The sequence below is a fragment of the Hydrogenophaga sp. genome (assembly GCF_050250835.1).
Taxonomy (GTDB): domain Bacteria; phylum Pseudomonadota; class Gammaproteobacteria; order Burkholderiales; family Burkholderiaceae_C; genus Hydrogenophaga.
On the sequence record NZ_JBFWNX010000009.1, the window covers coordinates 90781 to 145529 of the forward strand.

General features: G+C 64.8%; 59 protein-coding genes and 1 tRNA gene (1 of these 60 running past the window's edge). 16 read left to right on the top strand and 44 right to left on the bottom strand.

The genetic code is table 11. From position 1 onward, the window contains the following. Positions 1 to 590: 590 nt before the first annotated feature. From AB7F11_RS12820 to AB7F11_RS12855, 8 genes are all read right to left on the bottom strand, one after another. Complete coding sequence (locus AB7F11_RS12820; RefSeq protein ID WP_428289104.1) at positions 591 to 1715, bottom strand: acyl-CoA dehydrogenase family protein; 1125 nt, start codon at positions 1713 to 1715, stop codon at positions 591 to 593. 18 nt (positions 1716 to 1733) lie between these two features. Then, positions 1734 to 2921: an acetyl-CoA C-acyltransferase gene (locus AB7F11_RS12825; RefSeq protein ID WP_428289103.1), complete on the bottom strand. Its 1188-nt coding sequence runs from the start codon at positions 2919 to 2921 to the stop codon at positions 1734 to 1736. Positions 2922 to 2953: 32 nt separating this feature from the next. Further along, the gene (gene aceK, locus AB7F11_RS12830) at positions 2954 to 4741 is read right to left on the bottom strand and encodes a bifunctional isocitrate dehydrogenase kinase/phosphatase (RefSeq protein ID WP_428289102.1); all 1788 of its coding nucleotides are present in this window, start codon (positions 4739 to 4741) and stop codon (positions 2954 to 2956) included. Positions 4742 to 4800: 59 nt separating this feature from the next. Continuing rightward, a complete protein-coding gene (gene can / locus AB7F11_RS12835) occupies positions 4801 to 5460 on the bottom strand; it encodes a carbonate dehydratase (RefSeq protein ID WP_428289101.1) in 660 nt (219 codons plus the stop codon). A gap of 13 nt (positions 5461 to 5473) precedes the next feature. Then, the gene (locus AB7F11_RS12840) at positions 5474 to 6655 is read right to left on the bottom strand and encodes an isovaleryl-CoA dehydrogenase (RefSeq protein WP_428289100.1); all 1182 of its coding nucleotides are present in this window, start codon (positions 6653 to 6655) and stop codon (positions 5474 to 5476) included. A gap of 38 nt (positions 6656 to 6693) precedes the next feature. Then, complete coding sequence (locus tag AB7F11_RS12845; protein WP_428289105.1) at positions 6694 to 7077, bottom strand: PaaI family thioesterase; 384 nt, start codon at positions 7075 to 7077, stop codon at positions 6694 to 6696. Between the two features lie 160 nt (positions 7078 to 7237). Further along, positions 7238 to 7606 carry a DUF1304 domain-containing protein gene (locus AB7F11_RS12850; RefSeq protein ID WP_428289099.1) on the bottom strand — a complete coding sequence of 123 codons (369 nt, stop codon included), beginning with the start codon at positions 7604 to 7606 and terminating at the stop codon, positions 7238 to 7240. Positions 7607 to 7644: 38 nt separating this feature from the next. Next, positions 7645 to 8046, bottom strand: a complete 402-nt coding sequence (locus AB7F11_RS12855; protein WP_428289098.1) for a MerR family transcriptional regulator — start codon at positions 8044 to 8046, stop codon at positions 7645 to 7647. Positions 8047 to 8174: 128 nt separating this feature from the next. Between AB7F11_RS12855 and AB7F11_RS12860 the strand changes: the two genes are divergently transcribed. Further along, positions 8175 to 9251, top strand: a complete 1077-nt coding sequence (locus AB7F11_RS12860; RefSeq protein ID WP_428289097.1) for an MBL fold metallo-hydrolase — start codon at positions 8175 to 8177, stop codon at positions 9249 to 9251. Positions 9252 to 9259: 8 nt separating this feature from the next. On the opposite strand, the gene AB7F11_RS12865 is transcribed toward AB7F11_RS12860, so the two are convergent. The 10 genes from AB7F11_RS12865 to AB7F11_RS12910 all read right to left on the bottom strand — a co-directional run bounded on the left by AB7F11_RS12865 (position 9260) and on the right by AB7F11_RS12910 (position 21711). Continuing rightward, positions 9260 to 12067: a DUF3857 domain-containing protein gene (locus tag AB7F11_RS12865; protein ID WP_428289096.1), complete on the bottom strand. Its 2808-nt coding sequence runs from the start codon at positions 12065 to 12067 to the stop codon at positions 9260 to 9262. Between the two features lie 73 nt (positions 12068 to 12140). Further along, entirely contained in the window at positions 12141 to 13028 is an 888-nt protein-coding gene (locus AB7F11_RS12870) for a M48 family metallopeptidase (RefSeq protein WP_428289095.1), read from the bottom strand. A gap of 8 nt (positions 13029 to 13036) precedes the next feature. After that, positions 13037 to 13786: a lysophospholipid acyltransferase family protein gene (locus AB7F11_RS12875; protein WP_428289094.1), complete on the bottom strand. Its 750-nt coding sequence runs from the start codon at positions 13784 to 13786 to the stop codon at positions 13037 to 13039. Between the two features lie 12 nt (positions 13787 to 13798). Beyond that, positions 13799 to 14386, bottom strand: coding sequence for a D-glycero-beta-D-manno-heptose 1,7-bisphosphate 7-phosphatase (gmhB, locus tag AB7F11_RS12880; RefSeq protein ID WP_428289093.1), 588 nt, complete (start codon positions 14384 to 14386; stop codon positions 13799 to 13801). Between the two features lie 7 nt (positions 14387 to 14393). Next, positions 14394 to 16523 (bottom strand): glycine--tRNA ligase subunit beta, encoded by a 2130-nt coding sequence (gene glyS, locus AB7F11_RS12885; protein ID WP_428300018.1) that lies wholly within the window; start codon positions 16521 to 16523, stop codon positions 14394 to 14396. Between the two features lie 104 nt (positions 16524 to 16627). Then, complete coding sequence (gene glyQ, locus AB7F11_RS12890; RefSeq protein ID WP_428289091.1) at positions 16628 to 17533, bottom strand: glycine--tRNA ligase subunit alpha; 906 nt, start codon at positions 17531 to 17533, stop codon at positions 16628 to 16630. Positions 17534 to 17633: 100 nt separating this feature from the next. Next, positions 17634 to 19469 carry an apolipoprotein N-acyltransferase gene (lnt, locus tag AB7F11_RS12895; protein ID WP_428289090.1) on the bottom strand — a complete coding sequence of 612 codons (1836 nt, stop codon included), beginning with the start codon at positions 19467 to 19469 and terminating at the stop codon, positions 17634 to 17636. A 68-nt stretch (positions 19470 to 19537) separates the two neighbouring features. Further along, positions 19538 to 20404, bottom strand: coding sequence for an HlyC/CorC family transporter (locus AB7F11_RS12900; protein ID WP_428289089.1), 867 nt, complete (start codon positions 20402 to 20404; stop codon positions 19538 to 19540). 95 nt (positions 20405 to 20499) lie between these two features. After that, the gene (locus tag AB7F11_RS12905) at positions 20500 to 21150 is read right to left on the bottom strand and encodes an N-acetyltransferase family protein (RefSeq protein ID WP_428289088.1); all 651 of its coding nucleotides are present in this window, start codon (positions 21148 to 21150) and stop codon (positions 20500 to 20502) included. An 87-nt stretch (positions 21151 to 21237) separates the two neighbouring features. Beyond that, positions 21238 to 21711 (bottom strand): Lrp/AsnC family transcriptional regulator, encoded by a 474-nt coding sequence (locus tag AB7F11_RS12910; RefSeq protein ID WP_428289087.1) that lies wholly within the window; start codon positions 21709 to 21711, stop codon positions 21238 to 21240. A gap of 118 nt (positions 21712 to 21829) precedes the next feature. On the opposite strand from AB7F11_RS12910, the gene hppD reads away from it, so the two are divergent. Both hppD and phhA read left to right on the top strand, forming a co-directional pair. Continuing rightward, on the top strand, positions 21830 to 22942 hold the full coding sequence (gene hppD, locus AB7F11_RS12915) for a 4-hydroxyphenylpyruvate dioxygenase (protein WP_428289086.1): 1113 nt from the start codon (positions 21830 to 21832) through the stop codon (positions 22940 to 22942). Positions 22943 to 22953: 11 nt separating this feature from the next. Next, on the top strand, positions 22954 to 23808 hold the full coding sequence (gene phhA / locus AB7F11_RS12920; RefSeq protein ID WP_428289085.1) for a phenylalanine 4-monooxygenase: 855 nt from the start codon (positions 22954 to 22956) through the stop codon (positions 23806 to 23808). Here the strand turns inward: phhA and AB7F11_RS12925 are convergent. Beyond that, on the bottom strand, positions 23730 to 24680 hold the full coding sequence (locus AB7F11_RS12925; protein ID WP_428289084.1) for an esterase/lipase family protein: 951 nt from the start codon (positions 24678 to 24680) through the stop codon (positions 23730 to 23732). The two genes, phhA and AB7F11_RS12925, sit on opposite strands and share 79 nt — an antisense overlap. A 121-nt stretch (positions 24681 to 24801) precedes the next feature. Between AB7F11_RS12925 and AB7F11_RS12930 the strand changes: the two genes are divergently transcribed. The 3 genes from AB7F11_RS12930 (at position 24802) to AB7F11_RS12940 (ending at position 28322) form a co-directional block, all read left to right on the top strand. Beyond that, positions 24802 to 25548 carry an FFLEELY motif protein gene (locus tag AB7F11_RS12930; RefSeq protein WP_428289083.1) on the top strand — a complete coding sequence of 249 codons (747 nt, stop codon included), beginning with the start codon at positions 24802 to 24804 and terminating at the stop codon, positions 25546 to 25548. A gap of 113 nt (positions 25549 to 25661) precedes the next feature. Further along, the gene (locus tag AB7F11_RS12935) at positions 25662 to 27362 is read left to right on the top strand and encodes an AMP-binding protein (RefSeq protein WP_428289082.1); all 1701 of its coding nucleotides are present in this window, start codon (positions 25662 to 25664) and stop codon (positions 27360 to 27362) included. An 18-nt stretch (positions 27363 to 27380) separates the two neighbouring features. Next, complete coding sequence (locus tag AB7F11_RS12940) at positions 27381 to 28322, top strand: MBL fold metallo-hydrolase (protein ID WP_428289081.1); 942 nt, start codon at positions 27381 to 27383, stop codon at positions 28320 to 28322. A 90-nt stretch (positions 28323 to 28412) separates the two neighbouring features. Here AB7F11_RS12940 and AB7F11_RS12945 read toward each other — a convergent pair. From AB7F11_RS12945 to AB7F11_RS13040, 20 genes are all read right to left on the bottom strand, one after another. Beyond that, positions 28413 to 28489, bottom strand: a tRNA-Met gene (locus AB7F11_RS12945). A 17-nt stretch (positions 28490 to 28506) separates the two neighbouring features. Continuing rightward, the gene (gene rplQ, locus AB7F11_RS12950; RefSeq protein WP_428289080.1) at positions 28507 to 28902 is read right to left on the bottom strand and encodes a 50S ribosomal protein L17; all 396 of its coding nucleotides are present in this window, start codon (positions 28900 to 28902) and stop codon (positions 28507 to 28509) included. Between the two features lie 71 nt (positions 28903 to 28973). Further along, the gene (locus AB7F11_RS12955) at positions 28974 to 29960 is read right to left on the bottom strand and encodes a DNA-directed RNA polymerase subunit alpha (RefSeq protein WP_086122381.1); all 987 of its coding nucleotides are present in this window, start codon (positions 29958 to 29960) and stop codon (positions 28974 to 28976) included. A gap of 90 nt (positions 29961 to 30050) precedes the next feature. Next, positions 30051 to 30674, bottom strand: a complete 624-nt coding sequence (gene rpsD, locus AB7F11_RS12960) for a 30S ribosomal protein S4 (RefSeq protein ID WP_428289079.1) — start codon at positions 30672 to 30674, stop codon at positions 30051 to 30053. A gap of 150 nt (positions 30675 to 30824) precedes the next feature. Continuing rightward, the gene (gene rpsK / locus AB7F11_RS12965) at positions 30825 to 31229 is read right to left on the bottom strand and encodes a 30S ribosomal protein S11 (RefSeq protein WP_056268973.1); all 405 of its coding nucleotides are present in this window, start codon (positions 31227 to 31229) and stop codon (positions 30825 to 30827) included. Between the two features lie 18 nt (positions 31230 to 31247). Beyond that, positions 31248 to 31613 carry a 30S ribosomal protein S13 gene (rpsM, locus tag AB7F11_RS12970; RefSeq protein WP_428289078.1) on the bottom strand — a complete coding sequence of 122 codons (366 nt, stop codon included), beginning with the start codon at positions 31611 to 31613 and terminating at the stop codon, positions 31248 to 31250. Positions 31614 to 31636: 23 nt separating this feature from the next. Beyond that, positions 31637 to 31750: a 50S ribosomal protein L36 gene (rpmJ, locus tag AB7F11_RS12975; protein ID WP_009514917.1), complete on the bottom strand. Its 114-nt coding sequence runs from the start codon at positions 31748 to 31750 to the stop codon at positions 31637 to 31639. A gap of 43 nt (positions 31751 to 31793) precedes the next feature. Further along, on the bottom strand, positions 31794 to 32012 hold the full coding sequence (infA, locus tag AB7F11_RS12980; protein ID WP_066267877.1) for a translation initiation factor IF-1: 219 nt from the start codon (positions 32010 to 32012) through the stop codon (positions 31794 to 31796). Between the two features lie 5 nt (positions 32013 to 32017). Continuing rightward, a complete protein-coding gene (gene secY, locus AB7F11_RS12985) occupies positions 32018 to 33337 on the bottom strand; it encodes a preprotein translocase subunit SecY (protein WP_428289077.1) in 1320 nt (439 codons plus the stop codon). 23 nt (positions 33338 to 33360) lie between these two features. Beyond that, entirely contained in the window at positions 33361 to 33795 is a 435-nt protein-coding gene (gene rplO / locus AB7F11_RS12990; protein ID WP_428289076.1) for a 50S ribosomal protein L15, read from the bottom strand. 14 nt (positions 33796 to 33809) lie between these two features. Beyond that, the gene (gene rpmD / locus AB7F11_RS12995; RefSeq protein WP_086122376.1) at positions 33810 to 33992 is read right to left on the bottom strand and encodes a 50S ribosomal protein L30; all 183 of its coding nucleotides are present in this window, start codon (positions 33990 to 33992) and stop codon (positions 33810 to 33812) included. A gap of 11 nt (positions 33993 to 34003) precedes the next feature. Further along, complete coding sequence (rpsE, locus tag AB7F11_RS13000; protein WP_086122375.1) at positions 34004 to 34522, bottom strand: 30S ribosomal protein S5; 519 nt, start codon at positions 34520 to 34522, stop codon at positions 34004 to 34006. Between the two features lie 18 nt (positions 34523 to 34540). Then, complete coding sequence (gene rplR / locus AB7F11_RS13005; protein WP_428289075.1) at positions 34541 to 34906, bottom strand: 50S ribosomal protein L18; 366 nt, start codon at positions 34904 to 34906, stop codon at positions 34541 to 34543. Positions 34907 to 34917: 11 nt separating this feature from the next. Continuing rightward, on the bottom strand, positions 34918 to 35451 hold the full coding sequence (gene rplF / locus AB7F11_RS13010) for a 50S ribosomal protein L6 (protein WP_428289074.1): 534 nt from the start codon (positions 35449 to 35451) through the stop codon (positions 34918 to 34920). Between the two features lie 22 nt (positions 35452 to 35473). Next, positions 35474 to 35869 (bottom strand): 30S ribosomal protein S8, encoded by a 396-nt coding sequence (gene rpsH / locus AB7F11_RS13015; protein WP_086122372.1) that lies wholly within the window; start codon positions 35867 to 35869, stop codon positions 35474 to 35476. 18 nt (positions 35870 to 35887) lie between these two features. Beyond that, positions 35888 to 36193: a 30S ribosomal protein S14 gene (gene rpsN / locus AB7F11_RS13020; protein WP_428289073.1), complete on the bottom strand. Its 306-nt coding sequence runs from the start codon at positions 36191 to 36193 to the stop codon at positions 35888 to 35890. 8 nt (positions 36194 to 36201) lie between these two features. Then, positions 36202 to 36741 (bottom strand): 50S ribosomal protein L5, encoded by a 540-nt coding sequence (gene rplE / locus AB7F11_RS13025; protein ID WP_297396180.1) that lies wholly within the window; start codon positions 36739 to 36741, stop codon positions 36202 to 36204. 2 nt (positions 36742 to 36743) lie between these two features. Then, positions 36744 to 37064 carry a 50S ribosomal protein L24 gene (gene rplX, locus AB7F11_RS13030; protein WP_428289072.1) on the bottom strand — a complete coding sequence of 107 codons (321 nt, stop codon included), beginning with the start codon at positions 37062 to 37064 and terminating at the stop codon, positions 36744 to 36746. A gap of 9 nt (positions 37065 to 37073) precedes the next feature. Beyond that, a complete protein-coding gene (gene rplN / locus AB7F11_RS13035) occupies positions 37074 to 37442 on the bottom strand; it encodes a 50S ribosomal protein L14 (protein ID WP_056268999.1) in 369 nt (122 codons plus the stop codon). A gap of 175 nt (positions 37443 to 37617) precedes the next feature. Further along, positions 37618 to 39207, bottom strand: coding sequence for a glycerol-3-phosphate dehydrogenase/oxidase (locus AB7F11_RS13040; RefSeq protein ID WP_428289071.1), 1590 nt, complete (start codon positions 39205 to 39207; stop codon positions 37618 to 37620). 117 nt (positions 39208 to 39324) lie between these two features. Between AB7F11_RS13040 and AB7F11_RS13045 the strand changes: the two genes are divergently transcribed. The 3 genes from AB7F11_RS13045 to proC are packed head-to-tail and all read left to right on the top strand — an operon-like array spanning position 39325 to position 42451. Next, entirely contained in the window at positions 39325 to 40107 is a 783-nt protein-coding gene (locus tag AB7F11_RS13045; RefSeq protein ID WP_428289070.1) for a DeoR/GlpR family DNA-binding transcription regulator, read from the top strand. 27 nt (positions 40108 to 40134) lie between these two features. Further along, the gene (glpK, locus tag AB7F11_RS13050; protein ID WP_428289069.1) at positions 40135 to 41628 is read left to right on the top strand and encodes a glycerol kinase GlpK; all 1494 of its coding nucleotides are present in this window, start codon (positions 40135 to 40137) and stop codon (positions 41626 to 41628) included. 4 nt (positions 41629 to 41632) lie between these two features. After that, positions 41633 to 42451 (top strand): pyrroline-5-carboxylate reductase, encoded by an 819-nt coding sequence (proC, locus tag AB7F11_RS13055; RefSeq protein WP_428289068.1) that lies wholly within the window; start codon positions 41633 to 41635, stop codon positions 42449 to 42451. Between the two features lie 78 nt (positions 42452 to 42529). Here proC and ubiA read toward each other — a convergent pair whose 3' ends face one another. From ubiA to recG, 4 genes are all read right to left on the bottom strand, one after another. Next, a complete protein-coding gene (gene ubiA, locus AB7F11_RS13060) occupies positions 42530 to 43405 on the bottom strand; it encodes a 4-hydroxybenzoate octaprenyltransferase (protein ID WP_428300015.1) in 876 nt (291 codons plus the stop codon). A 112-nt stretch (positions 43406 to 43517) separates the two neighbouring features. Then, positions 43518 to 44024 (bottom strand): Dps family protein, encoded by a 507-nt coding sequence (locus AB7F11_RS13065; RefSeq protein WP_428289066.1) that lies wholly within the window; start codon positions 44022 to 44024, stop codon positions 43518 to 43520. Between the two features lie 50 nt (positions 44025 to 44074). Next, positions 44075 to 45034 (bottom strand): hydrogen peroxide-inducible genes activator, encoded by a 960-nt coding sequence (locus AB7F11_RS13070; RefSeq protein ID WP_428289065.1) that lies wholly within the window; start codon positions 45032 to 45034, stop codon positions 44075 to 44077. Positions 45035 to 45066: 32 nt separating this feature from the next. Further along, complete coding sequence (gene recG, locus AB7F11_RS13075; RefSeq protein WP_428289064.1) at positions 45067 to 47307, bottom strand: ATP-dependent DNA helicase RecG; 2241 nt, start codon at positions 47305 to 47307, stop codon at positions 45067 to 45069. A 74-nt stretch (positions 47308 to 47381) separates the two neighbouring features. Between recG and queA the strand changes: the two genes are divergently transcribed. The 7 genes from queA to AB7F11_RS13110 all read left to right on the top strand — a co-directional run bounded on the left by queA (position 47382) and on the right by AB7F11_RS13110 (position 53653). Further along, positions 47382 to 48485: a tRNA preQ1(34) S-adenosylmethionine ribosyltransferase-isomerase QueA gene (gene queA / locus AB7F11_RS13080; protein ID WP_428289063.1), complete on the top strand. Its 1104-nt coding sequence runs from the start codon at positions 47382 to 47384 to the stop codon at positions 48483 to 48485. Beyond that, positions 48482 to 49708 (top strand): PQQ-dependent sugar dehydrogenase, encoded by a 1227-nt coding sequence (locus AB7F11_RS13085; protein ID WP_428300014.1) that lies wholly within the window; start codon positions 48482 to 48484, stop codon positions 49706 to 49708. Before queA ends, AB7F11_RS13085 begins: the two co-directional genes overlap by 4 nt. Further along, the gene (locus tag AB7F11_RS13090) at positions 49705 to 50490 is read left to right on the top strand and encodes a saccharopine dehydrogenase NADP-binding domain-containing protein (RefSeq protein ID WP_428289061.1); all 786 of its coding nucleotides are present in this window, start codon (positions 49705 to 49707) and stop codon (positions 50488 to 50490) included. The genes AB7F11_RS13085 and AB7F11_RS13090 overlap by 4 nt, the downstream gene beginning before the upstream one ends. A gap of 10 nt (positions 50491 to 50500) precedes the next feature. Continuing rightward, positions 50501 to 50869, top strand: a complete 369-nt coding sequence (locus AB7F11_RS13095; RefSeq protein ID WP_428289060.1) for a DoxX-like family protein — start codon at positions 50501 to 50503, stop codon at positions 50867 to 50869. Continuing rightward, positions 50866 to 51126 (top strand): DUF2269 family protein, encoded by a 261-nt coding sequence (locus AB7F11_RS13100; RefSeq protein ID WP_428289059.1) that lies wholly within the window; start codon positions 50866 to 50868, stop codon positions 51124 to 51126. Before AB7F11_RS13095 ends, AB7F11_RS13100 begins: the two co-directional genes overlap by 4 nt. A gap of 41 nt (positions 51127 to 51167) precedes the next feature. Next, entirely contained in the window at positions 51168 to 52334 is a 1167-nt protein-coding gene (tgt, locus tag AB7F11_RS13105) for a tRNA guanosine(34) transglycosylase Tgt (RefSeq protein ID WP_428289058.1), read from the top strand. A gap of 122 nt (positions 52335 to 52456) precedes the next feature. Then, positions 52457 to 53653 (top strand): MFS transporter, encoded by a 1197-nt coding sequence (locus tag AB7F11_RS13110; protein ID WP_428289057.1) that lies wholly within the window; start codon positions 52457 to 52459, stop codon positions 53651 to 53653. 7 nt (positions 53654 to 53660) lie between these two features. On the opposite strand, the gene AB7F11_RS13115 is transcribed toward AB7F11_RS13110, so the two are convergent. Beyond that, positions 53661 to 54749, bottom strand: the 3' portion of a protein-coding gene (locus AB7F11_RS13115; RefSeq protein ID WP_428289056.1) for a response regulator. The gene runs 72 nt beyond the window's last position; only the last 1089 of its 1161 coding nucleotides appear in the window; its start codon lies off the right edge, out of view; the stop codon is at positions 53661 to 53663.

Genomic DNA, 54749 nt, shown 5'->3' on the forward strand with positions numbered 1-54749 from the left:
CAGGGATGCCGTGGAACCGGCTTTGCCGGGCCACAGGCATCGTCCCCTCTCCAAGCACCGAAGGCGCGCCAGAGAGGGGGGTCGACAGCTTGGGCCGGCGAAGCCGGAACCTCGCTGTCTCTCGATGCGCGCCCAGCTCTCCGGAGTGGGCTACGTTGTCCAGGGATGCCGTGGAACCGGCTTTGCCGGGCCACAGGCATCGTCCCCTCTCCAAGCACCGAAGGCGCGCCAGAGAGGGGGGTCGACAGCTTGGGCCGGCGAAGCCGGAACCTCGCTGTCTCTCGATGAGCGCCCAGCTCTCCGGAGTGGGCTACGTTGTCCAGGGATGCCGTGGAACCGGCTTTGCCGGGCCACAGGCATCGTCCCCTCTCCAAGCACCGAAGGCGCGCCAGAGAGGGGGGTCGACAGCTTGGGCCGGCGAAGCCGGAACCTCGCTGTCTCTCGATGCGCGCCCAGCTCTCCGGAGTGGGCTACGTTGTCCAGGGATGCCGTGGAACCGGCTTTGCCGGGCCACAGGCATCGCCCCCCTCCAAGCGCCGCAGGCGCGCCAGAGAGGGGGGAAGCCGCGTCAGCGGCGCAGGGGGGAGCTCCTAAAGCCCTCGCTGGATGATGATCTTCTGCACGTCCGACGTGCCTTCATAAATCTGGCACACCCGCACATCCCGGTAAATGCGCTCCACCGGAAAGTCGTTCACATAGCCGTACCCGCCGTGCACCTGAATCGCCGCCGAGCACACCGATTCGGCCATTTCGCTGGCAAACAGTTTGGCCATGGCGGCCTCTTTCAGGCAGGGCTCCCCGGCATCGCGCAGCGTGGCGGCATGGTGCGTGAGCGCGCGCGCCGCCTCGATCTGAGTGGCCATGTCGGCCAGACGAAAGCCCACCGCCTGGTGGTTGAAGATCGGCTGACCAAAACTTTCGCGCTGCTTGGCATACGTGATTGCGCACTCAAATGCGCTGCGCGCCATGCCGATGCTCTGGGCGGCAATTCCGATGCGCCCACCCTCCAGCGCCGACAAGGCGATCTTGTAGCCCTCCCCCTCGGCGCCAATCAGGTTTTCCGCCGGAACCCGGCAGTTCTCGAAACGGATCTGCGCCGTGTCGCTGCTGTGCTGGCCCAGCTTTTCTTCCAGGCGTTCCACCAGATAACCCGGCGTGCTGGTGGGCACCACAAAGGCACTCATGCCCTTCTTGCCAGCACCCTTGTCCGTCACCGCAATCACGATGGCCAGGTGACCGTTCTTGCCACTGGTGATGAACTGCTTGACGCCGTTGAGCACGTAGTCCCCACCCTGCTTCGCCGCCGTGGTGCGCAGCGCTGAAGCGTCCGAACCCACATGCGGCTCGGTGAGGCAGAACACACCGAGCATCTGGCCGGCGGCCAGGGGGCACAGCCATTGTTGCTGCTGGCGCGCATTGCCGTAGCGCATCAGGATCGCATTGACCGGGCAATTCGTGACCGAGATCGCCGTGCTGGTACCGCCGTCGCCGGCCGCGATTTCCTCCAGCACCACCGCCAGCGTGACGTAGTCCAGCCCGGCGCCGCCCAGCGCTTCGGGCACGCAGATGCCGTAGGCCCCGAGCTCAGCCAGGCCCTGGTGCACGTCCTTCGGGAAGTGATGCTCCCTGTCCCAGCGTGCGGCATTCGGCCAGAGTTGTTCCTGGGCGAATGCGCGCACCGCGTCGCGGATCATGAGTTGGTCCTGGTTCAGCATGGTGTGTCCTGTTTTCGATCAGAGCAGCTCGATGGCCATGGCGGTGGCCTCACCGCCTCCTATGCACAGCGTGGCCACGCCCTTCTTGCCGCCGCGCGCCTTCAATGCGTGGATCAGCGTGACCACAATGCGCGCGCCACTGGCACCAATGGGATGACCCAGCGCACAGGCGCCGCCGTTCACGTTCACCTTCTCGTGCGGGATGTCCAGTTCGGTCATGAGCGCCATGGGCACCACGGCGAAAGCTTCGTTGATTTCCCACAGGTCGACGTCGGCGACCGCCCAGCCCGTCGCCTTCAACAACTTCTGCGTGGCACCCACCGGCGCGGTGGCAAACCAGTTGGGCTCCTGAGCGTGGGTGGCGTGGGCGACGATGCGCGCCAGCGGCCTGGCACCCAGCTTCTGAGCGGTGGAGCTGCGCATGAGAACCAAGGCTGCCGCACCGTCATTGATGGAAGAACTGGAGGCGGCCGTGATGGTGCCGTCCTTCTTGAAGGCGGGTTTGAGGCTGGTGACTTTGTCGAGCTTGACCTTGCCCGGCCCTTCGTCGGTGGACACGGTGCGCTCGCCGCTGCGGTCTTTCACCGTCACCGGCGTGATTTCGGCGGCAAAGGCACCGCTCTCGGTGGCCGCCTTGGCGCGGGTGACCGAGGCGATGGCGAAAGCGTCCTGCTGCTCGCGGGTGAAGCTGTATTTGGCGGCACAGTCTTCACCGAATGTGCCCATGGAGCGGCCGGGCTCGTAGGCGTCCTCCAGGCCGTCTAGCATCATGTGATCGAAGATCCTGTCGTGGCCCATGCGGTAGCCGCCTCGGCCTTTTTGCAGCAGGTAAGGTGCATTGGTCATGCTCTCCATGCCGCCCGCCACCATCACGGTGGCGCTGCCAGCGGCGAGCATGTCGTGTGCCAGCATGGTGGCTTTCATGCCCGAGCCGCACATCTTGGAGAGCGTGACCGCGCCGGCCGACTTCGGCAGGCCGCCCTTGAACGCGGCCTGGCGCGCGGGCGCCTGGCCCTGCCCTGCCATCAGGCAGTTGCCGAACAGCACCTCGTCCACTTGCGCTGGGTCGATGCCACTGCGCTGGACGGCTGCCTGGATCGCAGCGCCACCGAGGTCGTGCGCCGACAGGCTGGCGAAGTCGCTCTGGAACGAGCCCATGGGGGTGCGCGCGGCGCCGACGATGACGATGGGGTCTGCTTGTGACATGGAAGTTCTCCTGTAAAGGGTGAAGAAAAGGATCAGGCGAGCGCATGCGCCAGGAAGCGGCGCTCGCGTTCGTAGGGAAAGACGTCGTGCACGTGTCCGGCGGCCATGCGCTCCTTGTGCCGTTGCCAGTAGTCGGCGTCGAGCAGCTCGGCGTGGTGCTTCATGAACACCTCGCGCACCACTTCGTTGCCCAGCAGGAAGGGGCCGAAGGTCTCGGGAAACACGTCGTGCTTGCCCACCGGGTACCAGACTTCGCCGGACAGTTCGTCCTCCTCGTTGCGCGGTGCGGGCACGCGGCGGAACTGGCAATCGGTGAGGTACTCAATCTCGTCGTAGTCGTAGAACACCACCTTGCCGTGGCGGGTGATGCCGAAGTTCTTCCACAGCATGTCGCCGGGAAAGATGTTGGCGGTCAGGAGGTCCTTGATGGCGTTGCCGTACTCGATGACCGCGCGTTCGATCTGTGAATGGCTCCCGGCATCGAAGGCTTCCTGCAGGTAAATGTTGAGCGGAATCATGCGCCGCTCGATGTAGACATGTTTGAGGATGACCTCGATGTGGCCGTCCCCGTCACGGTCGCTGATTTCGAGCTGGCTCGGTGCGAACTGCTCGATCTCGGCAATCAGCTCGTCGGTGAAGCGGTCGCGCGGGAAACCCACCTCGGAAAACTCGAGCGTGTCGGCCATGCGGCCCACGCGGTCGTGCTGCTTGACCAGCAGGTACTTTCCCCGGATCTGTTCTCGCGATGTGTCCTTCTGCGGCGGGTAGAAGTCCTTGATGACCTTGAACACGAACGGGAAGCTCGGCAAATCGAACACCAGCATGACCATGCCCTTGATCCCGGGCGCGATGCGAAACTGGTCGGTGCTGTGGCGCATGTGGAAGAGGAAGTCGCGGTAGAACAGCGTCTTGCCCTGCTTGGCCAGGCCCAGCGCGTTGTAGAGCTCGGCGCGGGGCTTTCTCGGCATCATGCCGCGCAGGAACTGCACGTAGGCGCTGGGCACCTCCATGTCGACCATGAAATAGGCGCGTGCGAAGCTGAACAGCATGAGCAGGTCGTCCTCGCCGAACAGCGCGGCGTCGATCACCAGCTTGCCCGCCGTGTTGTGCAGCACCGGCAGTGCGAACGGCACTTCCTGGTAGCCGTTGATGATCCTGCCCACCACGTAGGCGCCCTTGTTCCGGTAAAACAGACTGGAGAGCACCTGGAACTGGAAGTTTGCGCGCAGGCGGGTGTGTTCGAAGTGGCTCATCATGGCGGCCAGCACCAGGCCGGCATCGCGTGGCAGGTCTTCAAACGGCACGTGCAGGTCGAAGTCTTCCAGCAGGTGCAGCAACTCGACCTGAAGGGTGTGCTCGGTCGGGTAGTAACAGCGGTAGGTTGGCCGGGCGCTGGGTTCGTCGTTCTCGATGAATTCGGTCGATACCGCCGGGCGAACGAAGATGAAATCGTTCTGGAAGTAGGCGCGCTTCAGAATTTTGGTCGTGACCGAGTTGAAAAAGGTCTCCGCCAGCTCGGGTTGGTGGTGGTTCACCAGCAAGCCGATGTAGTGCAGCTTGACCTGCTCCCACACGGACATGGGCTGCTGGTCGGCCTCGAATTCCTTCATGAGGCGCATCACGCATTCCTTGACCCGCAAGTCGTAGAACTCGATGCGTTCGCGCTGAGCACGCTGCTGGCCGAGCCAATCGCGCGACTCGAAGCGATGCTTGGCGCGAGCGGACTCGGCGCGAAACAGGCGGTAGTGCCGGTTGAAGCCGTCCAGCATGGCCTTGGCGATGGCGTAGGCCTGGGGGGCATCTAGGCGTTGCGGGAACATGGTGCGCGGCTGGCCGGGTGTTGGTCCCGCGTGGTTCGCCACAGGTGCGGAGCAGGCGCTCAGCTCTGGCGCACCGAACCCACGCCGGCCACCGCTGCGCGGTAGACGGCTTCGATCTGGTCTTTACCGTCCACCGTCATGTGCATGTCATGCAACAGGCCATCTCGCAGGCCGTACACCCAGCCGTGCAGCGTGAGCGGCTGTCCACGCGCCCAGGCATCCTGCACCACGGTGGTCTGTGCCACGTTCATCACCTGCTCAATGGCGTTGAGTTCGCAGAGCACATCGGCGCGATGCAGCTCGGGCGTGGCTTCGAGCAGGGCGGCGTGCCGGTCACGCACGTCCTTGATGTGTCGCAGCCAGTTGTCGGCCAGGCCCACGCGCACATCGCGCAGCGCCGCCTGCACACCACCGCAACCATAGTGCCCCACCACCATGAGGTGTTGCACCTTCAGCATGTCGACCGCGTACTGGATGGTGGAGAGGCAATTCAGGTCGGTCGGCACCACCACGTTGGCCACGTTGCGGTGCACGAACACCTCGCCGGGATCCAGGCCCGTGATCTGGTTGGCAGGCACGCGGCTGTCCGAGCAGCCGATCCACATGTACTGCGGACTTTGCTGGGCCAGCAGGTCGGTGAAAAAGGTGGGACGCATGGCCACCATGTCGGCGGCCCAGGCGCGGTTTCGGTCAAAGAGGTCGGTCAGTTGAGAGGTCATGGGGTGATCTTAATCAGCATGTTTCGGCAAACAGCTCCCGGCCGATCAGCATGCGACGGATCTCGCTGGTGCCCGCGCCGATTTCATACAGCTTGGCGTCGCGCCACAGACGGCCCAGCGGGTATTCGTTGATGTAGCCATTGCCGCCAAAGATCTGGATGCCGTTGCCGGCCATTTTGGTGGCCTCTTCGGCACACCACAGGATGACCGACGCACAGTCCTTGCGCACCTGACGCACGTGTTCAGCACCGAGCTGATCGAGATTCTTGGCCACGGTGTAGGCAAACGAGCGCCCAGCCTGCAGCACCGTGTACATGTCGGCCACCTTGCCCTGGATGAGCTGAAACTCACCGATGCTCTGGCCAAACTGCTTGCGGTCGTGGATGTAAGGGACGACGTTGTCCATGACGGCCTGCATGATACCCAGTGGCCCGCCGGTGAGCACGGCGCGCTCGTAGTCGAGCCCGCTCATGAGCACCTTGGCACCGTTGTTGAGGCCGCCCAGAATGTTTTCGGCGGGCACCTCGACGTTGTTGAACACCATTTCGCCAGTGTGGCTGCCACGCATGCCCAGCTTGTCGAGCTTCTGCGCGGTGCTGAAACCCTTCATGCCTTTCTCGACGAGGAAGGCGGTCACGCCACGCGCACCCATTTCAGGCTCGGACTTGGCATACACCACCATGGTGTCGGCATCCGGCCCGTTGGTGATCCACATCTTGCTGCCGTTGAGCAGGTAGTAGCCACCCTTGTCCTCGGCCCTGAGCTTCATGCTGATCACATCGGAACCCGCGCCTGGTTCACTCATGGCGAGAGCGCCCACGTGCTCGCCGGAGATCAGCCTGGGCAGGTACTTCTGGCGCTGCGCGTCGTTGCCATTGCGCTTGATCTGGTTCACGCACAGGTTGCTGTGCGCGCCATAGGACAACCCCACCGACGCACTGGCACGGCTGATCTCCTCCATGGCAATCATGTGCGCCAGATAGCCCATGCCGGCGCCCCCGTATTCCTCGCCCACGGTGATGCCGAGGACGCCCAGGTCGCCCATCTTGCGCCACAGGTCCATGGGAAACTGGTCGTTCGCGTCGATCTCGCCGGCGCGTGGCGCAATCTCGGCTTGGGCGAAATCGCGCACCGCGTCGCGCAGGGCATCAATATCTTCGCCGAGTTGGAAGTTCAGGCCGGGAAGCTGGTTCATCGTGGTCGTCCTCTGGGTATGGATGTTGGGTCTTGGGCTCAGCCCTGGATGTTGTCACGCCCGACAAGCGCCATGAGCGTGCAGCCCATGGTGGCCACCAGCTTCTCACGTCCGCCTTCGACGGCAAAGGCCTGGCCCTCGCACACGGTGACGGTGCGCCCGGGCTTGATCACCGTGCCGACCATGCGGAAGTGCTGACCTTGCGCGGGCGCCAGCAGGTTGATCTTGAATTCGATGGTGAGCACCGCAGCGTCTTCCGCCATGAGCGTGAAGCCGGCATAGCCGCAGGCCGAGTCAAGCGCGGTGGCCACCATGCCCGCGTGCAGGAATCCGTGTTGCTGCGTCAGCGGTTCCGCCCAGGGCAGGGTGATCACCACCTGGCCTGGCCGCACCTCGGCCAGGCTGGCTCCGAGCGTCCGCATGGCAGCCTGGCGGGCAAAGCTCTCGCGGGTGCGGGCGTCGAAATCGGGGTTCCGGGGTTCGAAAGCAGGTGGGTTCACGGCGGCCTCGGTGGTGCAGACAGCCTGGCATTCTACGTTGACGTTTACGTAAACGTCAATTGAACAACCAGCCCAAGGCGGATCAACCGGCGCTGCGGCTCAGGTACAGCAGCACCAGCCCCAACGCAGCGGGCAGCGCCTGCACGTAAAGGATTTTGCGGCTGGCGGTGGCTGCGCCGTACAGGCCGGCCACCAGCACGCAAGCCAGGAAGAACACCTTGACGCCAAAACCAGCGGGGCCGAGCCACAGGCCCCAGGTCAGGCCAGCGGCCAGGAAACCGTTGTAGAGGCCCTGATTGGCCGCCAGAACCTTGGTGGCAGCGGCCGACGCGGGCGTCTGGCCGAAGGCGCGCAAGCCCGCGGGCTTGTCCCAGAGAAACATCTCCAGCACCATGAAATACAGGTGCAAAAGCGCGACGAGAATGATGACGACACTGGCGGCCACAGACATGGCGAGTCCTTGTTGATGGAAGACACGGGCGCCGCAGCTTACGCCTTCTTCTCCACCTTGCCCAGCAGTGCGCGGGCTTCCTTCTCGTGCGTCTTCACTTCGTCGAGGTTGGCCACCAGGTCGGCCATCTGCTCTTCTAGCTGGCGCCGGTGATCGGCCAGCACGACCAGAAATTTGCGCAACTGCGGCCCGGTGTCGCGCGGGCTGTCATACATGTCGATGATCTCGCGGGCCTCGGTGAGCGAGAGTCCGAGCCGCTTGGCGCGCAGCGTGAGTTTCAGGCGTGTGCGGTCGCGCGCGGTGTAGACCCGGTTGCGCCCGCCCGGGCCTTCGCGCTGAGGCTGCAGCAGCCCCATGTCTTCGTAGAAGCGAATGGCGCGCGTGGTCAGGTCGAATTCGCGTGCCAGGTCGCTGATGGTGAAGGTCGTGTTCGTCGCCATGGGTCCTGAATGCCGTTGCGTGCCGTGTCGGGTTTCAGACAGTGCGAGACGCTGCTGCTCCTTAGAATGACCGGAGTCTTTACGTTTACGTCAACGTCACTTGGCGATCTTAACGGAATCCCACACCCATGAGCCTCACCCGCGAGCAGCTGGAAGCCCGACTGCACTACCCTCTGGGCGACACACTGCCCTCTTCAGGCCGATCGCTCGAGGTTGCCCCTGGTGTGCGCTGGATCCGCATGTCGCTGCCTTTCGCTCTCGACCACATCAACCTCTGGTTGCTGCGCGACGAGATCGACGGCCAACCCGGCTGGACAGTGGTGGACTGCTGCATCGCTCGCGACGAAGCGAAGTCGCAATGGGAGACCATCTTCGCCAACGAACTGGAGGGTCTGCCGGTGCTGCGCGTCATCGTCACCCACATGCACCCGGACCACATTGGCCTGGCGGACTGGCTTTGCCAGCGATGGAACTGCCGCTTGTGGGTGAGCGCGACCGATTTCGCCATGGCCCGCCTGGGCTCGCAGAGCACCACCGGCTTTGGCGGTGAGGCGGCGGCGGCCTTCTTTGCCTCCAACGGGCTCAGCGACCCCGAGAGCCTGTCGAAGATCCGGGGGCGCGCCAGCTACTACCCCAGCCTCGTGCCCTCGGTGCCCGACGAGTACCGCCGCCTTCACGACGGACTGCTGGTGCCGATCGGCGGACACGCGTGGCGCTGCATCAGCGGCTATGGTCACGCGCCGGAACACATGGCGCTGCACTGCGAGGCGCTGGATGTGCTGATCAGTGGCGACATGGTGCTGCCGCGCATCTCCACCAACGTGAGCGTGTACGACCAGGAGCCCGAGGCCGACGCACTCACGCTGTTCCTGGACTCACTGGAAAAATACCTGCCGCTGCCGGCCACCACCCTCGTGCTGCCCTCGCACGGAAAGCCATTCACCGGCCTGCACGAGCGCGTCCAGCAACTCAAGGACCACCACCGCGACCGCCTGGCCGAGGTGATGCAGGCGTGTCAGGACAAGGCTTGCAGTGGGGCAGACGTGCTGCCGGTGCTGTTCCCGCGCGCACTCGACCTGCACCAGACCACCTTCGCCATGGGTGAGGCAGTGGCGCACCTGCACTGGCTGTGGATGGCCGGAGACCTGCGGCGCGAGCGCGATGCCAGGGGCGTCTGGCGCTTTGCAGTACCGCCCACTCCCTAGTACACGGCTCAGCGGTCGGGGACGGTCTCCAGTTTCTGGAGTTCGAATCCGGCCGCCACGTGCTCGATATACACGGTCACGCCCATCTCCCGAGCTTTTTTGAACGACGACAACGCCAATTCGGTCTCGCCGCGGGTCTTGTGGAACTGCCCGAGGTAGAACCAGGCCTCGGCCAGCGCCATGTGCCGGTCGTCACCCGTTTTCCTGTCCAGCGCCGACATCACCTGCTTCGGCGTCCAGAGGCCAGCCAATAGGGCGAGCGCAGGGCGCGGCCAATCGCCTGCGGGCTGGGCGCGCGCCGCGGCCAGCAGATCGGGCGGCAGCTCGCGTCCCAGCTGGCGCAGGGTCCATGCGTGCCACAGGCGGGCGTACAAGCGGTCGGCCTCATCGTCCTGGAGTGTGGTGGCCCGTGCGAAGTCGTCGGCCGCCTGCGCCAGACGACCCTGGTAAAAGCGGGAAATGCCTCGGCGGTAATGGTTGGAGAAGGCGTCGTGTCCCATGACCAAGGCGCGGCTGTAGTCGCTCACCGACGCATCGAATCGACCGGCTGCGAAATTCACATTGCCCCGACAGTTCCAGGATCGCGCTGCTTCCGGCACGCGGGCGACGGCCTCCTCTGCATCGGGCAGACCGGCCTTCGGGTCTCCCAGATCGGAACGGGCCTCTGCGCGCAGACAGTAGGCCTCGGCCAGGTCTTCACCAGACAGACGCCCCCCTTCAATGGCTTTGCCCGTGCCCTGAATGGTCGCCTGCATGCGCGCGCGCATTGTGTCCATGAACGTCTGGCGGCCCAGCCCGAGCACGCCAGGTCGCTTGATCTCGTCGCGCTCGACCACGAAGACGCCGCCCACCTCGCGGTCGAGCTTGCGCACATCCTCGATGAGGGCGGGCAAGTCGCCCGGCCTGACCTCCGGCACCAGCGCTTCGAACTGCACTTTGCGCGCGGCGTCCCGCCCCCGGAAACTGGCGGCCACGTCCACCCGGAAGAAGGCCGACTCCAGCGTGCGCGAGCTCGGATCCCGCACCACGCCCACCGACTCGGGCCAGCGCATCTGCACGTTGTAAATGAGCGTGGAGGGGTAAGAGGGCATCCAGACCGGAAACCGGCGGCTCAGGCGTTCGGGTATCGCCACGCTCCCCTGAAGCGGGGTGGCCGAGTAGTTCATCACCCAGGCACCGTTGACTTCGCGAGCCAGACGCGGAACGCGGTACTGCGTGGCGACCCGGATCTGGTTGAGCATCACGTTGTCCGTGAAAACCGGCCCTGAAGCAACTTGAAGGCCGGGGTACCGCTTCTCGTAGCCCCCCAGCGCCCAGCGCTGTCGCTCCGCTTCGTCGAGGCGGGGCAACGCGGCGCGAAAGGTCTCGGCGTCCAGGCCATGCAACACCCATTCCGAATCGAGGGTGCCCTCGCCTTCGAACGTTTCCAGGGCGAAACGTTCGGTCACCACGCGACGGAACAGATCCTTGCGATTCGGGCTCTGCACCACCACCGCGCCCTGGCTGTCGGCACGGGCCAACAGCACTTCCGCGCCTTCAAGATGCTGGCCCATGCGGTCGATCGGCCCGGCTTGGCGCGAGCGCGTGGGATCAACGAAATGGTGCGTCTGGCCCAGGCGCACCCGCACCACCACGTGGTCGAACACATCGGGGCTGGGCAGCATGCGGTTCATGCCTTTGTGAACGCGCAGGGAGGCGAGCGCGAGATCGGCCTCGATGCCCAGGGCCTTGAGCATGCTCACCAACAGAACCGACTTGTCTTTGCAATCGCCATAGCGCAGCCGCACCACTTCTGCCACCGGCTGGGGGCGGTGCGAGCTCTCGCCGAGCTGCAGCGAGTGGTAGCGAATGTTGTCCTGCACCCAGCGCAGGGCTTCGGCTGCACGGGTGGCCTCATCGGGCAGTGCGCGCAAACGGTCCATGACGGGTTCGAGCTCAGGCGGCAAGGTATCTGGAACGCGAAACAGCTCCGACGCCCATTGCCCGACTTCTTCCCAGCGCTCGTACTCGCTGAACTGCAGGTACCGGATGGGCCTGGCATATGCCGGCATGCTCGGTTCCAGATCGACCGCCGCCACATTGCGGCGCTCGAACACCGTTCGACGCTCATCCAGGGTGACCTGCTCGGAGGGCGCAGCTTCGGGCGGCGAGAGGATATCGCCCACCCACTTCCAGTGGACCTTGCGCTGCGCGGGTGCAACCAGTGTGACCCGGCGGAGCAGCACAGGGTGCTCCTCTTCCCAGGAAGCGGCGTCGGAATAGCGTGTCCCCATGATGGGGTTGGTCCCGTCCACGCCGTAGACCAGATGCACCGCATCTCCCACGCGCACATCGGGCAGGGTCATGGAAGCGGTGATCACGCCGTTGTACACCCCTTGCTCCAGACCGAGCTCTCGTTGCAGGAAGCGCACTGGTACCGAGGTGGTGTGGTCGATGACCTGCGTGCCGCGCAGCACCGCGAGGCGGTACAGCGAGAGCTTCTGGTACGCGGGATTGAATCGGATCGACACCTGGCCCAGGGCCCCGAGCATGCCCGCGTCCTGAGCCTGAACCACCCGGTTGACCAGCCACGCCCCGGTGGGGGCCACCCGCAAGTGCGTGTCAGCGAGGTGTACCACCATGGCGCGACCGTCGCCACCCAGTGCGGGCACGGGCGCCAGCCTGGCCCAGGGCGGCACGCTGGTCCCGCGTGAAAACGCCTCGGATGCTGGCTGGATTTCCTTCTGCATCGACGGATCGCCCTGCGCCCAGGCGCTCGCCACACCACCCACCAGCAACGCCAGCGCCATCAGCCAGCGACACCCCTGCACTCTCATGTCATCTCCTCCCGTTTCGGATATTCGGACGTCTCACCATGTCAGCCCACTCGTCAAGGCGACGCGGCGGCTCTCATTCGTCCAGCGGAACGGCCGCCTCCCGCAAGGCGCGCCGCCGCTGGACATGGTCTGGCAGCACACTGGCCACCACGTCCCAGAAGCTCGGGCTGTGGTCCATGTGGCGCAGGTGGCTGAGCTCATGCACCACCACGTAATCCACCATCTCCATCTTGAGGTGAATGAGCCGCCAGTTCAGGCGGATGCTGCCGTCGGCGCTTGCGCTGCCCCACCGCGTGCCGGCGCTGGACAGGCGAAGTTTGGTGTAGCGCACACCGAGCTGCGGGGCAAAATGGTCCAGTCGCTCGGTGAAGAGCGCCTTGGCCTGGCGCATCAACCAGGCCTGCGCAGCGTCGCGGATCTGCCCTTCGCTCGCGTTGTGCGCCAGCCCCAGGCGCAGCGTGGCCCCGCCGTCGCCGTTTTCCAGCGCGGCCCCGACTTGCGTGAACCCATGCGACGGATCAAGCACCAGGCGCAGGCGAGCACCCAGGTAATCCAGCTCGACGCCATCGGCCCAGACAATGCGGGCCCGATCAAGCTCGCTGGCGCGTTCGCGCGCACTCTGCAATTTTTCGAGCACCCAGGCCGACTTGTCGTGCAGCAGCGCCTCGACCTCGCCAACGGGCGTCCAGCGCGGTGCCCGCACGCTCAGGCCATCGGTGCTGATGGACAGGCCAATGGTGCGGCGCTTGCCCCGCTTGAACTCGTAGCCCACCTCGCACGAACCCAGGCGCAGCATGCGGTTGGCGCGCGGATGGTGCCAGGCTGCGGGCTGGAACACCTGCGCCATCGAGAGCGCGGGCGGCGCGGGCGGTTCGGGCACTCTGGGCACGGGCACTGCCGCGGGCTCAGCGGGTACCGGGCCACCCAGAAAATCGAGCGCCAGCTGTACGAAGCGCTGCATGGGGTGCCTCAGGCGGCGCGGTAAGCGTCAGGATCCAGGCGCCGCATTTCGGCCTCGATCCAGGCCTCGACCTCGCGCATCAGTTCGTCGGGCTCGCGGCCCTGGCTGGGAATGGGTTTGCCGATCGAGAACTCCACCGTGCCAGGCTTCTTGATGAAAGCCTTGCGCGGCCAGCATTTGGCAGAGGTCACGGCGATCGGGATCACCGGCGCACCAGTGGCCACGGCCAGCCGCGTGCCACCGCTTTTGTAGGAGCCCTGCTGACCCCGCGGGATGCGCGTGCCCTCGGGGAACATGATGACCCACGTGCCCTGGTTCAACAACCGCTGTCCCTGCTCGACCACCTTGTTAAAGGCCTGGGCGCGTTTGCTGCGGTCGATGTGGATCATGTCCATGCGGCCCATCGCCCAGCCGAAGAATGGCACGTAGAGCAATTCCTTCTTGAACACATATGCCAGGGGATGAGGCATCAGCGTGGGCATGCAGAAGGTTTCCCAGGTGGACTGGTGCTTGAGCAGCAGCACGGCGGGCGCGGTGCTGCCCACGGGCAGGTTCTCGAAGCCGATCACCTCGTTGCGGATGCCCAGCATCAGCTTGCCGCTGTTGACCGCCAGCCGCAGCCAGCCCGCGCACATCCAGTAGATCTGTGTGCTGTTGAGAAACGGAGCAGCCACCAGCACAGCCAGCGCCCAGGGGACCACCGTGATCGCCATGAACAGGGTGTGCAGGATGGCGCGCAGCAAATTGACCAGGATCATGGTGGGTAAGTGTCAGTTCGTGGCCGGCTGCGCGAGCAGCCAGTCGGCAAAGGCGCCAAGGTTTTCGTGGGTCATGGTGGCCGGCGGCAGGTTGGGCGCCAGCGCGGCGATGTCCTGAACGCCCCCCGGGCCGAGCCGGCCGCGCAGGTGTTCGGACTTGCCGGTCAGCAGCAGGTGCGTGGGGCAACCCGCGCGCGCAGCCGCCTCCATGTGGCGAATGGAATTGCCGGCCGCTGGCGCATGCGCCAGCGGCGCCCCGAAACGTTCGCCAATCTGCTCGAACAGGCCCGGCGCAGGTTTGCGACAGCGGCAGGCGTCTTCGGGCGCATGCGGGCAGAAAAACACCGCCTCCACGCGAGCTCCCACGGCGGCGAGCTGGCGATGCATCTTGGCGTGGATCGCGTTGAGCGAGACCATGTCGAACAGGCCGCGCCCGATGCCAGACTGGTTGGTCGCCAGCACCACGCGCCAGCCCCCCTGATTGAGCCGCGCCACCGCTTCCAGCGCACCCGGCAACGCCTCCCACTCGTCCGGCGACGCGACGTAGTCGTCGCGGCTGCGGTTGAGCGTGCCGTCGCGGTCGAGGATGAGAAGCTTCATGGCAAGGTCAGGTCGCCAGGCGCGACAGGTCGGCCACTCGGTTCATGGCTTCGTGCAGTTGCCTGAGCAGGCCCAGTCGGTTGGCCTTGAGCGCGGGATCTTCGGCGTTCACCATGACGCCGTCGAAGAAGGCGTCGACCGGGGCGCGCAACGCGGCAAGGGATTGCAGCGATGCCGTGTAATCGCCGGCTTCGAACTTCGCGTTGGCGGAGGGAACGGTGGACCGCATGGCAGCCCACAGATCCTTCTCGGCGGCTTCCGCCAGCAGGGTATCGTTCACCGCCGTTCCCACTTCGCCATCTGCTTTCTTCAGGATGTTGGAAATGCGCTTGTTCGCTGCGGCCAGCGCGGGCGCCTCGGGCAGCGCGGCGAAGGCGCGCACCGCTGCAAGCCGAGCCGGTATGGAAGACCATTGGCCCAGTTGCCGCGCATAGATGGCGGCATCCACTTCGGCGGCCGAGAAGCCCGCATCGCGCAGATACCCTTTGAGCCGTTCGATCAGGAATTCGTCGAGCTCCACGCTCCGGTCCTGCAACAGCCCGTCCGGGAAAGCGGCAAACGCCCAACGCGTGAGCTCATGGAACTGCAACGGGAGCTTGCCCTCCATGAGCATCCGCACCACGCCCAGCGCATGGCGCCGAAGCGCAAAGGGGTCCTTGTCACCCGTGGGCAGGTTGCCAATGCCGAACATGCCCACCAGCGTTTCCAGCTTGTCGGCCAGCGCCACCACCACCCCCGTGGCGTTGCGAGGCAACTCGTCGCCCGCGAAACGCGGCTTGTAGTGGTCTTCAATGGCGAACGCAATGTCTTCGGACAGGCCGTCGTGGCGCGCGTAGTAACCGCCCATGATGCCTTGCAGCTCAGGGAACTCGCCGACCATGTCGGTCAGCAGATCGGTCTTGGCGAGTTGCGCCGCGGTGTCGGCGCTTTTCGCGAGCACGTCGCCACCCAACTGCTGGCCAATGGCTCGCGCGATGGCTCGCACGCGTTCCACGCGCTCACCCTGCGTGCCCAGCTTGTTGTGATAGACCACCTTGGCCAGACCGTCGACACGCGAGGCCAGGGTTTTCTTGCGGTCCTGGTCAAAGAAAAACTTGGCATCGGCCAGGCGAGGGCGCACCACTCGCTCGTTGCCACCAATCACGGCGCTCGCGTCGTCGGGAGTGATGTTGCTGACCACCAGGAACCGATGGGTCAATCGGCCCTGAGCGTCCAGCAACGGAAAGTACTTCTGGTTGGCCTTCATCGTGAGAATGAGGCATTCCTGCGGCACGTCGAGAAACTGCTTCTCGAACTCGCAAATCAGCACGTTGGGCCGCTCGACCAGCGCAGTCACCTCATCGAGCAGCGCGTCGTCGTCAATCGGCTTGCAGCCTCCCCCCACCTTGGCGGCAGCCGCCACGAGCTGGCGTGCGATCTCTGCCTTTCGCTCGGCGAAAGAAGCGATCACTGCGCCGTCCTTCGCGAGCGTGGCGGCATAGGCGTCCGCGTCCTTCAGCACCACCGGGGAAACGTTGGCTTCGAACCGATGGCCGTGCGTGGCGTGGCCGGCCTGGAGCCCCAGCGCCTTCACGGGCACCACGGCGCTGCCGTGCAGAGCCACCAGGCCGTGCGCAGGCCGCACAAAATTCACGCTGCTCCAGCCGGGCAGTTCGCAGTCGGTCTCAAGCTGGTAGCTCATGACCTTGGGGATCGGCAGTTTGGCAATGGCTTCGTCGAGCGCCTTCTGCAAGCCGGTGGCCAGATCGACACCTGCCTGCACACTGTCAAAGAACAGCGCCTCGGCCTTGCCGTCGGGCGCGCGCTTGAGATGCGCCACCGCAGCAGCGTCCGCCCCCAGTGCTGCCAGGCGCTTGAGCAGCGCGGGCGTGGGCTGACCATCGGCGGCCAGTCCCACGCTCACCGGCATGAGCTTTTGCGACACGGCTTTGTCGGCAGCGCGCGCGAGCACTCCGGTGACGTGCGCAGCCAGACGGCGCGGCGATGCAAACGCCGTCACGGCGGCATCGGCCGGGGCCAGGCCCTGCGCCTTGAGCTGGTCGGCCAGCACAGTGGCGAACGCGTCGCCGAGTTTCTTCAGTGCCTTGGGCGGCAGTTCTTCAACGAACAGCTCGACGAGCAGGTTATTTTGAGTCATGGGTCCGGTCACAAATTAGGCCGTTCGGGCTGAGCTTGTCAAAGCCCCTGCACAGGAGTTGGCGAGCCTTTCGACAGGCTCAGGGCGAACGGAGTCTCGGGTGATCATGCGGCCTTCTTCTCGATCTGTGCCACCCACTCGCGCGGCGCCATGGGAAAGCCCAGGCGCTCGCGGCTGTCGTAGTAGCTCTGCGCCACGGCCCGTGCGAGGTTGCGGATACGCCCGATGTAAGCGGCGCGCTCGGTCACGCTGATGGCGCCACGCGCATCCAGCAGGTTGAAGCTGTGCGCGCACTTGAGCACCTGCTCGTAAGCGGGCAGCGCGAGCTGTTGGTCCATCAGGTGCTTCGCCTGTTTCTCATGCGCAGCGAAGGCGGTGAATAGAAAGTCGGCGTCGCTGTGCTCGAAGTTGTAGGCCGACTGTTCCTTCTCGTTCTGCAGATAGACGTCCCCATAGCTCATGGTCTCGGTCCATTTCAGGTTGTAGACGTTGTCCACGCCCTGCAGGTACATGGCCAGGCGCTCCAGGCCATAGGTGATCTCGCCGGTGATGGGTCGGCAGTCGATGCCGCCGACCTGCTGAAAGTACGTGAACTGCGTGACTTCCATGCCGTTGAGCCAAACCTCCCAGCCCAGGCCCCAGGCGCCCAGCGTGGGGTTCTCCCAGTCGTCTTCGACAAAGCGGATGTCGTTCTTCTTCAGATCAAAACCCAGCGCCTCCAGGCTGCCCAGGTAGAGCTCAAGAATGTTGCTGGGTGCGGGCTTGAGCACCACCTGGTACTGGTAATAGTGCTGCAGCCGGTTGGGGTTCTCACCGTAGCGGCCATCCTTGGGCCGGCGGCTCGGCTGCACATAAGCGGCCTTCCAGGGCTCGGGCCCAAGCGCGCGCAGGAAGGTGGCGGTGTGGCTGGTGCCGGCGCCGACCTCCATGTCGTAAGGCTGCAGCAGGGCGCAGCCCTGGCGGTCCCAGTAGGACTGCAGGGTCAGGATGATTTGCTGGAAGGTCAACATGCGAAGGGCCGGGGCGCTGCCCGGCAAGAAAGTTCTGGGTGAGGGAGAGGCAGGCGCCGAACGATCGCGCCGCCCGATCGAGTGATTTTACGGGGCGCGCTCAGCGGCGGCGCGTGCGGCCACCGCGCCGCCCCAGGCCACGCATCGAGGCCATCAGAAGCACCATCGTGAGGCAGCCGATCCACAGCGGCGACAGTCCCCAGCGTGCAGTCCACTCGGCATAGGGTGTGAGTCCCTTGCGCCCTTCCACCGTGCCTTCAAGGCGGCCACGGGTGAGGCGCTCCAGCGCATGCGTGACCTGACCCCGGTGATCAATGACGGCGGTGGCTCCGGTGTTGGTGGCGCGCAGCATGGGGCGCCCGAGCTCGATGGCGCGCAGCCGGGAAATGTGCAGGTGCTGGTCGATGGCGATGGTGTCGCCAAACCAGGCGATGTTGCTCAGATTCACCAGCAGCGTGGGCGCCGACTGTGGATCGCGGAACGAGGCCGCGAGCTCTTCTCCAAACAGGTCTTCGTAGCAGATGTTGGGAGCAATGCGTTGGCCGCTCAGCGCCCAGGCGGGCTGCGGCAGCGCGCCCCGGTTGAAATCCCCCAGCGGGATGTTCATGAGATCGGTGAACCAGCGGAACAGCGGCGGAATGAACTCCCCGAAGGGCACCAGGTGGTGCTTGTCGTAGCTATAGATGCCTTGGCCGGTGGCCGTCAGCCGGCTGGACGCCTGGCGCGCGGAATCCGCCGTGAGGCCCCAGACCGAATTGGTGTAGCCAGACTCCATGCTGCCCAGGGGCAGACCCACCAGCACACCCACGGCGTTGCCGCCACTGGTCTGCTGCCCGAGATCGTCCAGCAGAGGTTGCCAGAACGCTGGGCCAAGCTGGTCGGGCAACAGCGGCACCGCCGTCTCAGGCGCCACCACCAGTTGCGGCCCGCTCGCGGGTGAAGCCCGCGAGGCGGCCACTGCCTCGGCGATCTGGCGTGGGTACCACTCCAGCGCCTGGGCAATGCCAGTGCCCGGAACGAATTTCTGATCCTGGGCGATGTTGCCTTGCAGCAGCCAGACCCGCAGTTCGCCGGCGCTGGTGGTCTGGCGTTGTCCCAGGCCACGCCAGGCCTCGCCACCGCCGAACACGCTGAGCAGCAGAAGGCCGACCGACAGAAACAACAGAAGACTGCGAGCGAGGCCCCACCACCCATCGGACAGGCCCGGCACAGTGCGCGCCTGGACCCGCGCCCCAGGGGTGGCCACACGCGAACCCGCTGCCGAGCGGCTGGTGGGCCGGCTCACGGGCGAAAGCATCCACACGCTCAGCCGGCGCCACAGCCCCGAGACCACCGACGCCAGCGTGTAGGCCAGCACCGCCGCGATGAAACCCATGCCATACACACCCACCAGTGGCGCCCAGGCAGCCATGAGATCGACGTGGGCGTAGCCGCCAGCGCCCCACGGAAAACCGGTGAACCAATGCGCTCGCGCCAGTTCGGCCAGGGTCCAGAGCGAGGCAAACATGAGCGCTTGCGCCGTGCGCGAGACCGGCGCCCAGGCGCACAGGAAGCCCACCACCACGGCGTAGTAGATCGAAAGGAACCCCGCCAGCGCCAGCACCGCCAGCGCGGCCAGCCACCCAGGCAGGCCACCGTAGGTGTGCATGGACACGAACAGCCACCAGAAAGTACCCACCAGCCACACGGTGGAGAACACCCAGCCGCGCCACGCCGCCTGCCCCACGCGGGTGGCGAATTGCAGGGCCAGGACCAGCAGCGCGAGCGACACGATCTGCCAGAAGCCATTGGGTTGTCCCGGCACGGCGCCCGGCAAGGCCCAGTCTTTCAGCGGCCAGGCGATGGACGCCGCCTGCAGGGCGCCACCGATCACGCAGACCAGCCACCAGAAGAAGCCGCTGCCGCGCGCGCTGCGCCCCGGCGGGCGTCGACTCATCGGGTTGAAACTCGATGGGGTGTGCAGCGATCCGAACAGGCTTCTCATCGGTCGGGCGCCTTGTGGCCTCAGGCCTCGCCCGGTATGGGCATGACCTTGAACCACTTCACCGCACCGCCCTTGGTGTGCAGCACGACAAAGCGCAACCCTTCGAGCTCGTGCGTCTCGCCCCGTTTGGGCACGTGCCCCATGGCGTGGGCGATCATGCCGCCGATGGTGTCGAAATCTTCTTCGGGCAGCCGGAGGCCGAAGGACTCGTTGATGCGCTCGATCGGCGTGTCGCCGCTCACGCGCCAGGTGCTGTCGGCCAGCGCGAAGATGTCGCCATCGTCTTCGGCCACATCGAACTCGTCCTCGATTTCGCCAACGATTTCTTCCAGCACGTCCTCGATGGTGATGAGACCCGCCACGCGGCCGAACTCGTCGATGACGATGGCGAGGTGGTTGCGGTTGCCACGAAATTCGCGCAGCAAGTCGTTGAGGCCCTTGGATTCCGGCACGAAGGTGGCCGGGCGCAGCAGCGCGCGAATGTTGAGTTCGGGCGCGCGTTGCAGCTTGAGCAGGTCCTTGGCCAGCAGGATGCCAATGATGTTTTCACGCTCCCCTTCGTAGACCGGAAACCGCGAGTGCGCGGTGTCGATGACGAGGTGCAGCAACTCATCAAAGGGGGCGTCGATGTCGAGCACGTCCATGCGCGGCGTGGCCACCATCACGTCGCCGGCGGTCATGTCGGCGATCCGGATCACGCCTTCGAGCATGACGCGCGATTCGGCGTTGATGATGTCGTTGTCCTCGGCCTCGGCCAGGGTCTCGATCAACTCATCCTTGGAGTCTGGTCCGGGGTGGATGAACTCCGCGAGCTTTTGCAGGAAACCACGTTTGTCGGCATGCCGCAGGCTGCGCTGCGGCCCACTACTGGGAGGGGATTCGGCCACTGAAGGTAGAAAGGGGGGTTGTAACGGTCCGAAAGGATACCCCAAGCAGGTGGCGCAGCGCAAAGCGTCGCCGCCTGTCGGGGGCGAGCGGCGCCTCAGCCTCGCACGCGTTCGCGGGCGTCGCGAACGCCTCGCCGGATGTCCTGCAACACCGTGAGCAAGCCCCAGAACTGCTTGGCCTGGGCCTTGAAGTGATAGTCGGTGAGCGCCATCTGCTGGTTGACGAGTTCGGTCACGCGTGAATCGAAATCAGCCGGCGGCAGGCGCAGGTGAGCTTCCGACTCGGGGCCGTCGCGCTCGATCACCGCACCCGCATGGCGCGCGATCTTGAGCATGGCGGTGTTTTCAGACAGGGCGTGAATGAACAGCATGCTCACGCCCTCGTTGCGCGCGTGCATCACGGCGCGCTCGAAAAGTCGACTGCCGTAGCCTCGGCCGCGCGCGCTTTTTGCCACCGACACGCCGAACTCGGCACAACTGTTGTACTTGGGGTCGAGCGAGAAGGCCAGGTGGGCCATGGCAATGAGTTCGAGCCGGCGGTTGAAGATGCCGAACAGCTCGTCGCGATCGAAATCGAGTTGCGCCACGTAACGGCGAATCTGTTCGTCATTGGCCGCATAGCCGAAACGCAGGTAGCGGTCGTGCGGCTCCAGCGCCAGCAGATGCGTTTCGATGCGCTCCACCTGCCCCGGCCCGATAGAGCGGATGGGCACGACGAACGTGGAAGTCTTCTCGGAATTCACCATGCGGCCAATGTACGGGTTTTCCCTATACCCGCAAGGACGCCAACCCCTAAAGCCAGGGGAACCCGACGGACGGGCATGCCCGGCACGTCAAACTGGCAGAGCCGTGGTGCTTTTCACCCGGTCCATGACAAAGCTGGTCTTGCAGTCCTGCACGCTGGGGTGCTTGAGCAGCGTTTCCATCATGAAGCGCGAGTAAGCCGCCATGTCGGCCACCACCAGGTGCAACTGAAAGTCCATTTCTCCGGTGAGCGCGGCACATTCCACCACCTCGGGCCAACTCTGGACGCTGGCCCGGAACTGGTCCATGGGGCTGCGCTTGGCGCTGCCGGCGTGCTTCTCCAGTCGCACGTTCACATGTGCCGTGAGGCCCAGGCCGACGGCCTCAGGGCGCACCAGCGCCACATAGCGGTCGATCACGCGCGCTTCTTCAAGCCGTCGCACGCGGCGCAACACGGCGCTGGGCGAGAGGCCCACAGTTTCGGCGATCTGGTCGTAGGTGGCCCGGCCATCGGCCTGCAGGCTGCGAAGAATCTGGCGATCAAGCTTGTCAAGTGCATCCATGGCACGAAGTTTGCAATTTTCCTGCATTCTTGACAAGTGGAGCGCCCCAAAACGCCGAAATCGTGACAGGCTGCGCCGATACAGTGGCGAATTCACCCACATTCACCCGGAGACAGCCATGAACAGCGCCCTGCCCACCACCGCCGCGACCACGTGGGAGAACCCCATGGGCACCGACGGTTTCGAGTTCATCGAGTACGCCGCGCCCGATCCCGTGGCCATGGGTGCGCTCTTCGAGCGCATGGGCTTCAAGCCAATCGCCAGGCACCGCCACAAGGCCGTGACCTTGTATCGCCAGGGCGAGATCAACTTCATCATCAATGCCGAACCCGACAGCTTTGCCCAGCGCTTCGCGCGCCTCCACGGGCCAAGCGTTTGTGCCATCGCCTTTCGCGTGAAGGACGCCAAAGCCGCCTACGAGCGTGCCATTTCGCTGGGCGCCTGGGGCTACGCGGGCCAGGCCGGCCCCGGCGAGCTGAACATTCCCGCCATCAAAGGCATCGGCGATTCCATCATCTATTTCATTGACCGCTGGCGCGGCAAGAACGGCGCCCGGGAGGGCGACATCGGCAACATCGGCTTCTTCGATGTGGATTTCGAGCCTTTGACAGGCGCCGAACTGAATCCCGTCGGGCACGGGCTGACCTACATCGACCACCTCACGCACAACGTGCACCGGGGTCGCATGGAAGAGTGGGCCGGGTTCTATGAACGGCTGTTCAACTTCCGCGAGGTGCGTTACTTCGACATCGAAGGCCAGGCCACCGGTGTGAAGAGCAAGGCCATGACCAGTCCGTGCGGCAAGATCCGAATTCCCATCAATGAAGAGGGCAACGAGAAAGCCGGGCAGATTCAGGAGTACCTGGACCGCTACCACGGCGAGGGCATCCAGCACATCGCCATGGGCTCCACCAACCTGTACGACACCGTGGACGCCCTCGAGCTCAGCGGCGTGAAGCTGCTCAACACCAGCGAAACCTACTACGAGTTGCTGCCCAAGCGCATTCCCAATCATGGCGAGAACCTGGAGGCGCTGAAGCAGCGCAACATCCTGGTGGACGGCTTGCCCGGCGAACTGCTGCTGCAGATCTTCAGCGAGAACCAGCTCGGGCCCATCTTCTTCGAGTTCATCCAGCGCAAGGGCAACCAGGGTTTTGGCGAAGGCAATTTCAAGGCGCTCTTCGAAACCATGGAACTGGATCAGGTGCGCCGCGGCGTGCTGAAGGCCTGAAGGCAAACGCCATGGCTGTTGAACCCGTTGTCTATGGCGCCAGTGAGCGCCCTCCGCGCGGCGACTATTCTCGCGCCCACGCCGACTACACCTGCCCGCAGAACTGGGCCTCGTACACCGAGGCCGACCACGACACCTACCGCCGGCTCTACGAGCGACAGTCGTCGCTGCTGCCCGGGTTGGCCTGCGACGCGTTCATCCAGGCGTTGCCCTCACTGGGCGTGCGCGACCGCATTCCGCGCTTCGAGGAAATCAACGACCGCCTCAGACCAGCCACGGGCTGGGAGATCGTGGCCGTGCCGGGCCTGATCCCGGAGCGGCCCTTCTTCGACCTGCTGGCCCACCGCCGCTTTCCGGTCACCGACTGGATCCGCAAGCCCGAGGAATTCGACTACATCGTGGAGCCTGACGTGTTCCACGATCTCTTTGGCCATGTGCCACTGCTTTTCAACCCGGTGTTCGCCGACTACGTGCAGCGCTACGGGGCCGGTGGCCTGAAGGCTCACGATCTGGGCGCGGGCGAGCTGCTCTCCCGGTTGTACTGGTACACGATCGAATTCGGGCTGATGCGGCAGCCCGAAGGGCTGCGCGCGTACGGCGCCGGCATCCTGAGCTCGTCAAGTGAACTGAAGTACAGCGTGACCAGCCCACAGCCGCAACGGGTCGCGCTGGACTTGCTGCGCTGCATGCGAACGCGCTACAAGATCGACGACTTCCAGGCCACCTATTTCGTCATCGACGGCTTCGAGCAGCTCTTCGACATGACCGCGCCCGACTTCGCGCCGCTCTACGAGGCGGTGCGCTCGCTCGGTGAACTGGCGGCGGACGCAAGCAACGCCAGCGACTCGCCCATCACCCTGGGGTGAAACGCCATGGCCACGTGGGCCGCACCGGGCAGCAACCGGTTGTCGGCCCCGGGCAGGGTGGCGGTGGATGCCGGGAACACGATGTTGTCGGCATTCGAGTACCAGCAGACAAAGCGCGCATAGGTGTGGGTGGGGTTGATGCGTGACTCACGCGCCTGCAATTCGCGCAACCAGTCGCCTCCCAGCCTCATCTGCCGTCCATTGGCCACGCGGCTGAAACGACCCAGCCAGGTGCCCCGGTGGGGGCTGCCAATGGTGATCACCCGGTGGACCTGCGTCTCGGGTTCACTGGCCAGCCAGGCGCGCGCGGCAAGCCCCCCCATGCTGTGGCACACCAGCATGGGCGGACGACCCGTCAACGCGCGTGCACGCCGCACGCCCTCTGCAATCTGGTGCGCGTAGTCGTCGATGCTGCCAAACACGGGTTCCAGGTTGACCGACACGTAGGGAACGCCCAGCTCCCGCAGGCGCCGCATCCAGGGAAGCCAGAGGCCCCGGTTGCAGACAAACCCGTGGACGAACACCACGGCAGGCTCACCGGTGTCCGTGGGTACTTCGTCATCGGGCAGGCTGGCCCATCGAAAGGGTTGACGCCAGGCAAACACCTGCGGGGCCACTCGAACCTCTTGCCACCACGCGCCAATCAGGTCGCGCCATCCCGCGCGTGGCGCCTCGTCCTGCCGGTTCAGCCAGGCCGCGGCAAGGCCTTCGAAGGCGAGCACCAGCGCATAACCACCTACGACAAGCGCCCCGCCCAGCAACGCGAGAAACGGCGAACGCGGCCACCAATAGACCAGCCACAGCACCGTCAAGACCAAGCCCAAGGCCATCAGCCACTGCTGGAGGCGGGCCAGTGCGGAGCCGGCTCGCACCAGGGGTGGCGCCGTGGTTGACGCAGGAAGTTTTGCGGGAGCGTCCGTCATCACCACACTATCGCACGCCGCGGCCCGCCGAATTAGACTGGGCTTTCCTTCCTCTGCTCCATGTGCCTCCATGAGCCCTCCCGCCAGCGCCGCCGATCGCATTCGTTCCCACCTGGACCGCGTGCAACAACTGCGTCATCAAGCCCGCACAGCCGGCATGGACGCAGCGGTGAGCGCTGTCAAACAATTGCAGGCCCTGCGGTTTCGGGCCACCTATGCCGACCTCATTCAGGATGCCAGTTGCGCGCCCGCCACTCGGTTCTTCCTCGATGAGCTCTATGGCGTGCATGACTTCGCGCAGCGCGATGCTCAGTTCGGCCGCATCGCCGGCGCACTGGAACGGCTTTTTCCAGAAGCCGTGGCCCAGCTGGCGGTGGACCTGGCCGAGACCCATGCGCTCACCGAGGTGCTGGACCATGAAGTTGCGCGGCACTGGCTCACTCTGGACGCAGACATGCCCGCCACGCTCCGCTACACCCAGAGCTGGCGCCTCGCCGACGACCGACCCGCACGTGAGCGCCAGCTGGCCGTGGTGCAACACATGGGGCGCGAGCTCCAGCGGCTCACCCGCATGAAGCCGCTGCGCCTGGCCTTGCGCATGATGCGCAACCCTGCCCGTGCGGCGGGCCTGGATGCGCTGCAGCATTTTCTGGAAAGCGGCTTTGACGCTTTTGCGGCCCTGGGGGATGCGCGCCGCTTCCTGGACACCATCAGCGAAAGGGAATCGCGCTGGATCAGCACCTTGTTCGACGCACCGGTGGAGGATTGCAGCCGTGCACTGGCGGCTGAACTTGCGCGGGTCGAGGCCTGGAAGTGAGGCGCGGGATGCTGGTGTGCTTTGCGTGACACGCCCCTAGGGCTGGCCCGGTTCCCGGCACGCCGCCGCCTTGCCAGAATGCCGATTCCGATCCACGCACTCCCTCGCCCACCATGAACCGTCACTGGCTTTCACAATACCCCGATGGCGTTGCACACGATGTGGCGCCGGAGCGTTACCGCTCGCTGGCGGCCTTGCTGGAGGAGTCGTTCAAACAGCACGCACGGGAGCCCGTCAGCGTGTGCATGGAACGCTGGATGACCTATGGCCAGCTCGATGAATACAGCAGCGCCCTGGGCGCCTGGCTTCAGGGGCGGGGACTGGCGCAGGGCGCACGCGTGGCCATCATGCTGCCCAATGTGCCCCAGTTCCTGGTGGCCATGGCCGCCGTGGTGCGCGCGGGCTACACCGTGGTCAACGTCAACCCGCTCTACACCGCGCGCGAGCTGGAACATCAGCTCAAGGATTCCGGTGCACAGGCCATCGTCATTCTCGAAAACTTCGCGCATACCCTTGAAGAGGTCATCGACCACACAGCGGTGCAGCACATCGTGGTGGCCAGCCTGGGCGACCTGCTGGGCTTCTGGTACGGTCGATGGCTGACGTTTGCGGTGCGCCACCTGGCCAAGATGGTGCCGGCCTACAAGCTGCCCCTCACCGGCGCGGTGGGTGCGCGCACCATCGTGTCGTTTCGTCAGGCATTGACCGACGGCTCGGCGCGCCACCTGCAGCCCAGCAGCGACACGCTCGACTCGGTGGCCTTTCTTCAATACACCGGTGGAACCACAGGTCTGTCCAAGGGCGCGGTGCTGTCCCACCGCAATGTGATCGCCGCCATCCTGCAGGCCGAAGCCTGGTTTTCGCCCGCGCTGCAGCGGGTGGGCGATCTGCGCCGGGTCAACGGCATCGCCGCGCTGCCGCTCTATCACATCTTTGCACTCACGCTGAGCTTGCTCTGCATCCGCTGGGGCGCGCACATGACGCTGATCCCCAATCCCCGAGACATTCCGAAGTTCGTGGAAACGCTCAAACGCCGGCCCTTCCATCTGCTGCCGGCCGTCAACACGCTGTTCAACGCCCTGCTGCAGAACCCCCAGTTCCGGCAACTCGACTTCTCCCAACTGGTGATGTCGCAGGCCGGGGGCATGGCCGCTTCCGAAGGCACCGCGCGGCAGTGGATGGCGGTGACCGGCTGCGCCATGATCGAAGGCTGGGGAATGAGCGAGACCTGCGCGATCGGCACCAACAACCCCGTGAATGCCCGAGAATTCAGCGGCACCATCGGGCTGCCGTTGCCGGGCATCGACATCGCCATCAAGGACGAAGCCGGCAACAGCCTTGCCCTGGGGGAAACCGGTGAAATCTGCATCCGGGGGCCCAACGTCATGCAGGGCTACTACAACCAGCCAGAGGAGACCGCGAACGCCTTCACGCCCGACGGCTTCATGCGCACCGGCGATGTGGGCGTGATGGACGAGCGCGGCTACACCCGCATCGTCGACCGGAAGAAGGACATGATCCTGGTCTCGGGTTTCAACGTCTTCCCCAGCGAACTGGAGAACACCATCTCGCTTTGCCCTGGCGTGCTGGAATGCGCAGCCATCGGCGTGGAAGACGACAAACAGGGCGAAGCGGTCAAGGTCTTTGTGGTTCGCTCCGACCCGAGCCTCAGAGAGGAAGACGTGGCGCGGTTCTGCCAGGACAACCTCACCGGCTACAAGCGCCCGCGCCACATCGAGTTCCGTGACGAACTGCCCAAGAGCAACGTCGGGAAAATACTGCGCCGAGCCCTGCGCACGCCCTCCCCGCACTGAGAGCAGTTCAAGGAACACATGCCGATATCCCGCTCATCCGCAGACCTGTCGCAAGCTGGCATCACCGTTCTGGAGCGCGGCTGGCTTTCATCCAACAACACACTGATCCAGGGCGATGGCCCCTCCACTCTGGTGGACTCTGGCTATGCCACCCACGCCGATCAGACCGTATCGCTGGTAAACGCCGCGCTTCAGGGGCGAGCGCTGGAGCAACTGCTCAACACCCATCTCCACAGCGACCACTGCGGTGGCAATGCGGCACTTCAGCGCGCCCATGCGTCACTCCAGACCTGGATACCACCGGGCCAGGCCGATGCCGTCCAGCAGTGGGACACCGTGGCGCTCACCTACGAGCCCACAGGCCAGGCATGCCCACGTTTCAGGCATGACAAGCTGTTGACACCTGGAACCTCCGTACAGATGGGCTCACTGCAGTGGGAAATACACGCCGCCAAAGGGCACGACCCCCATTCGGTCGTGCTCTTTCAACCGGCACTGGGGGTGCTGATCTCCGCCGACGCTCTATGGGAAAACGGCTTCGGCGTCGTATTTCCCGAACTCGAAGGCGACTCGGCCTTTGACGAAGTGGGCCAGACGCTCGACCTCATTGAGCGTCTGCGACCCGCCACCGTGATCCCGGGACACGGCGCCGTCTTTCACGACCTCGATGGCGCACTGCAACGGGCTCGAAGCCGCTTGAAGCAGTTCATCGCTCAGCCCGAAAAACACCGCCGCCACGCGCACAAGGTGCTGGTCAAGTTCAAGTTGCTCGAATGGCAACGCACCCACGTCGGCACCCTGCACGACTGGATCATGCAGACCTCCTACTTCGTGCGGGACTTGCCTGCCTCGCTCAAAAGCGACACGGCAGCCACCCAAGCGTGGCTCGACACCTTGCTCACGGAACTCGAACGCGCCCAGGCGCTGCGCCGCGAAGGCGATTGGGTCGTGAACCTCTGAGCCCTCATCACCGCACAGGCAACGGGTCGAGACCAACAAAAAAGCCCACGTTTCCGTGGGCTTCAATGACAAGCAAGTGCTTGGTTGGTTTGGTTGCGGAGGCAAGATTTGAACTTGCGACCTTTGGGTTATGAGCCCAACGAGCTACCAGGCTGCTCCACTCCGCGTCAAGCCTTATATTCTATCACGCCTTGTCGGCATCTGCCGAAGGCGCAGCGTCTTCTGCGCGATCCACCAGTTCGACCAGGGCCATCGGCGCGTTGTCGCCGACGCGGAAGCCCATCTTGAGAATGCGGGTGTAGCCACCGGGGCGGGCCTTGAAGCGCGGACCCAGTTCATCGAACAGCTTGACGACCACATCGCGGTCGCGCAGACGGTCGAAGGCCAGGCGGCGGTTGGCCACGGTAGGAACCTTGGCCAGGGTGATCATGGGCTCCACCACCCGGCGCAATTCCTTGGCCTTGGGCACCGTGGTCTTGATGACTTCGTGCGTGAGCAGCGAGTTCATCATGTTGCGAAGCATGGCGAGGCGGTGCTCGCTGGTGCGGTTGAGTTTGCGAAGTCCGTGTCCGTGACGCATGTTGATTTCCTTTCAGTGTTTTGCCCCCAGCCGTATCAGGTACTGGGGGTTCGTCAGACCGTTGAGTGTCTTCAGTGCTTGTCGAGGCCGGCGGGCGGCCAGTTTTCCAGCTTCATGCCCAAGGTCAGCCCGCGCGAGGCGAGCACTTCCTTGATCTCGTTGAGCGACTTGCGACCCAGGTTGGGGGTCTTGAGAAGCTCATTCTCGGTGCGCTGGATCAGGTCACCGATGTAGTAAATGTTCTCGGCCTTGAGGCAGTTGGCCGAACGCACAGTGAGTTCGAGTTCGTCCACAGGGCGCAGCAGAATCGGATCGAACTGTTGCGAACTGCGCTGGGCCGGCGCATCGAAGGCAGAGAGTTCCACGCCTTCGAGTTGCGCGAACACCGCGAGCTGTTCCACCAGGATCTTGGCCGAAGCGCGCACGGCTTCTTCCGGTCCGATCGAACCGTTGGTTTCGATCTCCAGCACAAGCTTGTCGAGGTCGGTGCGCTGCTCGACGCGGGCACTTTCCACGGTGTAGCTCACGCGCTTGACAGGCGAGAACGAAGCATCGAGAACGATGCGGCCAATGGAGCGGGCCTGATCGTCGTTGCGGCGCAGGCTTCCCGGCACATAGCCACGGCCTTTCTCGACCTTGATCTGCATGTCCAGTTTGGCACCGGCAGACAGCGTGGCGATCACGTGACCGGGATTGACGATCTCGACGTCGTGCGGCGTCTGGATGTCGGCGGCCGTGACCAGGCCTTCGCCGTCCTTGCGCAGGCTCAGCGTGACTTCATCGCGGTTGTGAAGCTTGAACACCACACCCTTGAGGTTCAGGAGCATGTTGACCACGTCTTCCTGGACGCCATCAATGGAGGAGTACTCGTGCACCACACCCGCGATGGTGACTTCGGTTGGCGCGTGGCCGGTCATGGACGACAGCAGGACCCGACGCAGGGCATTGCCCAACGTGTGGCCGTAGCCGCGCTCGAAGGGCTCGAGCGTGACTTTGGCGCGATTGGTCGACACTTGTTCGACGTTGATGGTCTTGGGCTTGAGCAGATTGTTCAGCATTCAAACTTCCTTCAGTACCCTCGGCTCGTTACACCGATAAGGCAGACGGAGCATGGCCCGGACACGCAGAAAGCGCGACCGGGAACGAAATTAACGGGAATACAGTTCGACGATCAGCGATTCATTCACGTCAGACGCGAACTCGTCACGATCGGGCGACTTCTTGAACACGCCCTCGACCTTGTCGACGGAGACATCGACCCAGGCGGGGAAGCCAATCTGCTTGGCCAGTTCCAGCGCCTCGATCACACGGCCCTGCTTCTTCGACTTCTCGCGCACGGCGATCACATCGCCTGCCTTGACCGAGTAGGAAGGAATGTTGACCGCTTTGCCGTTGACCGTGATGGCCTTGTGCGAGACGATCTGGCGAGCTTCGGCGCGGGTGGATGCGAATCCCATGCGGAACACGACGTTGTCCAGACGAGCTTCCAACAGGAACAGCAGGTTCGCACCGGTGTTGCCACGGCGACGGTCGGCTTCAGCGAAGTAGCGGCGAAACTGGCGCTCGAGCACGCCGTAGGTGCGCTTGACCTTCTGCTTCTCGCGCAGCTGCACACCGAAATCGGAGGTGCGCTGGCCCGAGGTGCGGCCGTGTTGGCCGGGCTTGGAGTCGAACTTGGCCTTGTCGCTGATGGAGCGGCGAGCGCTCTTGAGCAACAGGTCGGCGCCTTCGCGGCGGGAGAGTTTGGCCTTGGGGCCGAGGTAACGTGCCACTTTGGTTTCCTTGTATCACTGCCGCAACCTGTTGTTGCGGGAGCCACCTCGATGGGAGGGTGGCGGTGGGCTTAGCAAAAATGCCACCGCAGGCGACTGCGGTGGCGCTCGAAAAAAAGCTTTTGATTCTACCGCGTCAGCGGCCCGGCATCAGATGCGGCGGCGTTTCTGCGGACGGCAGCCGTTGTGCGGCACCGGCGTCACGTCGGAGATCGAGTTGATGCGAATGCCGAGGGCACCCAGTGCGCGCACCGAAGATTCGCGGCCGGGACCAGGTCCCTTGATCTCGACGTCCAGATTCTTGATGCCTTGTTCGATGGCGGCACGACCCGCCACTTCGGACGCCACCTGGGCCGCGAAGGGTGTCGACTTGCGCGAACCCTTGAAGCCCTGACCACCCGAAGAAGCCCACGACAAGGCGTTGCCCTGGCGATCGGTGATGGTGATGATGGTGTTGTTGAACGATGCGTGCACGTGCGCGATGCCGTCGGCAATGTTCTTGCGGACTTTCTTGCGGACGCGAGCGGATGCGCTGGTGGAGGGAGACTTGGCCATGAGGGTCCTTCTTACCGATTACTTCTTCAGCGACTGGGCGGCCTTGCGGGGACCCTTGCGCGTACGTGCATTGGTCTTCGTGCGTTGACCACGCAGCGGCAGACCCCGGCGATGACGGAAACCACGGTAGCAACCGATATCCATCAAGCGCTTGATGTTCATGGTGGTTTCACGGCGCAGGTCACCCTCGATCGTGAACACACCGACCTGATCGCGCACTTTTTCAAGCTCCGCGTCGCTCAGGTCCTTGATCTTCTTGGCGTAATCAATGCCACAGGCTTCGCAGATCTTGCGAGCGCGGGTGCGACCAATGCCAAAGATTGCCGTCAAGCCGATTTCGGCGTGCTTGTGCGGCGGAATGTTGATGCCTGCAATACGAGCCATGTTGGGTCCTCTGAACTAACCAATCAGCCTTGACGCTGCTTGTGACGCGGGTCGGTGCAAATGACTCGCACAACACCATGCCGCTTGATGATCTTACAGTTGCGGCACATTTTCTTGACCGAAGCCGAAACTCTCATAGTCTTCTCCTAGAAATTCCAAAAACATTCAACAGCTGACCACTCACTTCGAACGGAACACAATCCGCGCCCGCGTGAGGTCGTAGGGCGTAAGCTCCACTTTGACCTTGTCTCCCGGGAGGATGCGGATGTAGTGCATCCGCATCTTTCCGGAGATGTGCCCCAGAACCACATGACCGTTTTCGAGCTTCACCCTGAAGGTCGCATTCGGAAGGTTTTCGACGACCTCCCCCTGCATCTCGATCACGTCATCCTTGGCCATAAAACTTAATTGCCGAGGGAGGTTTTGAAGTTGGCCTTTTTCAGCAGCGACTCATATTGCTGCGACATCATGTAGTTCTGAACCTGGGCCATGAAGTCCATGGTGACCACCACAATGATCAACAGGGAGGTGCCGCCAAAATAGAACGGCACGTTGTACTCCAGGATCAGAAACTCGGGCAGCAGACAGACAGCGGTGATGTAAATCGCACCGGCCATTGTCAGCCGCAGAAGGATCTTGTCGATGTAGCGGGCCGTCTGGTCACCCGGACGAATGCCTGGAATGAACGCGCCACTTTTCTTCAGGTTGTCCGCCGTCTCACGGCTGTTGAATACCAGCGCCGTATAGAAGAAGCAGAAGAAGATGATGGCCGCCGCGTACAACGCCACATAGATCGGCTGTCCTGGCGACAACGCCGAAGCGATGTCACGGAGCCAGCGGGTGGAATCTCCGGTGCTCACCCAGCTCACCACCGTGGTGGGAAGCAGAATGATGCTGGAGGCAAAGATGGGCGGAATCACGCCCGCCATGTTCAGCTTGAGCGGCAGGTGCGAAGACTGACCACCATACACCTTGTTGCCCACCTGTCGGCGTGCGTAGTTCACCAGAATCTTGCGCTGACCCCGCTCGACGAACACCACGAAATAGGTGACCAGGATCACCAATGCGATGATGAAGATCGACACCAGGATGTTCATGGCGCCGGTTCGCACCAGCTCCAGCAAGCCACCCACGGCGCTGGGCAAACCGGCAGCGATGCCGGCAAAGATCAGGATGGATATCCCATTGCCCAGGCCTCGCTCGGTGATCTGCTCACCCAGCCACATCAGGAACATCGTGCCAGCCACCAGGCTCACCACGGCGGTCAGGCGGAATGCCATGCCCGGATCAATCACCAAGCCAGCCTGACCTTCGAGCGCAAGCGCGATGCCCATGGACTGGAAGATCGCCAAGCCGAGCGTGCCGTAGCGCGTGTACTGGGTGATCTTTCGACGACCGGCTTCGCCTTCTTTCTTCAACTGCTCGAACGTGGGCACCACGTAGGTCATGAGCTGCATGATGATCGAAGCCGAGATGTACGGCATGATCCCCAGCGCGAACACGGTGAAGCGAGACAGCGCACCGCCCGAGAACATGTTGAACAGACTCAGGATGCCGCCCTGCTGCCCCTGGAACAGGCGCTCCAGTTGAGCGGGGTCGATACCGGGCACAGGAATGTGCGCCCCAATGCGGTAGACCACCAATGCCAGCAACAGAAAGACGAGACGGCGACGCAGGTCACCGAACTTTCCGGTTTTGGCCAGGGACGTCGAACCAGTTGCCACAGAATGCTTCCGTTCGGGTCGGATCAGGCAGCCAGCGAGCCACCAGCGGCTTCAATGGCTTGCTTGGCGCCAGCAGTCGCCCCGATGTCCTTGAGGGTCACAGCGCGGGTGATTTCACCGGTCTTGACGACTTTCACGCGCTTGGCCAGGTGCGGCACCAGGCCAGCCTGCTTCAGCACGAGCATGTCGACTTCTGCGACTTCCAGTGCATTGAGGTCAGCCAGGGTCACTTCAGCGTTGTACTGCAGTTGCGCGGACTTGAAGCCACGCTTGGGCAGACGGCGTTGCAGCGGCATCTGCCCGCCTTCAAAGCCAACCTTGTGGTAGCCACCCGAACGCGACTTCTGGCCCTTGTGACCACGACCTGCGGTCTTGCCCAGTCCGGAGCCGATGCCGCGGCCGACACGGCGCTTGGCATGCTTGGAGCCTTCGGAAGGCTTGATGGTGTTGAGTTGCATGTCAGTGACTCCGATCAGACGATTTTGACCAGATAGCTGATCTTGTTGATCATGCCGCGCACGGCGGGCGTGTCCTGCAGCTCGCTGATGCTGTTGAGCTTGCGCAGGCCAAGGCCGCGAACGGTGTCGCGGTGCGACTGCTTGGTGCCAATGGGGCTGCGCACCAGTTGGACCTTGACGGTGTTTTGAGTGGTCATGATGGCTCCAATCAACCCACGATTTCTTCAACCGACTTGCCGCGTTTGGCGGCCACGTCGGCGGGGGTCGTCGAGTTCTTCAGCGCGTCCAGGGTGGCGCGCACGAGGTTGTAGGGATTGCTCGAACCATGGCTCTTGGCCACGACGTCGGTGATGCCCAGCACTTCAAAGACCGCGCGCATCGGGCCGCCAGCGATGATGCCGGTACCCTTGGCGGCCGGCAACATCATGACGTTGGAAGCGCCGTGCTCGCCATGCACGCTGTGATGCAGCGAACCGTTCTTGAGCGACACCTTGATCATGTTGCGGCGAGCCTGCTCCATGGCTTTCTGAACAGCCACCGGCACCTCACGCGCCTTGCCCTTGCCCATGCCGACGCGACCGTCGCCATCACCGACCACGGTGAGTGCAGCGAAACCGAGGATGCGGCCGCCCTTGACCACCTTGGTCACGCGGTTGATCGCGATCATCTTCTCGCGCAGGCCGTCTTCGTTCGCTTCGTTCTTGATGTTTGCCGTAAATTTAGCCATTTTAAGTATTCCGTTTGATCAGAACTGCAGACCGGCTTCACGGGCCGCATCTGCCAGGGCTTTCACCCGGCCGTGGTAGGCAAAACCGGAGCGGTCGAAGGCCACCTTTTCAATGCCAGCGGCTTTCGCCTTCTCGGCGATGCGCTTGCCCACGATGGCAGCGGCGGCGGCATTGCCACCCTTGCCGGCACCACCGATCTGGGCACGCACTTCGGCTTCGGCCGTCGAGGCAGATGCCAGCACCTTGGCGCCGTCGTCGGAAATGACGTTGGCGTAGATGTGCAGGTTGGTGCGGTTCACGGTCAGGCGCACGGCACCTTGCTGTGCAATGCGGATGCGCGTTTGACGCGCGCGGCGCAGACGTTGCTCTTTCTTGGTCAACATGATCCTGATCCTTATTTCTTCTTGGTTTCCTTGATCACGACCTTTTCATCCGCATAACGGATGCCCTTGCCCTTGTAGGGCTCGGGAGGGCGAACGGCTCGCACCTCGGAAGCGATCTGGCCCACGCGCTGACGGTCCGAACCTTTGATCACGATCTCGGTCGGCGTCGGCGTTTCCACCTTGATGCCGGCAGGCATGTCCATCACCACGGGGTGGGAGTAGCCGACCGTGAGGTTGAGCTTGGCGCCCTGAGCCTGGGCCTTGTAGCCCACACCCAGCAGAGTCAGCTTCTTCTCAAAGCCCTTGCTCACGCCATTGACCATGTTGTTGACCAGCTGACGCATGGTGCCCGACATGGCGTTGGCTTCGCGAGACTCGTCGGCGGGAACAAAGGTCAGCACGCCGCCCTTGTTTTCCACCTTGACCAGCGCGTTTTGCGCCACGGCCAGGGCACCCAGGGTGCCCTTGACATTGATCAGGTTGTCCTTGACGGCAACTTCCACCCCAGCAGGGACGGTGACCGGCAGTTTTCCAATACGTGACATTAAATTCTCCTCAATGCCCGCATCAGGCGACGTAACACAGGACTTCACCACCGACACCGGTGGCGCGCGCCTTGCGATCGGTCATCACGCCTTGGGGCGTCGTGACGATGGCCACACCCAGGCCGTTTTGAACCTGGGGGATGGCGTTGCGGCCGCGATAGACACGCAGACCAGGGCGGCTCACGCGCTCGATGCGCTCGATCACAGGACGGCCGGCGTAGTACTTGAGGGCAATCTCGAGTTCGTTCTTGCCATCGGTGCTCTTGACCTGGAATCCGTCGATATAACCCTCGTCCTTCAGGACCTGGGCAATTGCGGCCTTGACCTTGGAGGCCGGCATCGAAACGCTGGCCTTCTCGACCATCTGCGCGTTGCGGATGCGGGTCAACATGTCAGCGATAGGATCACTCATGCTCATTTGTGGTTCTCCTAGGGCTTACCAGCTGGCTTTGGTGATGCCGGGGATTTCACCGGCAAACGCCATTTCACGGACCTTGGCACGAGCCAGGCCGAAGTGGGCAAAGGTGCCGCGCGGACGACCGGTGATCTCGCAGCGGTTGCGCTGGCGGGTCGGGTTCGCGTTCCGAGGCAGCTTTTGCAGACCCAGGCGGGCCGCATCGCGCTCTTCGTCGCTCTTCTTGGCGTCGTTGGCGGTTGCCTTCAACTCGGTGTATTTCTTGGCGAACTTGGCTGCGAGCTTTTCGCGCTTGAGTTCACGTTGCAGTAGTGCTTGTTTAGCCACGCGCCACCTCAGTTCTTGAACGGAAAACGGAAACCGGCCAGAAGAGCCTTGCACTCTTCGTCGTTCTTGGCGGTCGTCGTGATGCTGATATTGAGACCGCGCAAGGCGTCAACCTTGTCGTACTCGATCTCGGGGAAGATGATCTGCTCCTTGACGCCGACGTTGTAGTTGCCGCGGCCATCGAACGAGCGACCAGAGATGCCACGGAAGTCGCGCACGCGGGGCAACGCAACCGTGACGAAGCGGTCCAGGAATTCGTACATGCGGGCGCCGCGCAGTGTCACCATGCAGCCAATGGCTTGCTGTTCGCGGATCTTGAAACCCGCGATGGCCTTGCGGGCCTTGGTCACCACCGGCTTCTGACCAGCGATCTTGGTCAGGTCACCCACAGCGTTGTCCATGACCTTCTTGTCGGCCACGGCTTCGCTCACACCCATGTTGAGCGTGATCTTGGTGATGCGGGGCACTTCCATCGTCGACTTGTAGCCGAACTTCTTCATGAGGTCCGGAGCGATGGTGTCGCGGAAAACTTCTTGCAAACGTGCCATGGTCATGCCACCTTGATTTCTTCGCCGCTGGACTTGAAGACGCGCACTTTCTTGCCGTCAGCCAGGAGCTTGATGCCCACGCGATCCGCCTTGCCGGTGGCGCCATTGAAGATGGCGACGTTGGACTGGTGAATGGGCATGGTCTTTTCGATGATGCCGCCGGTCTCGCCCTTGGCGGGATTTGGCTTGGCGTGCTTTTTGACGATGTTCACGCCCTCGACCACCACGCGATCCTCGCTGCTGCGCAGCACAACTTTGCCGCGCTTGCCCTTGTCGCGCCCAGCGATCACGATGACTTCATCGCCACTACGAATCTTGTTCATGATGATTCCTCAGAGAACCTCAGGTGCCAGCGACACGATCTTCATGAACTTCTCGGTGCGCAGCTCGCGCGTGACCGGTCCGAAGATGCGGGTGCCGATGGGCTCCAGCTTGGCGTTGAGCAACACAGCTGCGTTGCCGTCGAATTTGATCAGGGCGCCATCCTGGCGGCGGATGCCCTTGGCGGTGCGCACCACCACAGCGTTGTAAACCTCGCCCTTTTTGACGCGGCCACGGGGCGCTGCTTCCTTGATGGTGACTTTGATGACGTCGCCCACGCTGGCGTAACGGCGCTTGGAGCCGCCGAGCACCTTGATGCACATCACGGACTTGGCACCCGTGTTGTCGGCAACATCGAGTCGAGATTGCGTTTGAATCATTTGATTTAAGTCCCAACTTGAATCCCTCCAGCCACCACGGCCGGAAGTGATCAGTCTTGGGCCCGTCGTTCAAGGCCTGGCCGGCAGATCGCCGGATCAGACCCCTTTCGGTGGGCAGATTGCTCTTCGCCTTTTCAAGCGAAGCCGCATAGTATGGCACGGTTTGCCGTTGGCGTCAATCGACTGGCAGGTATTGTTGGCACAAGGCCTGAAAAGCTGCCAGTTCGGGGGCTGTTCCGAGTTCCTCTGCCAGGATGGCCGCCACCGCCGGGGCCATGCGGGCAGCCTCTCGCGCATCCAGGAACAGCGCCCGCCAGCGTCGGGCCAGGACGTCCTCCACGGTCTGGGCGAACTCATTTCGCGCAGCGTGGCGCACCATGGCCTCGCTCAAACCCATACCCAGCAGGTTGCCGAGCCCCGGGCATTTCTGCACGTCGACCCATTCTGAGCCATACAGATGCGGGCCCGGAGCGGCATGCAAGGGCGTGGGCGACCAGCCAGTGAGCCCTGCACCAAGCAAGCGGTGGGTGGCACTGTTGCTGCCGGGCCGGCGAGGCAGCAATTGGCTGGCGAAGCAGCGCTCCAGCACATCTTCGGCCATGGCGCGGTAGGTGGTCCATTTGCCACCGGTGACGGTGACCAACCCATTGGGATCGACCACGATGGTGTGCTCACGCGACAGCGCCTGCGTGCCGCCGTCGGCAGGAGCGGGCGCCGCCACCAGCGGCCTCAGGCCGACCCACAGGCTGCGGATGTCGGCTCGACGCACCGGCCGGCTGAGGGCCTGGCCCGCCTCCGCAAGGATGAATTCGAGCTCTTCGGCAAAGGCGTCGGGCTCACGTGGAAGGTCTTTGCGCGGGGTGTCGGTGGTACCGAGCACCAGTTTGCCCAGCCAGGGCACGGCGAACAGTACCCGGCCGTCACGCGTGCGCGGCACGAGCAGGGCATGACCGCCGGGCATGAAGTCGCGGTCCACCACCACGTGCACACCCTGGCTGGGACTGACCATGTGAGACGACTCGCCGGGGGCGGCTGCGAGCGGTTGTGTGCGGTCGCGCAGCGCGTCCACCCAGACGCCGGTGGCATTGACCACGCAGCGTGCGCGCAGTGCAAAACCGGTGCCGGTGCGCCGGTCTGTCACGTCCAGCGTGGAGAGCCTCTGCGGCCCTTCGGGCGCCTGGCGCACGGCCGTGACTTCGGCATAGTTCAGCACCCGGGCACCCGCCGCTTCAGCGCTGCGGGCCAGCGCCAGCGCAAGGCGGGCGTCGTCAAACTGACCATCCCAGTATTTGACGCCGCCGCGCAGACCTGCAGGGTTCACACCGGGCAACGCCGCGATCGCCTGCTGGCGATTCAGGAATTCGGTGCGACCCAGGCCCGCGCCGCCGGCGAGCAGGTCATAGAGCTTGAGGCCAAGGCCGTAGAACGGGGTCTGCCACCAGCGGTAGGAAGGCATGACAAACGGCAGCGGCTGCGCCAGGTGCGGCGCAATGCGCAACACCGTGGCGCGTTCGGCCAGCGCCTCGCGCACCAGCGCGAGGTTGCCTTGCGCGAGGTAGCGCACGCCGCCGTGCAGCAATTTGGTGGAGCGGGACGAAGTTCCGCCAGCGAAATCGTGCGACTCCAGCAACACCACCGAGAAACCGCGCAGCGCTGCGTCGAGCGCCACCCCCAGCCCGGTGGCGCCACCACCCACGATGGCCAGATCCACGATGCCGGGACGGGACACAGATTCAATCAACAGTTTGCGATTCAGGGTGACCATGCATTTCGATACTACACTTATTATGTTCGTTTATATTCGTTTTGGTTCGGTATTTACCCTCGGAAGGCGAAAAGAAATTTCCGTTATGTTCGATGTCAGCCCCGACCGCCCCATGACATGAACCTCAATCCCAGACACACCCAGCTGCTCGACGAAGTGCGTGCGCACGGCCCGCAGACCATCGAAGTCCTGGCGGAGCGCTTCGGTGTCACCCTGCAGACCGTGCGCCGCGACGTGCAGCGGCTGGCCGAGGCTGGCCTGCTGTCGCGTTTTCACGGGGGCGTGCGCCAGCCGGGCTCGACCACCGAAAACATCGCCTACCGCCAGCGCCAGGCCATGCAATCGGATGCCAAGACCCGCATCGCCCGCGCCGTGGCGCAGCGCGTGCCCAACGGCTGTTCGCTGATCATGAACATCGGCACCACCATCGAGGCCGTGGCGCGCGAACTGCACCAGCACCGTGGCCTGCGCGTCATCACCAACAACCTGCACATCGCATCGCTCATGAGCACCCACGCGGACTGCGAAGTGATCGTGGCGGGAGGCCAGGTGCGCAGCGCCGACCAGGGCATCGTGGGCGAGGCCACGGTGGATTTCATGCGGCAGTTCAAGGTCGACATCGGCCTGATCGGCATCAGCGGCATCGAGGCCGACGGCACGCTGCGCGACTTCGACTACCGCGAGGTGAAGGTTGCGCGCACCATCGTCGAGCAGTCGCGAGAGGTGTGGCTGGCCGCCGACCACAGCAAGTTCAACCGCCCGGCCATGGTGGAACTGGCGAGGCTGGACGACCTGGACGTGGTGTTTACCGACCTGCCGCCGCCCCCGCCTTTCGACGAGCTGCTGGCGCTGGGCAATGTCGAATGCGTGATCGCCAGCATCGGCACCGAACACGTCTGACTCCCCCGCCCCATCCAGAGAACCGAGATGACCTACCTGCTGGCCCTTGATCAGGGCACCTCCAGTTCGCGCAGCATTGTGTTCGACCAGGCGGGCCGCCTGGTGACCATGGCACAAAACGAGTTTGCCCAGATCTACCCGCAGCCCGGCTGGGTGGAACACAACCCGCTGGACCTCTGGCAGACGCAGCTGGAAACCGCGCGCAAGGCACTCCAGCAGGCCAAGCTGCGCGCCGACCAGGTTCGGGCGGTGGGCATCACCAACCAGCGCGAAACGACCCTGGTGTGGAACCGCCAGACCGGGCAGCCCGTCTACAACGCCATCGTCTGGCAGGACCGCCGGGGCGAGGCCACCTGCGCGGCGCTGCGCGAACAGGGCCACGAAGACACCATACGGCAGAAGACCGGCCTGCGCATCGACGCCTATTTCTCCGGCACCAAACTCAAGTGGATTCTTGACAACGTACCCGACGCCCGCGCGCAGGCCGAGCGCGGCGAACTCGCCTTTGGCACGGTGGACACCTGGCTGATCTGGCAACTCACGGGCGGCGAACGTCATGTCACAGACCACAGCAACGCAGCTCGCACCCTGCTTTTCAACGTACACAGCCGCCAGTGGGACGAAGAGCTCATGGCCCTGCTCGGCATACCGCCGAGCCTGATGCCTGAGACCCAGCCTTCCAGCGCTTCGTTCGGTCGCATGAAGGCCGAGTGGCTGGGAGTACCACTGGAGATCGGCGGCGTGGCGGGAGATCAGCAGAGCGCGTTGTTTGGCCAGGCGTGCTTCCAGGCCGGCATGGCCAAGAACACGTATGGCACCGGCTGCTTCATGCTCATGCACACCGGGGAACGGTTCCAGATCAGCGAGAACGGGCTGATCACCACGGCAACCGCCCAGCGCCAGGGTGCTCCCCAGTACGCGCTGGAAGGCAGCGTGTTCATCGGCGGCGCAGTGGTGCAGTGGCTGCGCGACGGCTTGCGCGCGATTGAAGCCAGCAGCGAAGTCCAGGCCCTGGCCGAGAGCGTGAAGGATGCGGGAGGCGTGGTGCTGGTGCCGGCTTTCACCGGCCTGGGCGCCCCCTACTGGCAGCCAGACGCCCGCGGCAGCATCACCGGCATCACGCGCGGCACCACCATGGCCCACATCGCGCGCGCGGCGCTGGAGAGCATCGCCTTTCAGAGTGCGGCCCTGCTCGAAGCCATGAGCCGCGACGCAGTCGCCGCCGGTGGCGTGCCTGTGAGCGAACTGCGGGTGGACGGCGGCGCCTGCGTGAACGACTTGCTGATGCAGTTCCAGGCCGACCTGCTGGGCATCCCAGTGGTTCGCCCCGAGGTGATCGAGACCACCGCGCTGGGCGCTGCCTACCTGGCCGGCCTGCACGCGGGCGTGTACAGCGGTACGGATGAACTCGCCGCCCAGTGGCGTGCCGAGCGGACCTTCGAACCCCGCATGCCACAGGAAGAGGTCCGGGAGAAGATGGCGCAGTGGGAACGGGCCGTGAGGCAGAGCACCCGACAATAGCCGCATGAACGTACCCACCATCACCTTCATCGGCGGCGGCAACATGGCCAGCGCCATCGTCGGCGGCCTGCTGCGCCAGGGCCATCCGGCGGCAGCGCTGCAGATCGTCGAGCCCTTCGACGAGCAACGCGCGCGCCTGGCCCCACAGTTCCCCGGCGTGGCCGTGCTGGCCCACAGCAGCGGTCTCCCGAAGACGTCTGACCTCGCCGTCTGGGCGGTGAAACCGCAAACCTTCAAGGACGCCGCACTCGCCAGCCAGCCATTTCTGGTGGGCGCGCTGCACCTGAGCGTGGCCGCCGGCATCACCAGCGACAGCATCGCAGCCTGGCTCAACACGCAACGCATCGTGCGCGCCATGCCCAACACGCCTGCGCTCGTGGGCCTGGGAATGACGGGCCTGTTCGCCCGCAAAGGTGCCAGCGAGGCCGACCGCACACTGGTGGAGACCGTGGTGAAGACGACCGGAGAACTGGTGTGGGTGGACGCCGAAGCCCAGCTCGACGCGGTCACTGCCATCTCCGGCTCCGGCCCGGCCTATGTGTTCTATTTTCTCGAAGCCATGCGCGACGCCGGCGCCCGCATGGGCCTGCCTCCCGAGGTGGCTTACCAGCTCGCGGTGGGCACTTTCGTGGGAGCGGCCACGCTGGCCCAGCGCTCCGAAGATCCGCCGCAGACGCTGCGCGAACGCGTCACGTCCAAAGGCGGCACCACGTATGCGGCACTGACCTCCATGGAAACGGCGGGAGTCAAGGCGAAGTTCGAAGAGGCGCTGTTCGCTGCGCAAAAACGCGCCGCAGAGCTGGGCCGCGAGTTTGGAGACTGAAGGTCTGGGCGGCAGACGGTCTGCGGCTGCAACGCGTGGCAAAGAGGCCCACTTCGACGCCTTCTGCTGTGCAAGCTCCTAGACCAGCCCGAAAACCACGCCCGCGAACACGGTGAGCCCGAGCCAGTGGTTCAACCGAAAGGCCTTGAAGCAGCCCTCGCGCGTGCGGTCCTTGATGAGCCAGAGGTGCCAGCCCACCTGGGCCAGCGCCAAGGCCAGCATGGCGCCCCACACCCCCGGGTTCACCCGCGACCACAGCGCCGCCGTCCAGGCCGCCAGGAACATCAGGTAGAACGCGGTGATGGCCGGCACATCGTAGCGGCCCAGCGTGATGGCCGAAGTCTTCATGCCGATGCGCAGGTCGTCGTCCCGGTCGACCATGGCGTATTCGGTGTCGTAGGCCAGCACCCAGAACAGGTTGCCTGCCAGCAGCACCCAGGCCAGCGGCGGCACATGCGACTGCACCGCCGCGAAGGCCATGGGCACGCCGAAACTGAAGGCCACACCCAGCACGGCCTGCGGCATGGAGATATAGCGTTTGGCATAGGGGTAGATCAGCGTGATCGCCAGTGCGGCAAACGACATCAGCACGGTGGGCGTGTTGGTGGTCAGCACCAGCGCAAAGGCCACCAGCGCCAGCACCGCACCCAGCGCCAGCGCTTCGCGCACCGAGACCTTGCCCGAGGTGATCGGGCGCTGCGCGGTGCGTTTGACGTGTCTGTCGAACTCCCGATCGGCCACGTCATTCACGCAGCAGCCCGCGCTGCGCATGAGGATGGTGCCGAGCACGAACACCAACAGCAGGTGCCACCCGGGGAACCCGCCGGCCGCCACCCAAAGCGCCGACAGCGACGGCCAAAGCAGCAACAGCCACCCTGCGGGACGGTTCCAGCGGATCAGGTCGAGGTATAGAGCAGAGCGAGTGGGCAAGGGAGAAGTCAAGGCGGCCGACATGTGGGTCTCAGAGAGCGAAGTCTTGTTCCAGAAATACCGCGGCTACAGCTGGGCCGGTCCGCGGATATTGCCCCCCCCCGCAGGGGGTGGCGCGAAGCTCCGCAGGGGTGGGTCACTCTTCCAAGAGCGAGCGCAGCATCCAGGCGGTCTGCTCGTGCACTGTGAGGCGCTGGGTCAGCAGGTCGGCGGTGGGTTCGTCGCCCGCCTTGTCGGCCAGGGAGAACAACCCACGCGCTGTGCGCGCCACTGCCTCGTGGCCTTGCACGAGGATGCGCACCATTTCCAGCGCCTTGGGCGGCGAGGCCGGCGCATCGGGCACCGACGCCAGCTTGCCGAACTGCGCGTAGGAACCGGGCGCCGGATGACCCAGCGAGCGGATGCGCTCGGCAATCGGGTCCACCGCGCCCCACAGTTCGGTGTACTGGGTCATGAACATCGCGTGCAGCGTGTTGAACATGGGGCCCGTCACATTCCAGTGGAAATTGTGCGTGGTCAGGTAAAGCGTGTAGGTGTCGGCCAGCAGGTGAGACAGGCCTTTGGCGATGGCGGCGCGGTCTTTCTCGCCAATGCCGATGTTGATCGCGGGGGCAGCAGGGATTTTTGCGGGGGATTTGGCCATGCGGGTACTCCTGAAGATGGGGAAAGAAACAACCAAGTTTAGGCAGCGCTTCAAGAAAGCCGTTTGACGCCGGGCAACTCGCACGCATAAATGGCGTTGCGCAATTCGGCGATGGCTTCGTAGCGCGTGAAGCTTCGCCGCCAGGCGAGCACCACGCGCCGCGTGGGCGCTTCGCCCTTGAATGGCAGGTAGCGGACATAGGACGAATCGCCGAAGTCCTGGCCAGGTCGGGCGGCACCGTCCAGCGCCGAGCTGGGCACCGACAGGCGCGGCACCAGCGTCACGCCCATGCCGGCGGCCACCATGTGTTTGATGGTTTCGAGCGAAGAACCCTCGAAACTCTTGCGGATGCCCTCGGTGTCGTTGGAAAAGCGCGCGAACTCCGGGCAGACCTCGAGCACGTGGTCGCGGAAGCAATGGCCGGTGCCCAGCAGCAGCATGGTTTCGCGCTTGAGCTCTTCGTTGGTGATGTGGCTCTGGTGCGCCAACGGGTGCGTGTGCGGCACGGCGGCCATGAAGGGCTCATCGTAGAGAGGAGCGATGGCCAGGTTGGTGTCGGGAAACGGTTCGGCCAGGATGGCGCAGTCGATCTCGCCCAGGCGCAACTGCTCCAGCAGCTTGACGGTGAAGTTCTCCTGCAGCATCAGCGGCATTTGCGGTGTGCGATCAATGACATTGCGCACCAGATCGGGCAGCAGGTAGGGGCCGATGGTGTAGATCACGCCCAGCCGCAGCGGCCCGGCCAGCGGGTCCTTGCCGCGCTTGGCGATTTCCTTGATCGACGCGGCCTGTTCCAGCACCGTCTGTGCCTGCCGCACGATCTCCTCGCCCAGCGGCGTCACGCTGATCTCGGTTGCATTGCGCTCGAAGATCTTGAGCTCAAGTTCCTCTTCCAGCTTCTTGATCGCCACGGACAGCGTGGGTTGCGACACGAAGCAGGCCTCGGCTGCCTTGCCGAAGTGCCGCTCGCGCGCGACCGCGACGATGTACTTGAGTTCGGTGAGCGTCATGGGATCGTATTTTGCGCCTGCGGGGCCAACACTCAGGCTTTGAGGAATTCCGCCTTGCCTCCCAGCCAGCGCGCGATGTGTTTTTCGGCCAGCGCCGGGTGCTGCGCCAGCATCTGCGGCGCAGCCCGACGCGCCCACTCCAGCAGGTGGGTGTCGGTGGCAAGGTCGGCGAAGCGCAGCAGGGGCGCGCCGGACTGCCGCGCTCCCAGAAACTCACCGGGGCCGCGAATCTCCAGGTCGCGGCGGGCGATCTCGAAACCGTCGCTGGTCTCGGCCATGGCCTTGAGGCGCTCGCGCGCGGTCTCGCCCAGGCGCCCGCCGTCGGGCGGTGTGTAGAGCAGCACACAGGCCGACGCGGCCGCGCCGCGCCCCACCCGACCACGCAACTGGTGCAACTGGCTCAGGCCGAAACGTTCGGCATGCTCGATCACCATCAGCGAGGCATTGGGCACATCCACCCCGACCTCAATCACCGTGGTGGACACCAGCACCCCCATCTGGCCGTCGGTGAAGAGCGACATCACCGCCCTCTTCTCGTTCGCTGGCATGCGCGAGTGCAGCAGGCCGACGAGCACGCCGGGCAGAGCTTCGCCAAGCTCAGCATGCGTGGCGGTCGCGTTCGACAGATCCAGCGCCTCGCTCTCTTCGATCAGTGGGCAGACCCAATACACCTGGCGTCCCTGTGCGAGCTGGCTTCGGATGCGCTCAATCACTTCAGCGCGACGGCTGTCGGCCACCACCTTGGTGACGACGGGTGTGCGACCGGGCGGTAGCTCGTCGATGGTGGAGACGTCAAGGTCGGCGTAGTAGCTCATGGCCAGGGTTCTCGGAATGGGTGTGGCCGTCATCATGAGCATGTGAGGCTCCTGGGTGGAGGCTTCGACAAGCTCAGCCCGAACGGGGCCTTCCTCCGCCCGCCCTGAGCCTTTCCCCGTTTTCCCTGAGCCGTCCTCAGCTCGCCCTGAGCCGTCCTCCGCTCGCCCTGAGCCGTCCTCCGCTCGCCCTGAGCCTGTCGAAGGGCCCGCCTCACCGGCGCCCATCTTTCCCCGCAGCGCCAGCCGCTGCGCCACGCCGAAACGGTGTTGCTCGTCGATGATGGCCAGACCCAGACGCTGGAACTGCACCTGATCCTGAATGACCGCGTGCGTCCCCACCACCAGCGCGGCTTCGCCGCTGGCCACCAAGGCCAGCATCTCGCCGCGCTGCTTCTTTTTCTGGCTGCCGGTGAGCCATGCCACCCGCTTGCCCAGCGGTGCCAGCAAAGGTTCGAGCCAGCCAATGAGTTTGGTGAAGTGCTGTTGCGCCAGGATCTCGGTGGGCGCCATCAGCGCACACTGCCAACCGGCGTCGATGGCGGCCGCGGCGGCGAGCGCGGCCACCACGGTCTTGCCAGAGCCCACGTCGCCCTGCAGCAGTCGGTGCATGGGCACCCGCCTCGCCAGGTCGTGCGCGATCTCTTCCACCACGCGGCGCTGGGCAGCGGTCAGGCTGAACGGCAACACGTTCAGCAGCTGCTCGTGCAAACCACCCGGCCGCGCGTGCAGCGCCGGCGCACGCAAGCGGGCGCGCTCCCGCCTGGCAGTGGTTTGCGAAAGCTGCTGGGCCAGCAGCTCTTCGGCCTTGAGACGCTGCCAGGCGGGGTGGCTGCGGTCCTCCAGGGCATCGAGCGAGACGTCGGGGCCCGGGTGGTGCAGGTAGCGCAGCGATTCGCGCAGGCCCCAGGTGGTGCGCACCACGCCCTGCAGCCCCGACAGCAACTCGGGTGGCAGTGTCTCGCCGAGATCCGCGCGGGTCAGGCCACTGGCCACAGCCTTGCGAAGGTAAGCCTGCGGCAACTGAGCGCTGGTGGGGTAGACCGGCGTGAGCGCATCGGGCAGCTCGCCGCCAGCGGCATGAAATGCAGGATGCACCATGGTCCAGCCCAGAAAGCCGCCGCGCAACTCGCCGCGCACGCGCACCCGAGCACCCACCGACAGGGCTTTCTGGTGCGTCGGGTAGAAGGTGAAGAAACGCAGGGTGCAGGTGTCGCTGCCGTCATCCAGTGTCACCAGCAGTTGCCGGCGCGGCCGGTTGCTCACTTCGCTGCGGGTGATGGTGCCCTCGATCTGTGCAAGTTGCCCGTCGCGCGCATCGCGCAGCCGCACGATGCGGGTCTCGTCCTCGTAGCGCAACGGCAGGTGCAGCGCCAGGTCGATGTCGCGCACCAGACCGAGTTTGCGCAACGCCTTCTGTGGGGCAGAGAGCGGCTTGCGTTCGGTGGCGGCTTCGGGCATGGGACAATTCTGCCCGGTTCCTTCCACCTTCCTTTCTTTCACTTGGCACGGGCCTTGTTCGGCCCTCAAGCAGCATGAACGCTTCTTCCCTCCTGAATGCGCCGCGCGAATTCACTGTCGCGGACTTCGATTTCCAACTCCCTTCCGACCTGATCGCCCAGCACCCCGCCGCCGAACGCAGCGCCTCGCGCCTGCTCGACGGCAGCGCCAGCGTGCCGGTGGACCGCATCTTCCGCGACCTGCCTCTGCTGCTGAACAAAGGCGACCTGCTGGTGTTCAACGACACGCAGGTCGTCAAGGCACGCCTGTTCGGCCAGAAATCCTCGGGTGGTCAGCTGGAAATGCTGATCGAACGTGTGCTGCTGCCGCACGAGGCGAGCGACGGCTCGGCGCATGAGGTGGTCGCGCACCTGCGGGTGAGCAAGAAACCCCAGCCTGGTGGTCGACTGCACATGGCCGGTGGCTTGAAGGGCGGTGGGTTCGATGCGATCTTTCTCGGCCGCTGGCCCGACGAGCAGGGGCAGTTGTTCCGCTTCGGCCTGCATGGACCGGCGAGCGAAACGCCCTACGAACTCATGGCGCGCCATGGTCATGTTCCGCTGCCACCCTACATCGAACACGCAGACGGCGCCGACGACGAGCGCCGCTACCAGACCGTGTTTGCCCGCGTTCCGGGTGCGGTGGCTGCGCCCACCGCGGCGCTGCATTTCGACGAGGCGCTGCTCGCAGCACTGCAGGCGCGCGGCGTGCAACGCGCCAGCGTCACGCTGCACGTGGGTGCGGGCACCTTTGCACCCATGAAGACCGAGCGCATTGCCGACCACGTGATGCACCACGAGCGCTACGCCATCCCGCCCGAGACGTTGCAGGCGGTGGCCGACTGCCGGGCGCGCGGTGGTCGCGTGGTGGCGGTGGGCACCACCACCGTGCGCACGCTGGAAAGCTGGGCGCGCTCTGGCGAAGCTCAGGGCGACACCAACATCTTCATCACGCCCGGTTTCGACTTCCGCGTGGTGGACCAGCTGGTCACGAACTTCCACCTGCCCCAGTCCACACTGATGATGCTGGTAAGCGCCTTTGCCGGGTTTGATGCCATTCGCGCGCTATATGCCCACGCCATAGCGCAGCGCTACCGCTTCTTCAGCTACGGTGACGCCATGCTGCTGCAACGCGCATGAAGCCCGCCATGCGCCTGGTCTTCCTCGCTCTGCTGACGCTGCTGCTCACCCGCGCAGCCCTGGCGGCGAACCCACTCTACGCGCCCCAGGCCACCTGCGACGGCCATCCAGGCATCTCGCTGAAATTGCCCGAAGGGTGGTGCGCCGGCCTTGTGGCCGATGCGCGAGACGGCCTGCGCATGCCTCGCCGCATTCTCGCGGTGGGTCCCGGTCGCTTCTGGATCGTCGACATGGGCAACTGGGAACCTCGGCGTGGCCGCCTGCTGGAGTTGCGCACCGACATCGCGCGCGGTCAGCCAGGGCGCGTGCGCGTGCTGGCCTCGGGCCTGGACCGCCCGCATGGGCTGGCCAAAGGACCCGATGGTCGCCTCTACATCGGCGAAGCCGCCACCGTCTGGCGCACACCGCTGGGCGAAACCGTGCAGCGGCAGGACGTGATCACCGGCCTGCCCTCGGGCGGTGCCCATCCGCTGAAGGAACTGGCTTTTCTGCCCGATGGCCGGCTGCTGATCAACGTCGGCTCCGAGACCGATGCCTGCCGCAACGATGCACAGCAGCAGCCGCTGCCTTGCCCCGAGTCCGCCGGCCCCAAACCGCGCGGCGCCGTGTACGTGGCGAGTTTCGGTGGGCCCGATGGCGCTCTGAAAACGCTGCGACCTCTCGCCACCGGTCTGCGCAACTCCCTCGGCCTGGCCAGCACCACCGCGAGCGACGGCACGCTTCGTCTGTGGCAGGCCGAGAACTCGGTCGACTACACCGATGCAGCGCTTCCCGCCGAGGAATTGAACGAGTTGAAGGACGGCGCTTCCTACGGCTGGCCCTACTGCGTGAGCGATGCGAAGGGCCGCGCCGTGCCCGCGCGTGGCTACGAGGAGCGGGTGCGGTGCCGAGCCCACTCCACGGCCCACGCGGCCTGGCCGGCGCACGTCGCGCCGCTGCAACTGCTCACCGCACCCTCCACCCTCACCGACGGCCCGTTCGCCGGTCGCCTGCTTGCCGTGTGGCACGGCTACCGCACCGGTGGCCACCGCATCGTGGCCTGGGCGCTAGATGCTCACGGGCGGCCCACCGGTGCGCGCGAAGACCTGGTCAGCGGCTGGCACGCGCTGCCTGGGGTGCGCCCGCTGGGCAATCCGGCGGGCGCCACCTTCGATGGCGACGGTCGGCTCTGGATCGTCGAAGACCGCAACCGCAGCGTGATCGTGATCGCACCCACACCATGAGCGCATTGAAGACACTGGTCCTCGGCGGCTACGGCAATTTCGGCGCACGCATCGCGCGCGCACTGGCGAAGGAACCCGGCATCGATCTGGTGGTGGGTGGGCGCGACCTTTTGCGCGCTGCTGCGTTTGCGGCCGGACTGGGCGGCGGAGCGCAGCCCCTGAGGGTCGATGCCACCCGCCCGAGCCTGGCAGACACCCTGCAAGCCAACGGCTTTGGTCTGGTGATCCACACCGCAGGTCCGTTCCAGGCGCAGGGCCATGGCGTGGCGATCGCTTGCGCCGCCGCGGGCTGGCAGGCGATCCACAGCGTGGACATCTGCATTGCCCCCGCGCAATCGGCACCGCGCGGCGTGGCCACGCTGGCTGGCGTGCTCAGCTATTGCGGCGCGCCGGTGTCGGTATGGCAGGAAGGCCGCTGGCAGCCACGAACCGGTTGGGCGCAACCCGAACCGGTGCGCTTCGCCCGTTTGAACCCCCGGCTCGGCGCGCTGTGCGATGTGCCCGACCTCGCGATCTTCCCCGAGCGCTACCGCGTGCGGGACAGGGTGATGTTCCGCGCCGCGCTGGAGGTGGGGTTGTCACAGCGCGCCTTTGCCTGGATCGCCGCAGCGCGCAGCAAGGGCTGGTTGTTCCGCCCTGAAAAACTCGCCAGGCTGCTCGCACGGTTGCTCGCGCAGGGCCACCCCTTGCCGGTCGGCGCACACACCGCCACCGGCCTGCTCCCGCTGGCGTCGTTCGCGCCAGAGTTCGCGCGCTGGGGCATGGTCACCGACGAAGCATGAGGCAACCCCCATGAACAACCACGCGCTGCTGCGCTGGAGCCTCGTCGAAGTTTGGCTTGCCACCGGTCTGGTGAGCCTCTGGGAATGGCAGGGGCAGAGCCTGGCCCTGCTGGCCCCCCTGGAAACGCCCCATGACTGGGTCAAGCCGGTGCTGATCGGCACCGGTGCGGGCGTGGACATCGTTCTCGCGATCTGGCTGGCTTGTCGCCCCAGCCGCCCTGCCTTTGCCGCAGCGCTGGCCGCCATGGTCGGAATGACCGCGCTGGCCACCTGGATCCAACCCGGCTGGTGGCTGCATCCGCTGGGCCCGCTCACCAAAAACCTGCCCATTGCAGCCATCCTTCTGGTGCTCCTGCGCAGCCCCAAGGAAACTCGATGAACACCTACCTCCTGTTGAAGTGGCTGCATGTGGTTTCCAGCGTCGTGCTCGTGGGCACCGGCCTGTTGTGGCTGCCCGTGGTCTGGCTGCAATGGCGCATGGCCACCATGGCCGCCCAGGCAGTTCAAGCCGGCAACGAACTGCCCGCCGCCTACTGGCACTTCGCGCGTTGGTGGGAACGGTTGGGCTACCCTGCCTTCTCGGCCATGCTGCTGGTGTTCGTACTCATGGTGTTCAAGCCCACCTTCGGGATTTGAACACCCGCCATCCCTTCCATCGTCACCCACAATCCGTGCCCATGCTCCAGTTCGAACTGCTCAAGACCGAAGGCCACGCGCGGCGCGGCCGCCTCACGCTCAACCACGGCGTGGTCGAAACACCCATCTTCATGCCGGTGGGCACCTACGGCACCGTCAAGGGCGTGATGCCCGCCAGCCTGGAAGACATGGGTGCCCAGATCATTCTGGGCAACACTTTTCACCTGTGGATGCGTCCGGGCCGCGAGGTCATGGACAGCTTTGGTGGCCTGCACGCCTTCGAGCAATGGCACAAGCCCATCCTCACCGACTCGGGCGGTTTCCAGGTGTGGTCGCTGGGCGCCATGCGCAAGATCACCGAAGAGGGCGTGACCTTCGCATCGCCCGTCAACGGCGACAAGCTCTTCATGTCACCCGAAGTGAGCATGCAGATCCAGACTGGTCTGAACAGCGACATCGTGATGCAGCTCGACGAGTGCACGCCGTACGAGACCCACGGGCACATCACCACCGAGGCCGATGCGCGCAAGAGCATGGAGATGAGCCTGCGCTGGGCAAAGCGATCGCAGGACGAGTTTGCGCGGCTCGAAAATCCGAATGCGCTGTTCGGCATCGTGCAGGGCGGCATGTTTGAACACCTGCGCCAGGAATCACTGGACGCCCTGGTCGCCATGGACTTCCCCGGCTACGCCATTGGCGGCGTGAGCGTGGGTGAACCCAAGGAGCAGATGCTGCAGATCATGGCGCACACGCCGCACCGGCTGCCAGCCCACAAGCCACGCTACCTCATGGGCGTGGGCACGCCCGAAGACCTGGTGCAGGGTGTGGCCGATGGCGTGGACATGTTCGACTGCGTGATGCCCACGCGCAACGCGCGCAACGGCACGCTGTTCACCCGCTACGGCGACCTGAAGATCCGCAACGCCCGCCACAAGACCGACCACCAGCCACTCGACCCCACCTGCACCTGCCACGCCTGTGCCGGCCGAAGCGGCGTGAGCTGGAACGATGGCGGGCGCGGTGGCTTCAGCCGCGCCTACCTGCACCACCTGGACCGCTGCGGCGAAATGCTCGGTCCCATGCTGTGCACCGTGCACAACCTGCACTACTACCTGAACTTGATGCGCGAAGTGCGCGAGGCACTGGACGAAGGAAGGTTCACCGCCTTGCAGGCCCGGTTCAAGGCCGATCGTGCGCGTGGCGTGTAGGGGTTGACTCTCCGAAAAATTGTTTCTTTCGCATTGCTTTTTCATGTCGTTCCACTTCCTGAAGATGTGAACACCGCCTGAGGACGCCGCCTGAGGACCTCGACCGGTAACATGCCGGGCACATGAGCGCCTCCTCCCAGCCTTCGCCCAAGGTCCCCCGCCACATCCTGCCCATCCTGGTGCTGGCCCAGTTGCTGGGCACGTCGCTGTGGTTCGCGGTGAACGCGGTCATGCCGGACCTGCAGCGCGAACTTGGGTGGTCCACCGCATCGGTGGGCACGCTCACCTCCTCGTTGCAGTTCGGCTTCATCGTCGGCACGCTGGTGTTCGCCCTGCTGGCACTGGCCGACCGATTCCCGCCTCGCCTGGTGTTTCTGATCTGCTCCCTCGCGGGCGCGGCCTGCACAGTGGGCGCGTGGTGGATGGTGCGCGACTTCACCGCACTGCTGGCCTGGCGTTTTGCCACCGGCTTCTTCCTCGCCGGCATCTACCCGGTGGGCATGAAGATCGCCGCGCAGTGGTACTCGCGCGGCCTCGGAGGCGCGCTGGGTCTGCTCATCGGTGCGCTGGTCCTGGGCTCGGCCAGCGCCCATGCGCTGCGTGCCTTGAGCGGCGCCCTGCCCTGGCCCACGCTGATGCTGGGCGTGGCGGCGCTCGCCGCTGCGGGGGGGCTGCTGCTGTACTTCGGCACGAGCGATCCGCCGGGCGCTCAGCCGCGCGTGACCACCTTGCAGTGGCGCGCGCTGGCCACGCTGTGGACCGACGCACGCGTGCGCAGCTCCGTGCTGGGGTACTTCGGCCACATGTGGGAGCTCTACACCATGTGGGTCATGGTGCCGCTGGTGCTGGCCACGCGGTTGCAAGGCGCATCGCTTTCCTGGGCCGCATTCCTCGTGCTCGGCGCAGGCGTGATCGGATGCGCCGGCGGTGGTTGGGTGGCGCAGCGTTGGGGCAGCGCGCGCGTGGCGGGCTGCCAGCTCGCCGTCAGTGGCGCTTGCTGCCTGGCGGCCCCTCTCTTGATCGACGCACCCGCCCTGGTGTTCTACACGTGGCTGGTCCTGTGGGGCATCACCGTCTCGGGCGATTCACCGCAGTTCTCCACCCTCACCGCGCGCAATGCGCCGCCGCAGGCGGTGGGGAGCGTGCTCACGCTGACCAACAGCATCGGCTTCGCGATTTCCATCGCGAGCATTCTGTTGTTCGTCTCGCTGGCCGAGTACGTGGCGCTCGGCGCGCTGATCCCCTGGCTGGCGATCGGCCCTGTGCTGGGGCTCTGGGCGTTGCGACCTCTCTGGCAAGAGGAAGCCAGACAAGGGTGATGCCGCCTCAGTGGTTCAGATGCTGGGCCACCTTCTTCAGCAGGATGTCGCGGTTGAAGGGCTTGGCCACGAAACCTACGGCACCCGCCTTTCGGCTCTCCACGATCACCTGCCTCTCGGTCTGCCCAGTCAGCATGATCACGGGAACATCCACGTTGAACTGGCTGGCCTTGAGCTCGCGCGTGAGCAGGATTCCGTTGGAGTCCGGCAGCAGAAAGTCCATCAGGATCAGGTCTGGCCGGTTTGTGGTCAGAAAAAGCTGAGCGTCTGCTGCGGTACCCACCGCTTCGACGTCGTACTGCGCGCTGTTGAGCACCTGCTTGAGCAAACGGCGCATGAACACATCGTCATCCACCACCAGAAGTTGCGGACGGCTCAGTTTGGCGCGGTGCACCATGGCTCGGGTGGCCTTCAGCGGCTCGGCCAGTTCGCTGGTGATGGTGTCCACCCAATCCTGCACCGGTTGCGCCGCCTGGACCACGTGTTCCAGCGTGGGAATCAAGGCCTCGCGCTGCAGGTTGCCAAAGGCCTGCTCCACACGTGAGGCATCGCGCACGGTCAGGGCGTTGTCAAGGCCGTCGGCCAGGATGCGCTCGGACAAGCCACCCATCGCCCGGCTGACGGAAGCCTGGGCCATGCGTGCTGTGGTTTGTGCGTTCTGGGCATGCACCCGACCCAGCTTTACCTGTTGCGCAAGCTGCTCCTCCAGTGCCTCGGCACGTCGAGCCAGGGCGGCCAGCTCGGAGAGCGGCTCAAGCGCCTGCTCCTGATCCAGGGCGCACAGCGCCAGGTGTGCCGACATGGCCAGCCGCTTCGCATCGTGCACCAACGGCCAGAACAGCACGTAGTCGTCGAACACCTCCTGCATGCAGAGATCGAAGGCGCGTCGCACGCCTTCCTTGTCACACAGCAACAGCGTGCGGTGTGCCAGGGACTGAATGACCTGGCTGCGTCGGTAGAGACTCAGATAGAAGCGTTCACTGGCTTCCAGCGACTTGAAGGCCAGCACCAGCAGTTGCGGCTTGAGTCCGTCGAACACCGATTCCGCGTTCATCGGATCCGTCGTGCCCTCTACACGCGGGTACCGTCCGCGCAG

Coding starts and splice junctions, on each gene's coding strand:
- AB7F11_RS12840 (WP_428289100.1), bottom strand. CDS start 6,655: ATGAACCAGCTTCCCGGCCTGAACTTCCAACTCGGCGAAGATATTGAT.
- AB7F11_RS13040 (WP_428289071.1), bottom strand. CDS start 39,207: ATGGTCACCCTGAATCGCAAACTGTTGATTGAATCTGTGTCCCGTCCC.
- proC (WP_428289068.1), top strand. CDS start 41,633: ATGAACGTACCCACCATCACCTTCATCGGCGGCGGCAACATGGCCAGC.
- AB7F11_RS13100 (WP_428289059.1), top strand. CDS start 50,866: ATGAACACCTACCTCCTGTTGAAGTGGCTGCATGTGGTTTCCAGCGTC.
- AB7F11_RS12865 (WP_428289096.1), bottom strand. CDS start 12,067: ATGAGAGTGCAGGGGTGTCGCTGGCTGATGGCGCTGGCGTTGCTGGTG.
- rplR (WP_428289075.1), bottom strand. CDS start 34,906: ATGTTGACCAAGAAAGAGCAACGTCTGCGCCGCGCGCGTCAAACGCGC.
- tgt (WP_428289058.1), top strand. CDS start 51,168: ATGCTCCAGTTCGAACTGCTCAAGACCGAAGGCCACGCGCGGCGCGGC.
- rplO (WP_428289076.1), bottom strand. CDS start 33,795: ATGCAACTCAACACCATCAAGCCTTCCGAAGGCTCCAAGCATGCCAAG.
- rpsE (WP_086122375.1), bottom strand. CDS start 34,522: ATGGCTAAATTTACGGCAAACATCAAGAACGAAGCGAACGAAGACGGC.
- AB7F11_RS12850 (WP_428289099.1), bottom strand. CDS start 7,606: ATGTCTGTGGCCGCCAGTGTCGTCATCATTCTCGTCGCGCTTTTGCAC.
- AB7F11_RS12820 (WP_428289104.1), bottom strand. CDS start 1,715: ATGCTGAACCAGGACCAACTCATGATCCGCGACGCGGTGCGCGCATTC.
- AB7F11_RS12905 (WP_428289088.1), bottom strand. CDS start 21,150: ATGGTGAATTCCGAGAAGACTTCCACGTTCGTCGTGCCCATCCGCTCT.
- rplN (WP_056268999.1), bottom strand. CDS start 37,442: ATGATTCAAACGCAATCTCGACTCGATGTTGCCGACAACACGGGTGCC.
- rplF (WP_428289074.1), bottom strand. CDS start 35,451: ATGTCACGTATTGGAAAACTGCCGGTCACCGTCCCTGCTGGGGTGGAA.
- AB7F11_RS13045 (WP_428289070.1), top strand. CDS start 39,325: ATGAACCTCAATCCCAGACACACCCAGCTGCTCGACGAAGTGCGTGCG.
- gmhB (WP_428289093.1), bottom strand. CDS start 14,386: ATGAAGCTTCTCATCCTCGACCGCGACGGCACGCTCAACCGCAGCCGC.
- AB7F11_RS12955 (WP_086122381.1), bottom strand. CDS start 29,960: ATGCTGAACAATCTGCTCAAGCCCAAGACCATCAACGTCGAACAAGTG.
- AB7F11_RS12825 (WP_428289103.1), bottom strand. CDS start 2,921: ATGTCACAAGCAGACCCCATCGTCATCGTCGGCGCCGCGCGCACCCCC.
- can (WP_428289101.1), bottom strand. CDS start 5,460: ATGACCTCTCAACTGACCGACCTCTTTGACCGAAACCGCGCCTGGGCC.
- AB7F11_RS13065 (WP_428289066.1), bottom strand. CDS start 44,024: ATGGCCAAATCCCCCGCAAAAATCCCTGCTGCCCCCGCGATCAACATC.
- queA (WP_428289063.1), top strand. CDS start 47,382: ATGAACGCTTCTTCCCTCCTGAATGCGCCGCGCGAATTCACTGTCGCG.
- aceK (WP_428289102.1), bottom strand. CDS start 4,741: ATGTTCCCGCAACGCCTAGATGCCCCCCAGGCCTACGCCATCGCCAAG.
- AB7F11_RS13090 (WP_428289061.1), top strand. CDS start 49,705: ATGAGCGCATTGAAGACACTGGTCCTCGGCGGCTACGGCAATTTCGGC.
- AB7F11_RS12910 (WP_428289087.1), bottom strand. CDS start 21,711: ATGGATGCACTTGACAAGCTTGATCGCCAGATTCTTCGCAGCCTGCAG.
- glpK (WP_428289069.1), top strand. CDS start 40,135: ATGACCTACCTGCTGGCCCTTGATCAGGGCACCTCCAGTTCGCGCAGC.
- rpmJ (WP_009514917.1), bottom strand. CDS start 31,750: ATGAGAGTTTCGGCTTCGGTCAAGAAAATGTGCCGCAACTGTAAGATC.
- AB7F11_RS12875 (WP_428289094.1), bottom strand. CDS start 13,786: ATGATCCTGGTCAATTTGCTGCGCGCCATCCTGCACACCCTGTTCATG.
- rpsM (WP_428289078.1), bottom strand. CDS start 31,613: ATGGCTCGTATTGCAGGCATCAACATTCCGCCGCACAAGCACGCCGAA.
- AB7F11_RS12855 (WP_428289098.1), bottom strand. CDS start 8,046: ATGGCGACGAACACGACCTTCACCATCAGCGACCTGGCACGCGAATTC.
- AB7F11_RS13095 (WP_428289060.1), top strand. CDS start 50,501: ATGAACAACCACGCGCTGCTGCGCTGGAGCCTCGTCGAAGTTTGGCTT.
- lnt (WP_428289090.1), bottom strand. CDS start 19,469: ATGAGTCGACGCCCGCCGGGGCGCAGCGCGCGCGGCAGCGGCTTCTTC.
- rpsK (WP_056268973.1), bottom strand. CDS start 31,229: ATGGCCAAGTCTCCCTCCACCAGCGCATCCGCTCGCGTCCGCAAGAAA.
- AB7F11_RS13085 (WP_428300014.1), top strand. CDS start 48,482: ATGAAGCCCGCCATGCGCCTGGTCTTCCTCGCTCTGCTGACGCTGCTG.
- glyS (WP_428300018.1), bottom strand. CDS start 16,523: ATGACTCAAAATAACCTGCTCGTCGAGCTGTTCGTTGAAGAACTGCCG.
- rplX (WP_428289072.1), bottom strand. CDS start 37,064: ATGAACAAGATTCGTAGTGGCGATGAAGTCATCGTGATCGCTGGGCGC.
- glyQ (WP_428289091.1), bottom strand. CDS start 17,533: ATGTTGACCTTCCAGCAAATCATCCTGACCCTGCAGTCCTACTGGGAC.
- AB7F11_RS12845 (WP_428289105.1), bottom strand. CDS start 7,077: ATGCGGACGCTCGGAGCCAGCCTGGCCGAGGTGCGGCCAGGCCAGGTG.
- AB7F11_RS12930 (WP_428289083.1), top strand. CDS start 24,802: ATGAGCCCTCCCGCCAGCGCCGCCGATCGCATTCGTTCCCACCTGGAC.
- recG (WP_428289064.1), bottom strand. CDS start 47,307: ATGCCCGAAGCCGCCACCGAACGCAAGCCGCTCTCTGCCCCACAGAAG.
- AB7F11_RS12860 (WP_428289097.1), top strand. CDS start 8,175: ATGAGCCTCACCCGCGAGCAGCTGGAAGCCCGACTGCACTACCCTCTG.
- AB7F11_RS12940 (WP_428289081.1), top strand. CDS start 27,381: ATGCCGATATCCCGCTCATCCGCAGACCTGTCGCAAGCTGGCATCACC.
- hppD (WP_428289086.1), top strand. CDS start 21,830: ATGAACAGCGCCCTGCCCACCACCGCCGCGACCACGTGGGAGAACCCC.
- AB7F11_RS12870 (WP_428289095.1), bottom strand. CDS start 13,028: ATGCAGCGCTTCGTACAGCTGGCGCTCGATTTTCTGGGTGGCCCGGTA.
- AB7F11_RS12935 (WP_428289082.1), top strand. CDS start 25,662: ATGAACCGTCACTGGCTTTCACAATACCCCGATGGCGTTGCACACGAT.
- rplQ (WP_428289080.1), bottom strand. CDS start 28,902: ATGCGTCACGGACACGGACTTCGCAAACTCAACCGCACCAGCGAGCAC.
- AB7F11_RS13110 (WP_428289057.1), top strand. CDS start 52,457: ATGAGCGCCTCCTCCCAGCCTTCGCCCAAGGTCCCCCGCCACATCCTG.
- infA (WP_066267877.1), bottom strand. CDS start 32,012: ATGGCCAAGGATGACGTGATCGAGATGCAGGGGGAGGTCGTCGAAAAC.
- rpmD (WP_086122376.1), bottom strand. CDS start 33,992: ATGACCACTCAAAACACCGTCAAGGTCCAACTGGTGCGCAGCCCCATT.
- phhA (WP_428289085.1), top strand. CDS start 22,954: ATGGCTGTTGAACCCGTTGTCTATGGCGCCAGTGAGCGCCCTCCGCGC.
- ubiA (WP_428300015.1), bottom strand. CDS start 43,405: ATGTCGGCCGCCTTGACTTCTCCCTTGCCCACTCGCTCTGCTCTATAC.
- AB7F11_RS13070 (WP_428289065.1), bottom strand. CDS start 45,034: ATGACGCTCACCGAACTCAAGTACATCGTCGCGGTCGCGCGCGAGCGG.
- rpsH (WP_086122372.1), bottom strand. CDS start 35,869: ATGAGCATGAGTGATCCTATCGCTGACATGTTGACCCGCATCCGCAAC.
- rplE (WP_297396180.1), bottom strand. CDS start 36,741: ATGGCACGTTTGCAAGAAGTTTTCCGCGACACCATCGCTCCGGACCTC.